The following is a 56,848-nucleotide window of genomic DNA, read 5'->3' as shown; positions in this document are numbered from 1 at the left end:
GACAGCGAAACACTGGCTACGGCACGGCGATTGCCGTGAAACGAGCTTCGATCGATCTCCAGTCCGGCGAGGAACATGAAGATCATCACGCCGACATTCGCGAAGGCGCTCAGATACGAACGGACATCCTGGGGAAACACAATTCCGGAGAAATGCGCGCCGAGAATTGTGGGTCCCGCGATGATTCCCGCCGCGATTTCACCGATTACCGGTGGCTGGCCGAGCCGCTGGGCCAGCCTGCCGAGCAATCGCGCAGCCACCGCGATGAGTACGAGATCCACTAGCAGGAACACCATTTGGTTACTGGACACGGTCCGCTCCATTCGAAATGGGCGGGCCGCGGCCCGCCCAGCTCCTCCATCGAAACCATGCCGCGAAGATCTCCCGGCCAGGCTCCCGACTCCCCAGAAATAACGATAACGCGCGCCGCGGACCGCCAGCGATTCTTGAAAGACCTTGAAAGAACTATCCGGTCGTCGGCCGATCGACCTCGAGGCCCGCCGCCTGCGCCGCCGTGCTCAGTACCGCCTCGACCATCGCGGGCGTGAGTCTGCCGGTGAAGGTGTTCTGCTGGCTCACGTGATAGCAGCCGAACAGGTGCAGCGGCGCGCGGCCCGCGTCGGCGGGCGAGAGCTGTACGTGCGCGCCGTGCCCGAACTTCGGGCGCGGGCGCGGAATGATCCAGCCCGCGTCCGCCAGCACCGGTAGCAGCGCCTGCCAGCCGAAGCCGCCGAGCACCATCACGGCGCGGACGGTCGGCGCCAGCAAGGCGAATTCGGTGGCGAGCCAGTGTCTGCAGCGGTCGCGCTCGTCGGGTGTCGGCTTGTTGTCCGGCGGTGCGCAGTGCACCGGCGAGGTGACGCGAACGCCGTTGAGCCGCAGGCCGTCATCGCGATGCGTCGCCGTGGGCTGGTTGGCCAGGCCGACCGCGTGCATGGCCGCGTAGAGCACGTCACCGCTGCGGTCGCCGGTGAACATCCGGCCAGTTCTGTTGCCGCCGTGCGCGGCCGGGGCGAGCCCTACTACCAGCAAGCGCGCGTCGTCCGGTCCGTATCCGGGAACCGGTCGGCCCCAATAGGTTTCGTCCCGAAAAGCCGCACGCTTCTCCCGTGCCACCTGTTCGCGCCAGGCGACCAGTCGTGGGCAGGCGAAGCAGTCGGCGACCGCGGCGTCCAGCTCGGCGATGGTGTGGCACACGGGTATCACTGTAGGTGCGGCACCAAGGCGCCGGTGAGGTGGTTGATGGCCACGTGCGCATGCAGCCGGACGCCGGTGACGAGGGTGTCGTCGTCGGCGTAGAAGTGCGGGTTGTGGTTCATCGCCAGCCCGCGGCCGCCGGGAGCGGGGACCGGCAGCCCGTTGTCGGCCAGCTCGGCATCCTGCACGCCCAGCGTCACATACAGCCCCCCGTACTTGTTGATGAATTCGGAGACGTCGTCGTAGCCGAGCGTCGCCGCGGTCTGCACCACCCGGTCGACGCCCGCGACGTGACAGAACGTCGGCAGCGCGGCATCGATCCACTCCTTCTTGTTGTGCACCGCGGGCACATCCTGCAGGAAGTCGACTGTCGCGGTGGCGTTGTAGGCCTGCGCACTGTGCTCGGCCAGTGTCGCGAGCCGCTTCTGCACCTCGCCCATATCGGATTCCACGGCGCAGCGGATGGTGCCCCACAGCGTGACGGTCCGGCCGATGATGTTGAACCGCCCGACGTCCTCGATGTGCCCGATCGACACGGTGATCGGCTCGAACGCGTTGACCTGCCGATAGAGCTGGCCGATGCCGGTGAGCACGGCGCCGACGGCGGGCATCGGGTCGATGCCCAGCCAGGGCGTCGAGCCGTGCACCTGTTGCCCGGTGACGGTGATCCGGACCAGACAGGAGGCGCCGAACTGGTTGCCGACGCGATAACCGATGTAGCCCTTGGGATATGGCGTGACATGGAAGCCGAACGCCATGGTCGGCACCGGGTCGGCGAGGGCGCCCTGGGCGAGCATCTCGCTGGCACCGCCCTTTTCGTCCACCGGCGGACCTTCCTCGGCGGGCTGGAAGACGAACAGCACGGTGCCGGGGAGCCGATCACGCACGCCGGCAAGCACACTCGCGGCACCCATCAGCATCGCGGTGTGGCAGTCGTGGCCGCAGGCGTGCGACACCGGAAACGGGCCGCCCGGGTAGTCGTCGTCGACCACGTGCGCGGCGAAGTCGACACCGCACTCGTCCGGCACCGGCAGCGCGTCGATATCGGCACGCAACGCGATGACCTTGTCGCCGGGCCGTCCACCGTGCAGCACCCCCACGACGCCGTGCCCCGCGATGCCGGTGCGCACCTCGTCGAGGTGCAGCGAGCGCAGGTGGTCGGCGATGAGCGCGGCGGTGTTCATCTCCCGGTTCGACAGCTCGGGATGCTGATGCAGGTGCCTGCGCCAGGCGATCACCTGATCGGTCATCGCCGCGGCGCGCTGGTCCAATTCGTCGTGGATCGGGCTGTCGTTCATCAAGGGCTCCGTTCCGTGTCGTCGGTGCGGGCAGGGTGATCAGCGAGCCGGCTGATGCCAACTATGCATGAGTGGGCATTTCGGGGCGCGCGCTTTCACTGCCGCAGGTCATTTGTCCAGTTCGGGACCATCGGGACCGTGCGGAACGAGGAGGACATGTGATCGTGACCACTCGGTCTGTGTTGATAGCATGGCCTTTCTGACCGACCGGATGCGGGCCTCGCCCCCGGATTCATCTCGAAAGAGTCTTTCCATGCAGTTTGAAATCGTCGAGCGGGACGAAACGTGGGTTGCCGGGTTGCCGGTGCGCAGCCCTAAACGTGCGCTCGGAGAGCTGCGTGATCACGACCTGGAGGCCGCCTGGGCGACCGTGCTGCACCAGGAGCTCGGCGGCCCGCTCGCCAGTGCCTATACCGACTACACCGGCGAGCTCGGCACCTACAACACGCAGATCGTCGGCTACGAGTGCGCGTCCTTCGGCGATGTCACCCGCGGCCATCTGGTGGCCCGGCTGCCGCGCGGCACCTATGCGAGGTTCTCCTCGGTCGGTAACTTCCCGCAGGTGATGACCGACCTCTGGACCCAGATCGCGTACGCCGAGGAACACAACCAGATCAAGCGGACCTACACCGGCGACTTCGAGTGTTATCCGCACGCCTACAAGATCGAGCTCTACCTGGCGGTAGACGCCCGATGAGCGAGCGAGCAATGGGCCCCATGCGTGTGACGGAGCCGAGCATCGGTGGGGCGCGGTCATGAGTTACGCGATCGCGGTGCGTGGTGAGGCGATTTACGGCGGCCTCGTGGTGCCACGGGTGCGCCCGAGTTTCAAGGTCAGCAACAGCGACCTGATCGAGTTCCTCAAAGATCGGCTGCGCGACCGCAAGGGCGCCGACCGTCCGATGTTCACGGTGTACGTGCCGGACCCGGCGGGCAACTACAACGCGGTGGTCTGCTTCGAGTACCGCGAGCCCGAGTCGGTGCCGATCGGTGATGTCCTGGTGCGCGTGCCGAAGGGCGTCTATGCCCGCTTCGCGCCGAACGGGGACTATCACGATCCGGTCGAGGACGTGTGGGCCCAAGTAGACGACGCGACGGCATCGGCCGAGATCACCCGGGCCTATCGGGAAGAGATCGAGATCTGGCAGGGGCCGGATTCGGTGGAGCTGTTCATCTCCATCCTCGTCTAGCTTGCTGTTGGTTAGCTGCACTAGAACCGACCGGTCTCTCTGGTATCTTGCTCAACCGCAAGACGGGTTCTGACCAGGGGGAATTTGCGAGGCCGCATCCAGTTTTCGGAAGATTAACCAGACATCTGGTCAATTCTTGTCGGATGACGGATACTGCCCTAGGCGAACTCGTCCGGAAAGCAGGATTCGGGTGAAGATGTCGGCCCCGGTTCGACGACCGCGTAAGGATGCGGAGCAACGGAGTAGGAACAGTATGGCTGTCGAGGCGAGCAGCGCCGCCGCGCCGATCCGGGTTGCTGGCGGCTTCGGTGGGACGGTAGCAGGTCATTTCCCGCCGGGCCCCGATTCGGAAGATCGCTACCGGGCCGATCCGATCTGGTGGGATAATCGGTCTCGTTGGGCAATTGCCGATGAATTGCGCGGCTCGCCGATTCGACTCGGACGGCACGGGCGCCGTGCTTCGGATACCGACCCCGGATTGGTGGGGTGACGATGGGTGGCGAGAGCGGTCGAAAAGCGCGACTCCCCAGCGCACCGGCCACGATTTTCCCGGATTCCGTGGATACACTGGCGTCGCTTCGTTTCTCGGACCTGCTCTCGGTAGGTGAGCATGAGACCATGGCGTTGGTGCTATGCCTGAGCGATTCGGTCGCAGCCCGGGGTTGTAGCCGACGGCTTCGAAGCCGACGGCGGCCGGTTCCTGGCATGGACATCCGTGGATAGCGTGATCGGAGACAAGGTGCCTCGGCGGACGCTCGACTCATTGGTGACTCAGGTCGCCTCCGAGCTGATGGGTGTCGACGCAACGACCATGGCCGAGGCGACCGAGCGGGTGCTGGCCCAGCTGGTCGAATACTTCGACGTCGACTTCAGCTACGTGCGCCACACCGATCGCGAACGCAGAGCGTCGCTGCTGATCGCGGAGTGGCCACACCGCCCACAGGTGCCCGATCCGGATCCGCTCGAGGTCGTCTACTTCGAGGGCGCCGATCCGGTGTTCCGCGCGTTCGAGCACGGGACCGAGCCGATGATCGCCCGCCCGACGCCGGAATTCGCCGACTATCAGGAGACGATGCGCCGGGCCTCCGGCATCCCTGTCGTCACCACGGCCGCGGTCCCGCTGCTCTCGCGCGGCGAGTCGACCGGCGTGCTCGGCTTCATCAAGACCGGCGATCGGCAGTGGAGCACCCGCGAGCTCAACGTGCTCAAGGCGATCGCCGCGCTGTTCGCCCAGCTGCAGGCGCGGGTCGTCGCCGAGGAACGGCTGCGCTACATCGCGCTGCACGACGACCTCACCGGCCTGGCCAACCGCCGCGCGCTGCTCGAGCACATGGACGAGCGGCTCAAGCCCGGCAGCCCCGGCCCGGTGGCGGCGTTCTTCCTCGACCTCGATCGCCTCAAGGCGCTCAACGACTTCCTCGGGCACACCGCAGGCGACAACTTCATCCGCACGTTGTCCTCGCGGCTGCGTGAGCACCTCGACCCGGACGACATGATCGCGCGCCTCGGCGGCGACGAGTTCGTCATCGTGCCCGCCAAACCGATGGACGCGGTCGCGGCCGAGGAGGAGGGCACCCGGATCCAGCAGCTCATCGGGCGCCGGGTCACCGTCGGCGGCGAATCGGTGAGCCGGGCGGCCAGCATCGGCGTCGCCGTCGGCATCCCCGGTGAGACCACCGTCGCCGATGTGCTGCGCAGGGCCGATCACGCGCTGCTCTCGGCCAAATCGGGTGGCGGCAATGGCGTTGCGGTGTTCACCGACGCCATGCGTGCCCAGTTCGAACTGCAAGACGATGTGGAGCTCAACCTGCGCGGCGCGGTGTCCGACGGCTCGCTGCTGCTGCACTATCAGCCCGAGGTGGATCTGCGGACCGGCCGGATCGTCGCGCTGGAGGCCCTGGTCCGGTGGCTGCATCCGACCAGGGGCCTGCTGCCGCCCGCGGCGTTCGTCACCGTGGCGGAGGCCACCAACCTGGCCGGTGAGCTCGGCCGCTGGGTGATCCGGTCGGCCTGCGCGCAGTTCGCCGAGTGGCGCAGGCGCGGCCTGGCCTCGAATGTGGTGATGCGGATCAATGTTTCGCCGGTGCAGCTGGTCAGCCTGGACTTCGTGGAGCGGATCGAGGACATTCTGCGGCTGTTCGGCATCGACGGCAGCTCGATCTGCCTGGAGATCACCGAGCACGTGGTGGTGCAGGATCTGGCGCGCACCCAGGTCACGTTGCGCGGGCTCAAGCGCATGGGCGTGCAGATCGCGATCGACGATTTCGGCACCGGCTACAGCTCGCTGTCGCACCTGAAGGCGCTGCCGGTGGACGCGGTGAAGATCGACCGCGGCTTCGTGCAGCGTCTCGGCGCCAGCACCGACGATCTCGCGATCGTGAAATCCATTATCGGGCTTGCCGGTTCGTTCGGCCTCGGCGTGGTCGGCGAGGGTGTCGAGACCGCGGTGGCCGCGCGCACCCTGGTCGGGCTCGGTTGCTATCGGGCACAAGGCTTTTTGATCGCGCGACCGATGCCCGCCGACGAAGTGGAAGCCCATCTCGCGGTCGGCCGCATCCCGCTGGACCTCGATCTGCCTCGGGCCAGTCGCGGTACCGCGGGAATTTGACCGTCGGCGCAGCGATCGCCGGTGACTGCCGAAAGCGGGCACCGGCTCATTTCAATGCGAACGAACAGGGCTGACAAGCCGATTCGCCGGGTCTTTCACGGCTGTTCATGCCGCGTTGGGCGCACCGGTCCCGAAGATAACCCGACTAGCTGCACCATCGGCGATGTGCGCATAGTTCAGCTTGCGAACTTCTACGGCCCGCGTTCGGGTGGGCTGCGCACTGCCCTGCATCATCTCGGTGAGGGATACGCGTCGGCCGGGCACGAGGTGGTGCTCATCGTCCCCGGTGCGCGCCGTTCCGAGGAAATACTGCCGACCGGTGTGGTGCGGATAACCTTGCCCGCCTTGGCCATTCCGTGGACCGGCGGCTACCGCGCGGCCGATCCGCGGCGGGTGGCCGACGTGCTCGCCGGGTTGCGCCCCGATGTACTCGAGGTTTCCGACCGGCTGACGCTGCGCGGCTTCGGCCGCTGGGCCAGACGGCGCGACGTGGCAGGCGTGATGATCTCGCACGAACGACTCGACCGGCTGCTCGGTCAGTTCATGCCACGCCAGGCCGCGAGGCGCTGCGCCGACGTGGCCAACGGGCGCACCGCCGCCGACTACGACATCGTGGTCTGCACTACCGAATTCGCGCGCGAAGAGTTCCTGCGGATCGGCGCGCCGAATGTCGAACTGGTGCCGCTCGGCGTGGATCTGGAGCTGTTCAGCCCGCGCAGGCAGGACGACCGGCTGCGCGCCGATCTCGGTGCGCCGGGCCACCCGCTGCTCGTGCATTGCGGCAGGCTGTCGGTGGAGAAGCGGGTGGAGCGCAGCATCGAGGCGGTCGCCGCACTGCGCAAGGCGGGCACCGAGGTTCGGCTGGTCGTCGCCGGTGACGGGCCGCGGCGCGAGGCGCTGGAACGGCGGGCGCGTTCGCTACCCGCGCTGGCCGGTGGCCTGGCCGCCGTGCACTTCACCGGCTTCATCTCCGAACGCGCGATGGTGGCGAAACTTCTTGCCACCGCGGATGTTTCGCTGGCGCCCGGCCCGCACGAGACCTTCGGCCTCGCCGCGCTGGAGGCACTCGCGGCAGGCACGCCGGTGGTGGCGAGCCGATCCTCGGCGCTCAAAGACATCGTGACCGCCGAGTGTGGCGCGGTCGCCGACGATCGCGGCTCCGCGTTCGCGCAGGCCGTCACCGAGGTGCTCGCGCTGCCGACGGTCGGGCGCAGGCAGGCCGCCCGCCACCGCGCCGAGCAATACACCTGGCCGCGGGCGGTGGCCGGAATGCTCGCCGTACTGGGCCGTTGACCGTCACCCCAAGTACCCTGCGGTGAGCCGATTCGAGCAATTCGAGATGGGGATGCGCAGTGCGAGGTAATGGGCGACCGGGCCGAAGGACAGTGCGAGACGCGAAGGTGCTGATCACGGGCGCGGCCAGCGGAATAGGCCGGGCCACCGCGCTGGCCGCCGCCGCGGCGGGCGCCGAGCTGGTACTCACCGATATCAACGCGACCGGGCTGGACGCGACGGTGGCCGATATCCGCGGGTCGGGCGGCGTGGTGCTCGTCGCGCAGGCCTTCGACATCACCGACTACGACGCCGTCACCGCCTTCGCCGAGAAGGTGCACGCCGCGCACGGCAGCCTCGACGTCGTGATGAACGTCGCGGGCACCTCGGCCTGGGGCACCGTGGAGAACCTGGAGCACAAGCACTGGCGGCGGATGGTCGACGTCAACCTGATGGGCCCGATCCACGTGATCGAGAACTTCGTGCCGCCGATGGTGCGGGCGGGCAAGGGCGGGTCGCTGGTCAACGTCTCCTCGGCGGCCGGCCTGCTCGCGCTGCCCTGGCACGCGGCCTACAGCGCGAGCAAGTACGGCATCCGCGGCGTCTCCGAGGTGCTGCGGTTCGACCTGGACCAGCACGGCATCTCGGTGCACCTGGTGGTGCCCGGCGCGGTGGACACGCCGCTGGTGCACAGCGTCGAGCTGGTCGGTGTCGACCGGGAGTCGCCGAAGATCCAACGACTCACCCAGTCGTTCACCAAGCACGCCGTGTCGCCGGAACACGTGGCCGCCTCGATCCTGCGCGGCGTCACCCGCAACCGCTTCCTGATCTACACGTCCTTCGACATCAGGTTCGGCTACTGGTGGGCGCGAAAGTTCGCGCTGCCCTACGAGATCGTGATGCGCCGCGCGAGCGCCCGCTTCAGCCGGTTGCTGGCCGTGCGGAGCAGTTGAGCTGTACGTCGAGCACGCGGGCGCCGGGGCCCTCGGTGCCGAGCCGGTCGTGTTCGTTGACGAGTTTGCAGCTGCCGAGTGAGAGGCAGCCGCAGCCGATGCAGCCGGTGAGGTTGTCGCGCAACCGAATCAGTTGGGTGATGCGGTCGTCGAGGTCCGCGCGCCAGGTGGTGGACAGCGTCTCCCAATCGCGCCGCGTTGGGTTGCGACCCTCCGGCAGTTGATCGAGCGCGTCGCGAATTTCACTGAGCGGTATGCCGACCCGCTGTGAGATACGGATGAAGGCGACCCGCCGTAATGTCTCTCGCGCATATCTGCGTTGATTCCCGCTGGTCCGGCGGCTGCTGATGAGTCCCTCGCGTTCGTAGAAGTGCAACGCGGAAACTGCTACTCCGCTACGCTCGGAAAGCTGCCCGGGGGTCAGCTCCTTTGCTCGCCAATCGGCTGTCGACATGCACGCTCCTCCATTCCCCTCAACAATACTTGAGGTTAGGGTGAGCTCGGGGAAGAATCGGCCAACGGCAAGTCGGCCCGATAATCCGGTAGCGAGCGACTTCACACGCGGCAAGACGACAACGAAGGCCCGAATTACGTGCTCTTGTGGCCGCGGCGAACTACGGTCTGAGCATGGGAGCAGACGCTGTGCCCGCGCGGCACGGAGAGGACTCGGACGCGGACGGGCTGGACCCCGACAGTCCGGGCACGCGGTTGACGGTGACCTCCGAGGTCGGCACGCTGCGTACGGTGCTGCTGCATCGGCCAGGCGACGAACTGCGCAGGCTCACCCCGCGCAATAACGATCAGCTGCTGTTCGACGGCATTCCGTGGGTGGAGCGGGCGCAACAGGAACACGACGCGTTCACCGGTGTGCTGCGTGCGCGCGGCGTCGAGGTGCTGCTGCTCGCCGACCTGCTCGCCGAGACCCTCGCGGTCAGCGGTGCCGCCCGCATCCAGGGCATTTCCGCCGCCGTGGACGCGCGCAGGCTCGGGCACGCACTGGCCGACCAGCTCGCCGCCTTCCTGCGCGGCGTGCGGGCCAGGGATCTGGCCAACATCCTGATGGCCGGGATGACCTTCGACGAGCTGCCGTTCGGGCCCGACGCCACCTCGCTGGTGCGGCGGATGCATCACGGCGCCGACTTCGTCATCGATCCGCTGCCCAATCTGCTGTTCACCAGGGACTCCTCGTTCTGGATCGGGCCGAGGGTCGCGATCACCTCGCTGGCGCTGCCCGCGCGGATCAGGGAAACCTCGCTCACCGATCTGATCTATGCCTTCCATCCCCGCTTCCTCGGCGTGCGCCGCGCCTACGAATCGCACACCGCGCCCATCGAGGGCGGCGATGTGCTGCTGCTCGCGCCGGGCGTCGTCGCGGTGGGCGTCGGCGAACGCACCTCGCCCGCGGGCGCGGAAGCGTTGGCGCGCAGCCTGTTCGACGACGATCTCGCGCACACCGTGCTGGTCGTCCCGATCGCGCAGAACCGGGCGACGATGCATCTGGACACCGTCTGCACGATGGTGGACAGCGACGCGCTGGTGATGTACCCGGCGGTGCGTGACTCGTTGTGCGCGTTCACCATTCAACGCGAAGACGATTACAGCGCGCGCAACGGCGACGGCAAGGTGGCGATGAGCGGACCCGATCCGTTCCTGGTCGCCGCGGCCAAGGCGATGGGCATCGACAAGCTCCGGGTGATCGACACCGGGTTGGACGGCGTCACCGCCGAACGCGAACAGTGGGACGACGGCAACAACACCCTCGCGCTGGCGCCGGGCGTGGTCGCCGCCTACGAGCGCAACGAGATGACCAACGCACGCCTGGAAGACGCGGGCATCGAGGTGCTGCGCATCCCCGGCTCCGAATTGGGTTCCGGTAGAGGCGGACCCCGCTGTCTGTCCTGTCCACTCTCCCGGGATGAGTTGTGATCCAATCATGTTCAACATCACCGTGTCGCATGAGTCGGCTGTCCCGCCCTACGAGCAGTTACGCATGGGCATCATCGCCAAGGTGCGCTCCGGCGAACTGACCGCTGGCACGAAGATCCCCACCGTGCGGGCGCTGGCCGCGCAACTGGGCCTCGCCCCCAACACGGTGGCCCGCGCCTATCGCGAGCTGGAGGCCGACGGCGTCGTCGAAACCCGGGGCAGGCAAGGCTCTTTCATCGCCTCTTCGGGCGACCCGACCCGCGACGTAGCGGGCCGCGCCGCCACCGCCTACGTCGCCACCGTCCGCCGCCTAGGCCTAGACGACACCGCCGCCCTTCGCTACGTCCAAGCGGCCCTAGAAGGCTGACCCACCATCGACTGAAGGGCACCTTCGGCCCGACCGGTGGAATGAAGGGCGCTTCGGTCGGATTGGCGGGGGTGCTAACGCCAGCTCGGCAGCCAGAGGTGGTCGTGCCAATTGCCCGGCGTGATGGGTAGTGCGGTGAGGATCGGCCAGAGCCAGATGAAATTGGCGATCACCAAGCCGAGGTAGAGGCACACCGCGAGCAGCCCGAGGGCGTGGCGTTCGTCGGGGGAGACCGGCAGGTAGGTCCCGGCGGGACTGCGCGGCACCGGTATTCGACGGGACGGGCCGAGGATATCGCCGAGCACCAGGGCCACTCCCATCACCAGGAACGGCGCGAGGGCGACGGCGTAGAAGTAGTACATCTGCCGGTCGAGGGTCAGGAACCAGGGCAGCAGCGCCGCGCCGTAGCCGACGAGCACCGCGGCGTAACGCCAATCGCGGCGAACCACGCTGCGCCACACCATCCACGCGATCACCGGGAAGGCGAGCCACCAGATGGCGGGGGTGCCGATCAGCATGACGGCCTTGACGCACTGGGTCTGCCCACAGCCGCTGACGCCGTTGTCGGCGTAGTAGTAGAGCATCGGCCGCAGACCCATCGGCCAGGTCCATGGCTTGGATTCCCACGGGTGATGATTGCCCGCGGAATTGGTCAGGCCCTCATGGAATTCCAGGGCTCTCGCGCTGAAATACCAGAGTGAGCGCAACGCGTCGGGGACCCAGCTGAAGTATCCACCGGTGCCGATCGGCTTGGTCGGGGCGGACGGGTTGCCGACCATGTACCGATCGATACCGGTCTCGCTGGTGAACCAGGCCCAGTAGGTGCCGAGATACACCCCGAGCGGCACCAGCACCAGCGCGTACAGCGCGGGCCCGACATCGCGGATGCCGGTGCCGAACCACGGGTTGCGCACGCCGTACGTGCGCCGCGCCGCCACATCGAAAAAGACGCTGAGCAGGCCGAAGGCGACGATGAAGTAGACGCCGGACCATTTTGTCCCGCAGGCGAATCCGAGCAGCACCCCGGCGCCGAAACGCCACCAGCGCACGCCGAGCCGAGGACCCCACGGGGTCTCGTCGATCCGGCCCTCGGCATCGGCCCGCGCCAGCCGAGCACGCACCTCGTCGCGGTCGACGATCAAACAACCGAAGGCCGCGGTGGCGAAGAACGCCAGGAAGATGTCGAGCATGCCGATGCGCGAGGACACGAAGGTGGTGCCGTCGGCGATCAACAGGATGCCCGCGATCGCGCCGATCAGGGTGGACCGCGCCATCCGCCGCACGATGCGGATCACCAGCAGGATCAGCACGGTCCCGACCATCGCGGAGGCGAAGCGCCAGCCCCAGCCGTTGTAGCCGAACATCGCCTCGCCGATCGCGATGAGCTGCTTGCCGACCGGCGGATGCACCACCAGCCCGTAGCCGGGATTGTCTTCTACCCCGCCACCATTGAGCATCTGCCAGGCCTGCGGCGCGTAATGCTTCTCGTCGAACACCGGAGTGCCCGCGTCGGTCGGATAGTTGAGCATGGTGAACCGCGTCACCGCGGCGATCGCCGTGAGAAACGCGGTGACCAGCCAGCCGCGCAGCGTATCGGTCGGCCCGAAATCGGGTGATGGCCGCCGCGGCGCGGGGCCCGACCGGGAGGGCACGGCCCCGAACGGAGCGGTCGCGCGCTGGTCGGTCACCTGTGTCACGCTCCGATCGTATGCTGTGCACGCGCTCAGGTCCCGCAGCGGTGACCCCGACACCGGGTGAATCTCCTAGCACGCGCCCCACCACCCAGTGGTCACGATCACATACCGAACAACGCCTCGCGCGCGTGGTCGAGTCGGGCTGCGAGGGCCGGCGGGGCGAGTCGATAGGCTGCGGAGGTTCGGTGCGTGCCGGGCGTGGTCGAGACGGGAGTGCGGTGGCGGACGAGGCGACAGGGCCCGGCAGGCTGGTGCTCGCGGCGACGCCGATGGGCGACATCGGTGACGCGTCGCAGCGGCTGCGCGACGCGCTCGGGTCGGCCGACATCGTCGCGGCGGAAGACACCCGGCGCACCAAGTCGCTCGCGAAGTCGCTGGGGGTGGCGATCACCGGACGGGTGGTCAGCTTCTACGACCACGTGGAGATCGCGCGAATTCCGGCGCTGCTCGACGACATCGAGGCCGGGCGCACGGTGCTGCTGGTGACCGACGCGGGCATGCCGTCGGTCAGCGACCCCGGCTATCGGCTGGTCGCGGCCTGCGCGGCGCGGGAACTGCCGGTGACCTGTCTGCCCGGTCCGTCGGCCGTCACCACGGCGCTCGCGCTGTCCGCCCTTCCGGTGGAACGGTTCTGCTTCGACGGCTTCGCGCCGCGCAAGGGTGGTCAGCGCCGAGAGTGGTTGCGCACCTTGGCCACCGAGTCGCGCGCCTGCGTCTTCTTCGAGGCGCCGCACCGCCTCGCCGACTGCCTGGCCGATGCCGTCGCGGTGCTCGGGCCGGACCGCCGCGCCGCCGTCTGCCGCGAACTCACCAAGACCTACGAGGAGGTCATCCGCGGCACCCTCGCCGAGGTGGCCGCCTGGGCGGTGGACGGCGCCCGCGGTGAGATCACCGTCGTCCTCGAAGGCGCGCAACCCACCTCCGCCGATCCCACCGATCTGGTCGACGAGGTGGAGGCGCTCACCGCCGACGGCATCCGGCTCAAGGACGCCTGCGCGCAGATCGCGGGCGCGAACGGCGTCTCCCGCAACGAGCTCTACGACGCGGTGCTGGTTGCCCGCCGTGCGAGCGAGGACTGACCAACTGCCGGTAAGGGCTTGGCGCACGCGCCATGGTGCGCGCTGCGGCGACGCGGCATGATCGTCCTATGACTTCTCTCGAAAGCAAGGCCAAGGCATTCCTCGCACTGCACCGCCCCGGCGATCCCGCCGTGCTGCCCACCGTGTGGGACGCGTGGTCGGCGAAGGTCGCGGTGGCGGCCGGGTTCGCGGCGCTCACCGTGGGCAGTCATCCCGTCGCCGATTCGATCGGCCGTACCGATGGCGAGGGCATGACCTTCGCCGAGTCGCTCACCAGGGTCCGGCAGATCACCGAGGCCGTCGAGGTGCCGGTGTCGGTGGATATCGAATCGGGCTACGGCCTGGAACCGGCCCAGCTGATCGAGGGGCTGCTCGAGGCGGGCGCGGTCGGCCTCAACATCGAGGACACCGTGCACAGCGAGGGCAAGCGGCTGCGTGCGGCGCAGGAGCACGCCGACCTCGTGCACGGTCTGCGGCAGTTCGCCGACGCGGCCGGGGTGCACGTGGTGGTCAACGCCAGGACCGACATGTTCATGCGGCAGGACGGCGACGAGGCGGACCGGGTCGACCGCGCCATCGCGCGGCTGCGTCTCGCCACGGAGGCGGGCGCCGACGTGCTGTTCCCGGCCGGCGTGCAGGCCGATGCCGATGTGCGCCGCCTGACCAGCGAGCTGACCCTGCCGATCAGCATGGTCGGCCAGCCCGACAAGTCCGACAAGGCGGTGCTCGCTGACCAGGGCGTTGCCCGGATCAGCTTCGGCCCGTTCCTGCAGCGCGCGCTGACCACCGAGATCGAGCGTCTGCTCGCCCGCTGGAAGTAGCTCGAAGCGGTTTCAGGCGGGCAGTCCGAGTGTCGCGCTGACGAACTGGACGAACAGGGGAATCAGCGCGGGGACGCGAGCGGGACCGTCGGACACGATGACGCGTCGGGTCCGCTCGCCGATCGCGTCCGGGATCAGCGCGATCAGGTCGTCGGACACCTCGGGTAGCGTCGGATCCGCTTGGCGCGCTTCGTCATAGAACAGGCGGTACAGCGCGGCGAAGCGGTCGACGGCCAGGTCGCGGTAGTCGACGGCGGCCTGATTCACCTTGAACGATTCGACGAGCACCAGGCGGGCGAAATCCGGTTCGGTGGCGACGGTTTCGCAGAACGTGCCGACGATCGACTCGATCCTGGCGTGCGCGTCGGCCGCCGGCGTGAGCTGTGCCAGCTCGTCGGCGATTCGGGTGGCCACGATGTCGACGCCGGTATGCACCGCCTCGACGAAGCACTCTTCCTTGTTCGCGAAGTGTTCATAGAAGGTACTGCGCGAGACCCGTGCTCGGGCAACGATATCGGTGAGCGTGGTGCCGGAATATCCCTTGCTGTCGACACATTCGACCATCGCCTCGATGAGCCGTCCGCGCTGTGAGACCAGGACGGCATCCCGGGCCGCCCGGTGCCGGTCGGCAAAGGTGTTCTGCGGCATAGGTGTCGAGTCGGTCGCCTGTTGTCGGCCCATGGGTGCCCTCCCTGTTCGGCGAACATGAACATCGGTAACCCCGCATTATGCGACTGTGCGCCAGCGGGATACGCGCCGGTGCGGCACAACCGACTCGGACCGACGGTGCCGCGCTATTCCACGATCCGGCAGTGGGTGCTCGCGCGCAACAGCACGGTGCGCCCGATCAACGCGAACGCGGCACGGGCGCAACCTGATTCGGCGCCGCCCGGCCGCGTACGTGGAGTGCTCGATCCGCGGATCAGTCCTTGGGCTCGATGAACTTGGGGTACACCGGTTCCGGCGCGGGCAGCACCACACCCGGCACGATCGGCGTCGCGATGTCGGCGAACGTGCGATCCTGCTGACCGAGCTGATCGAGGATTTTGCTCGCCGAAGCGGGCACCACGGGCTGCACCAGGATCGCGACGATCCGCAGCACCTCGAGCGTCACGTACAGCACCGTCGCCTCGCGGGCCAGATCGTCCGGCGTACCGGACTTGGCCAGCGCCCACGGCGCCTGCGCGGAGAAGTACCTGTTCGTCTCGCCGAGGGTCAGCCAGATCGCCTCCAGCGCGAGATGCATTTGCTGCGCGTCGTATTCGGCGCGGCAGCGGTCGAGCAGCCCGTTCGTCAGATCCAGCAGCGTGCGGTCGGCGTCGGTGAACTCACCCGGCGTCGGCACCACGCCGCCGCAGTCGCGCGCGACCAGCTTGGTGCTGCGCTGCACCAGGTTGCCGAACTCGTTGGCCAGATCGGAGTTGATCCGGCCGACGATCGCGTCGTGGCTGTAGCTGCCGTCCTGACCGTAGGAGATCTCGCGCAGCAGGAAGAAGCGCACCGCGTCCACGCCGTAGGTCTCGACCAGTGCCAGCGGGTCGACCACGTTGCCGACCGACTTGGACATCTTCTCGCCCTTGTTGTACAGGAACCCGTGCACGAACACGCGTTTCGGCAGCTCGACCCCGACGGACAGCAGGAACGCCGGCCAGTACACGGTGTGGAACCGGGTGATGTCCTTGCCGATGATGTGCACGTCGGCGGGCCAGAACTTCTGGAACGCAGCGGATTCCGTGTCCGGGTAGCCGACGCCGGTGATGTAGTTGGTGAGCGCGTCCACCCACACGTACATCACGTGATCGGGGTGGCCGGGCACCCGCACGCCCCAGTCGAAGGTGGTGCGGGAGATGGACAGATCCTTCAGCCCCGCCTTGACGTAGCTGACGATCTCGTTGCGACGCGTTGCGGGCGCGATGAATTCGGGATGCTCCTCGTAGAGCGCGAGCAGCTTGTCCTGGTAGGCGGAGAGCTTGAAGAAGAAGTTCGACTCCTCGGTCCAGGTGACCGGCGTCTTCGACTCGGTGGAGATCCGGCTGCCGTCCTCGAGCAGCGTGGTCTCCTCCTCGGTGTAGAAGGCCTCGTCGCGCACCGAGTACCAGCCCGAGTAGTTGCCGAGATAGATGTCGCCGTTGGCGAGCATCCGCTCCCACAGCGCGATGCTGGCCGCCTGGTGGTCCTCGTCGGTGGTCCGGATGAACCGGTCGAGGGAGATGTCCAGGGTCTTGTCCAGCGCCTCGAACACGTCGGAGTTGCGGCTCGCGAGCTCCTCCACCGGGACGCCCGCGGCCGCGGCCGCCTGCTGCATCTTCTGACCGTGCTCGTCGGTGCCCGTCATGAAGAAGACGTCGTATCCATCGAGCCGCTTGAAGCGGGCGATGGCGTCGGCCGAGATGTACTCGTACGCATGGCCGATGTGCGGCGCACCGTTCGGGTAGGCGATGGCCGTGGTGATATAGAAGGCGGGGCGGTCAGCTTCGCTCATGGTGTGTCTACTGTAATGGCCGTGGTTTCCTCCCTTCACGCGAATATCCGCCTAGTCGATTCGCTGGTCACCGCGGCTCTGCCGACCGGTGCCGATGCCACTGTGTGCGGCGGTTTTCGATGAGTAGCAAGCGCCGAGCGCCGGACCTGCCGGAGCCGCTCGCGCCCCTCATCGACGCGCACACCCACCTCGATGCCTGTGGCGCCACCGACGCGGCCGCCACCGCCGTGATCGTGGACCGCGCCGCCTCGGTCGGCGTCGGCCAGGTGGTCACCGTCGCCGACGACCTCGCCGCCGCGCAGTGGGCCGTACAGGCCGCGCACTGGGACTCCCGCGTTTACGCCGCGGTCGCGCTGCACCCCACCCGCGCCAACGCGCTCGACGACGCCGCGAAGGCGGAACTGGAACGCCTCGCCGCCGACCCCCGCGTGGTCGCGATCGGCGAGACCGGTCTCGACTACTACTGGCCGGGCAAGCTGGACGGCTGTGCCGACATCGAAGAGCAGGTCGAGGGCTTCCGCTGGCACATCGACCTGGCGAAGCGGCTTGGCAAACCGCTGATGATCCACAATCGCGAGGCCGACCACGATGTGCTGACGGTGCTGCTGGACGAGGGTGCGCCGGCCACCGTGATCTTCCATTGCTTCTCCTCGGACACCAACATGGCATTGGCCTGCGTGGCCGAGGGTTATCTGCTGAGTTTCTCCGGCACGGTGAGTTTCAAGAATGCGCACGAGCTGCGCGAGGCCGCCAAAGCCGTGCCGGACGAGCTGATTCTGGTCGAAACGGACGCACCGTATTTAACGCCGCATCCATTCCGTGGTGCGCCCAACGAATCGTATTGCCTGCCTTATACCGTGCGCGCTCTGGCGGAACTACGCGAAACGGACGCGGCCGAATTGGCAAAGATCACCACGGCAAACGCGCGACGCGTCTACGGAATCTGAGCAATCCGCTATTTTTTGGCAATTTGGGTACCCGTAAGGGGTCTGGATATGCGGTGTGTGTCCTAGGTCACAGTGGTCGGTATATTTCGTGATCAACCTGCGGTAGCGATATCTGTTCGTGATATTGAAAGACCCAGCTGAAGCAAGTGAAGGTTGTCTACCCCTAAACCCCTCGTTATCGTACTGTGACCATGGCCCACCCGTCACCCGACCGCCGCCCCTCCCGGGATCGCTCCGCGATGCTGTGGCCAGTCACGCGAATCAACCAGTCTCGCTCGCCGCTGCTGTACGCGGCGGTCGGCGCGCTGTTGATGACACTGATCGTCGGCGCAGGGCTGGCGATCGTGAACCGCAAGACGGTGACGGTCGTCGTCGACGGTGAGAAGCGCGTCGAGACGACGATGTCGCTCAACGTCCGCGGCGTGCTGCGGGCCGCCGGGTTCGCCGTGACCGAGCGCGACCGGGTGGCCCCCGCGCTCGCCGCGAAGATCGGCGACGGCGCCACCATCACGCTCAACCGGGCACGCGAGGTCAAGCTCATGGTCGACGGCCAGGCGCGCACCGTGTGGACCACCGGCCTGACCGCGGGCGAGGCGCTCGAGCAGCTGAGCCTGCCCAAAGAGGTGTATGTATCGCCCGCGCGCGACGAGAAGTTGCCGTTGGAAGGCGCCGCGCTGAATGTCGCGACGCCGCGATCGGTCTCGCTGCTCGACGGCATCGGCGCACCGGTCGACGTCCGGCTCGCCGCCCCGACGGTCGGCGAACTCCTTACGGTGGCGGGCATTCCGCTGATCGAGCAGGACACCGTCGAGCCCGCCGCGTCCACCCCGCTCACCGACGGCGCGCGAATCACGGTGACCCGCAAGCGAATCGAGAAGCGGACCGAGACGCTGCCGCTCGACCCGCCGGAGAACGTGATCGAAGACCCGACCATGAACATGAGCCGCTCGGTGGTGGAAACCCAGGGTGCGCCCGGCGTCCAGGACGTCACCTTCGCGGTCACCATGGTCAACGGCACGGAGGTGGACCGCAAGCCGATCGCGTCCACCGTGACGGTGACCGCGCAGCCGAAGACCGTCCGCAAGGGCGCCAAGCCGGGCACCGAGGTGCCGCCCGTGCGCGACGGCTCGACCTGGGACGCGCTGGCCCGCTGCGAATCCACCGGCAACTGGAACATCAACAACGGCAACGGTTACTACGGTGGCATCCAGTTCGACCAGGGCACCTGGGAGCGCCAGGGTGGCACGAAGTACGCGCCGCGCGCCGACCTGGCGACCCGCGAGGAGCAGATCGCCATCGCCGAGATCACCCGGGCCCGGCAGGGCTGGGGCGCCTGGCCCGCCTGCACCAGCCGCCTCGGCATCAGCTGAGCTGTGCGCGCGGTTACCGCGCGGAACTTCTCGGTGTTGCCTTCGATTCGCTAGCTGGTCACGCTGAGCTGGCAGTATCTCGCTGATCTGTACACTCGTCCAGGTTTGTGGCGGTGTGGGTCGGGTCAGTGAGGTGTGGTCGATGAGGGTTGTTCAGGTGTGCAGGCGTGCGGTGGCCGTGGCCACGATGTCGGCCAGTGCCGCGTTGTTCGTGAATGTCGCGCCGGCACAGGCGGATACCGCGGGGACGCTGATCTCGGTCGAAGCGCAGCCGGACGGATGGCACGGGGTATCTGGCGGCGCGGTGCTCGAATACTGGATGCGCGGCTCGGACGGCACCCCACGGCAGGCCAGCGGCGCGCTGTTCGTCCCGCCGGGCACGCCGCCCGCGACCGGCTGGCCGGTCATCGCCTACGACCACGGCACCAGCGGCCTCGGCGCGGGCTGCGGTGGGCAGTCCGATCCGGCAGGCCATCCGTACCAGCAGATTCGGTCCAAGGAAGATCAGCTGATCCAGGGCCTGCTCGCACAGGGCTTCGCCGTGGTCGCGCCCGACTACCTCGGGCTCGGCCGCTTCGACACCGGCCCGCACCCGTACCTGGAGATCGCCACCGAGGCGAGCGCCACCATCGACCTGCTGCGCGCCGCCCGTGCCGGCCACCCCGACCTGTCGCGTACCTGGGCCGTGCTCGGTGTGTCGCAGGGTGGTCAGGCCGCGCTCGGTACCGGCCACCGGCAGGCCATCGACGCACCCGATCTCGACTTTCGCGGCACCATCGCGATCGATCCGGAATCCGACGTGGAGAAAATTCTGCCGCTGGCCGGGCCGATCATCCCCACGATTCCCGGCAACGACGGCGCGCTGAGCTTCTTCGTCAGCATCCTGGCCGGCCTGCGCGCGGCCCGCCCCGACGTGCACGTCGACCAGTACCTCACCCCGCAGGGTCGCGCGGTCCTCGACAGCGTCGGTACCCAGTGCCTGGACGGCATCATCGACCGCGTGCACGGCCTAGGCGTCGGCGACCTGCTGGCCAGGCCGCTCGCCGAAGAGCCCATCCGCTCCGCCCTCGACGCCTACCTCACCGTGCCGACGTCGGGCTACAACGCCCCGATCCTGTTGCTGCTCAACCTCACCGACACCACCGTCCCCTCCCCGCTACACGCCGCCCTCGCCGCCCAGCTCGCCGCCAACGGCGTCGACTTCCACACGGTCACCGGCACCGGCAAGCACACCCAGCTCAACCCCGCCATGCAAGCGGCCATCGACACCTTCCTCGACCGCATCAAAGCCACCCCGTCTCAGTAGTAGGGACGACCCCGCGGGTTGATAGGTTCTTCAGGTGTCCGAACCTGAAGTTGCTGCTCGTGGGAGTGCCGCGTTGCTCGGGCCCGCCGAAGTGCGGGTGCTTGCCGAGCGGCTCGGCGTGCGGCCGACCAAGCAGCTCGGACAGAACTTCGTGCACGACGGCAACACCGTGCGGCGGATCGTCGCGGCGGCGGGGGTCGGTCGCGAGGATGTGGTGCTCGAGGTCGGGCCCGGCTTGGGTTCGCTGACGTTGGCGTTGCTCGACGTGGTCGATTCGGTGGTCGCGGTCGAGATCGATCCGGTGCTCGCCCGGCACCTTCCGGTGACCGTCGCGGACCGCGCGCCGGAGCTGGCCGACCGCCTGACGGTGGTCGAGGCCGACGCGCTGCGCGTCGCCGCCGCGGACCTCCCGGTCGCGCCGACCGCGCTGGTCGCGAACCTGCCGTACAACGTGGCGGTACCGGTGTTGCTCCACCTGCTCGCCGAATTGCCAAGCATCGCAGTCTCTTTGGTGATGGTGCAGGCGGAGGTCGCCGACCGCCTCGCCGCCGCCCCCGGCAGCCGCACCTACGGCATCCCCAGCGTGAAGGCCGGTTTCTTCGGCACCGTCCGCCGCGCGGGCGCCGTCGGCACCCAGGTCTTCTGGCCGGTCCCGCGCGTCGACTCCGGCCTGGTCCGCGTCGACCGTTACCCCGAGCCACCCTGGCCGATCGACGACGCCCATCGTCGCCGCGTCTGGGAAGTAGTCGACGCCGCCTTCGCCCAACGCCGCAAAACCCTCCGCGCCGCCCTCGCCGGCTGGGCCGGTTCCCCCGCCGAGGCCGAACGCCGCCTCCTCGCCGCCGACATCGCGCCCACCGCCCGCGGCGAAACCCTCGACACCGCAGCCTTCGTCCGCCTCGCCGCCCAGGGTTAGCCCGAGCCGCCGGCATCTAGGCGCGGTGGGCATGCTGCTGGTCGCCCGCCGCTGTGGCGGCCGTGGTCTGGGCTACCGCTTGATGGAGGAAGCGCTGGGCGCTGCGGATTGCGCAACGGTGTTCTTGTATGCGACTGCGGCGGGTCTGCCGCTATATCAGAAGCTGGGATTTCGGATCGTGGATGAAATCGCCAAGCACACCGGAGTTTTCACACCAGCATCCGCACCGGCGCCGGGCATCCGGATAGGCGATACCGGAGACTTGCCGGAGCTGGTCCGGCTGGACCGGCAGGCCTTCGGTGCCGACCGGACCATGCTGCTGCGGCGCTTGCTCCCCATGGCGGACCGGGTGGTGATCGCGGATGAGGGCTATGCGCTCGCCTGGCGCAACCTCGGCACCGTGCAGGTCGGACCGTTGGTCGCGAACTCGACGAGTACCGCTACGGCATTGCTCGATGCCGCACTCCCGGAAGAGAATTCGACGACCCGGGTTGACGTGTGCGCTCGTGCGGGCGCCGACCTCAGCGGTTGGTTAACCGAGCGGGGGCTGACAGCGCAGCCGCCATCCCCGCTCATGGTGTACGGCGAATGTCTGCCCGGAAATCGCGCGATGCTACTGGCACCTTTCACGCAGGCGCTCGGCTGAGTGGCCATGACTGGCCACCCCTAGCACCACCGGCGTGGTGAGCGCGAGCGAAACCTATTGCCAGTTATCGAATTGCAGTATCGGCGCCATCGCCAATACGATCACTGGCAGCGCGAGCGCCAGGCTGATCAGCAGTCGGCGGCGCGGCACACCGAGGTTGGCGTACCGGTCGGTTTGTGTTGCGGCGGAACTGAATACGTGCGCCGCGTACCCCGTATCGACAACGTGTTCTACCAGCGAATCCGGCGATACGGATTGTGGATAACGTACATTTGCCTTTTCCGTGGCGAAGTTGACGGTCGCCGTGACACCGTCGATTCGGTTGAGCCGCTTCTCGATCCGCGCAGCACAGGAAGCGCAGGTCATCCCGCCGATCTCCAGCTCGATCGAGCGAAGGTCGGCGGGTGCGGACATCAGTGCCCGCCACCCTGATGCGGTGCGCCGCCGGATGTGGATGGGCCTGTGGATGATTCGACCATAGTTGTTTCCATGGTGAACTCGGCGGTGTGTACCGCGCCGCCGTGTGAGAAGTCTAGATACAGCCGATATCCGCCCGCACTCGGGGCCTGGGCATGGAACGCGACATCGGGCCCCGCCGGGGTGCGGCCGACTTCGCCCTCCGGATGCACGTGCAGATAGGCGAGGTCGTTCGCGCGCAACGCGACGAGATGCGCGTAGGCGCCGAGATACGGTTCCAGATCGGTGACCGGCGTGCCGTTTCGGGTGATCGTGAACCGCAGTTCGCCGCCGGCCGTGCTGAGATCGCCGGTCGCGGTGACCTGGTAGCCGTCCACCGTCGCGGTCCGCGAAGGTGGCGGAAGTGGTTGCGGCTCAGCAGTTCCCGTCACGGTGAGGGTCCGGCTGAGCACTAGCCCGGTGCCGCTGGCCGCCGGCACGAAGTCGGTGAACACGCGATACGTGCCCGGCTGCGCCCACGTCCAATCGATCGACCAGGCACCGGCCGCGTCCATGGTCGGATGCACGTGCCGATACTGCGTGGCGTCGGCCCGGACGACGATCAGATGCAACTTCTTGTCGTGCTGGGTGCGGAACTGGACGACCGGCGCACCGTCCGGTCCGGTGATTCGAAACCGCAGGGTACCGGCTTGATTCGGCTCCGTCGGCGCGGTGAGGTCGGCGAGGGTGTAGCCGGAGCGAGTCTCCGACAGTCCCGTATCCGACCCGGCCGAGTGCGCCATGCCGTCCGGCGCGGGCCCGGCCGGATCGCCCACCAGGGCGCCGATGCCGAGCGCGACACCGAACAACACGACGAGCGCACCGCCGAAGGCGGCGAACTTCAGCCGGTCCTGCATCAGACCGCGACCTCGTAGCCTGCCTCGTCCACTGCGGCGACGATATCGGCATCGGCGACCGGGGCCGCGCTGTCGACCGTGACCGCGCCGCTGGCGAGATCGACGTCGACACTGGTGACGCCGTCGATCTTGCCGATCTCCGTCTTGACGGAACTCGCGCAATGCCCGCAGGTCATCCCCGTGACGGTGTAGGTGGAACTGGGCATTTCCGACTCCTTAGCTCATTCTCCATCATACGGGCCGGGGGTACCCCGACTTGTCCGAACATACCCCCAGCGGGTACCACGCGCAAGTGGTCGGATCGCCACTCATCGCGTGCGCAACGACCGTACTGCCAGCGTCGCCGCCGCGACGAAAACCGCTCCGAGCGCGGCGATCACGATCTGCGGCCGGTCGTACGTCGCGTCGCCGGCCGTCAGGTAGATCCCGACGTTGATCAACCAGTGCCCGACCGCCGCGACCAGCACCCGCTGCCAGAAACCGCCGGTGCCGAGCGTGCCGAGCAATGCGGCGAACGCCATGGTCGAGACGAAGAACGACACCGCGACCACCGGGCCCGCGCCGAACGCCTGCACATGCCACAGCGCCCACACCGCGCCGGTCACCGCGATCGCCACGAACCGGCGCATCCGCGTTTCCAGCAGCGGTTGCAGGAAGCCGCGCCACCCGATCTCCTCGCCGGTCGCGCCGATGAGCTGGACCACGAAGAACACCACGAACGGCACCCCGCCGACCGCGACCGGCCCGACGAGATCGTGCCCCGCCACTGCCGTCGCGCAGGCGATCAACGCGCTCAGCAGCAGGCAGGCCGCCAGCAGGTAGCCGAGATTATCCCGAACCTGCCGGTTGGAAACCGGTGCGGGAAACAGCGGGCCGAGAACTTTGCGGCCGATGAGCCAGGTGGCCAGCGCGCCTAGCGCGGGGGCGAATTGGACCAGCGACAACGCCGCCCGATCGATGCCCGAAACCGGTTGCAGCGCAAGCATTGCGGCCGAGCCGAGCAGGGTGGTCAGGACGTAGATCCCGATGAAGGTCCAGAAGATTCGGCCGGGCGGCGCCGAAGCCGACTGCTCGATCCGCGCCGCGGCGGCTGGACTGGTGGGAATTTCAGGCTGAGCTATCACGGAAAAATCGTCACACCGCGGTAGCGCTGGGCGGTTCAGTCTTCAGAGCCATTTATCGCGCGGGGCCGTCATCCTTCTGGTGCCGTCCGTCCCCAGCCATACATGGCCAGTTCGGCTACCTTCGCCAGTTCCGCTCGGCTCGCGCCGTCTCTGGCGGCGTGCGACATTCCCTGCAGCACGGTGCCGATGTAGCGAGCCAGCGTCGGCGCGTCGTCGTCGGTGACCAGGACGCCCGCGTCCATGTCGGCCTGAATCCGTTCCGCGAACAGCCCGAGATTCCGGCTGCGCAGCGCGCCGAGCATGTCGGCCACCTCACCGCTGTTCGTGTTGAGTCCCGCGCTGATCACCAGGCAGCCGCGCGGGCAGTCGGCCCGGGTGTACTCCGCGGCCGCTTCGTGCAAGGTGCGCCGCATCGCCGCCTCGGCGGTCGGCTCCTCGGTGAGCGCGCGCTCGATGAAATTGCCGTACTGCGCACCGAAGCTCTCGACCGCTGCCTTGAACAGCGTCGCCTTGTCGCCGAACGCCGCGTAGAGGCTCGGCGCGCCGATACCCATCGCGGTGGTCAGGTCGCCGATCGAGGTGGCCTCGTAGCCACGTGCCCAGAACAGCCGCATCGCCTTGTTCAACGCGGCGCCCCGGTCGAACGAACGCGGCCTGCCTCGGGTCGTGGTGCTCATCAATTCATTCTATAGCGATCGCTAGATAATGTGTTAGTGTCCCACTTCTGTAGTGATCGCTAGAGAAAGGGGCCCCGCGAATGGGTGCACTGACAGGCAAGACGGCATTGGTGACCGGCGGCAGCCGCGGCATCGGCCGAGGCATCGCTGAACGGCTCGGCCGGGACGGGGCACGGGTGGCGGTCCACTACAACGGGAACGAGCAGGCGGCCAAGGAAGTCGTCGCGGCGATCGAGGCCGAGGGCGGTTCGGCCTTCGCGATCCGCGCCGAACTCGGCGTACCCGACGACGCCGCGGCGCTGTGGTCGACCTTCGACGCGCACGCCGACGGGGTCGACATCCTCGTCAACAACGCGGGCATCGACGGCATCCGCGAACCGATCGAAGGCACCGACGAGGCGGCCTACGACCGGGTCTTCGCGGTCAATGCCAAGGCGCCGTTCTTCGTCACCAAGCTCGGCCTCGACCGGATGCGCGACGGCGGCCGGATCGTCAATCTCTCCACCGGCCTCACCCACGGCGCGTACATGCCGCAGCTGATCGCGTACACGATGACCAAGGGCGCGATCGACGCCTTCACCAGCGTGCTGGCCAAGCAGGTCGGCGCGCGCGGCATCACCGTGAACGCGGTGGCCCCCGGCATCATCGACACCGACATGAACGCCGGCTTCTTGAACAATGCCGAGACGGTGGCTGCGGTGGCGGCCATGTCGCCGCTGAAGAAGCTCGGCCAATCCGCCGACGTGGCCGATATCGTCGGATTTCTCGCCTCCGACGACGCCCGCTGGGTGACCGGACAGTGGATCGACGCCACCGGCGGGGGCCTGCTGTAACCGAATGATTCACATCGAGTGAAAGGCCGATGTAGCGCCGCGCGACCGTCAGGGCCACCCATTAGGCTTGGGCACCGTGCTGTCAGTTGTGCCAAGCCCGATCACCGTGCGCGCGCCGTCGAAGGTGAACCTCCACCTCGGAGTCGGTGACCTGCGTGCCGATGGCTTTCACGACCTGACAACGGTGTTCCAGGCGCTGTCGCTCAGCGACGACGTGGAGATCACCCCGGCGAGCTCGCTGGCCGTGCGGGTCTCCGGCGAGGGTGCCGCCGACGTGCCGACCGATCGCACCAATCTGGTGTGGAAGGCGGCCGTCCGGCTCGCGCATCTGGCCGGCCGGGCGCCGCTGGTGGAATTCGCTATCGCCAAGGGCATTCCGGTGGCGGGCGGGATGGCGGGCGGTAGCGCCGACGGCGCGGCGGCGCTGGTGGGTCTCAATGAACTGTGGGATCTCGGACTCACCCGCGACGAACTCAGCGCCGTGGCCGCCGAACTCGGCAGTGACGTTCCGTTCGCGCTGCACGGCGGCACCGCGCTCGGCACCGGACGCGGTGAACGGCTGCTTCCGGTGTTGTCTCGCAACAGCTTTCACTGGGTGCTTGCGCTTGCCAAGGGTGGGCTGTCCACCCCGGCGGTCTTCGCGGAACTCGATCGATTGCGCGAGCACGGTTCACCGCCGCGGCTCGGCGAACCGCAACAGCTGATGCAGGCTTTGGCCTTCGGCGATCCGAAACAGCTTGCGCCGCTGCTCGGTAACGACTTGCAGGCGGCCGCGCTGTCGCTGAAACCGGAGCTGCGTCGTACCTTGCGTGCCGGCGTCAACGCCGGGGCGCTGGCGGGCTTGGTCTCCGGCTCCGGTCCTACCTGCGCATTCCTGTGCGAGAGTGCGGAATCCGCGGTGTCGGTGGCGGCCGAACTGGCCGGCGCGGGCGTCTGCCGCAGCATCCGTACCGCGAGCGGCCCGGTCCCCGGCGCCCGCGTCCTCACCGGCGAGCCCCCCGTCAAACGCTGACCCCTGGCCCCGACCGAGGGCCCCACCCGCCTTCGGTCGGTTGGTTCGGCTCAGGCGATGACGTCGGCCAGGCGGTCGACCTGGTCGGGATCGGCGCCGTAGCAGTAGAGCATGACTTCGTCGGCACCGAGGTCGTCGAATTGCTTGATGGCGGAACGGATTGCGTCGGGGGTGGTGAGCATGCCCTCGAGCATGTAGTCGGCGCGGCCGCTGAATTCGTAGTAGCCACCCATCGAGGCGCGGGCCTCGTCGATCAGGTGCTGGTCGCCGAGGACGACGTTGACCTGGGCGACGATGCGCGGCGCGCCGGCGCGGCCGTTGTCGGTCCAGGATTTGCGCACGGCATCGAACAACCGGCCTGCCCAGGCGGCCGGGGCGGCGGCGAGAAAGCCACCGCCCCAACGGCCTACGCGTTCGAGCGCGGCGGGTTGGAAGCCGCCGAACAGGACCTCGGGGCCTGCGGGCAGCAGCGGCGCGGGGCCGATTGGACCGCAGTCGGTGCCGTACGGCGCGCCGGACCAGATGCGGCGCATGATCTCCATCTGCTCGTCCAGGCGGCGGCCGCGGGTTTTCAGGTCGGTGCCGGAGGCGATGTGATCGTCCTCGCGCCCGCCGACGCCGAGGCCGAGCACGAAACGCCCGCCGGACATCCGGTCCAGCGTCGCGGCCTGCTTGGCGAGCAGCGACGGCTCGCGCAGCGGCGCGATGAGCACCTCGGTCTGCAGCTTGATCCGGGAGGTGGCGCCCGCCGCGATGGCGAGGGCGACGAGCGGTTCGGGATTGTCGTAGACGAGCCGGTCGAGCAGGCCGAGGGTGGAGAACGGGCCCGCGTCGGCGCGGCGGGCCCAGTCGAGCAGGACGGTGGGGTCGGAGATGGGCAGACCGAGACCGACGTGCATGGGAAGAACCTCCATGAGAGAAGCGAAGTGGATCGTGCCGCCCTCTCACCTCCTCGGAGGTGGGGCTCCCATACTGCGGCTTTATTCCGGAGAGCACCTGTTTTACTAACTTTGTTCGTAACGAACGATGTTCGTTGACATCAATCTAGACGAACGCCGTTCGTTCCGCAAGAGGCACTTGTCGAGCTCCGCACGCGGGGAGGTGGACGAGCGGGTCGGGGGAGCTCAGTACGCTGGCTCAGGGCGCGCGACTCGCCCGCCGCCGCAAGAACCGGAAGGATTCATGTCCAACCTGATCAACCTCGAGCAGGTCTCCAAGAGCTTTGGGATCACTCCGCTGCTGGACAACGTATCGATGGGCGTCCACGCGGGCGAACGTATCGGCGTCGTCGGTCTCAACGGTGGCGGTAAAACCACGCTGCTCGAGGTGCTCACCGGTCTCGAGCCGCCAGACAGCGGCCGGGTCAGCCGGGTCGGCGGGCTGCGGATCGCCACGGTGACGCAGCGCGGTGTGCTGCCCCCCGGCTCTACTGTCGGCGATGTCGTGCTGGCCGGTCTGGCCGACGATTTACATTGGGGATCGCGCAGCGATTCGATGAGGGGTGATGGCCGGGCGGCGGGTGGGCCAGATGACGTCGCCGAGCACGAGTGGGCCGCCAATCCGCGTATTCGTTCGGTGATGGAGGGTATCGGGATCGCCGGGCTCGGCCTGGAAACCTCGATCGACAACCTGTCCGGTGGCGAGCGCCGCCGAGTCGCCTTGGCCGCCGCCCTGGTCCGCGAGCTCGATCTGCTGGTGCTCGACGAGCCGACCAACCACCTCGACGTCGAAGGCGTGCAGTGGCTGGCCGAGCATTTGCTCAACCGCCGCAGCTCGCTCGTGGTGGTGACCCACGATCGCTGGTTCCTCGACACCGTCGCCACCAATACCTGGGAGGTCGTCGGCGGCAAGGTCGAAACCTACGAGGGCGGTTACGGCGACTGGATCTTCGCCCGCGCCGAGCGCGCCAGGCAGACCGACGCCTCCGAGGCGCGCCGGGCCAACCTGGCCCGCAAGGAACTGGCCTGGCTGCGTCGCGGCGCGAAGGCCCGCACCTCCAAGCCGCGCTATCGAGTGGAGGCCGCCGAGGCGCTCATCGCCGACGTGCCCGCGCCGCGTGACAGCGTCTCGCTGGCCGCGTTCGCGCGAAAGCGCCTTGGCCGCGTCGTCATCGAGCTCGAGGACACCACCCTCACCACCCCGGACGGCCGGGAGTTGGTGCGCGACCTGACCTGGCGGCTCGCGCCGGGGGAGCGGGTCGGCCTCGTCGGTGTGAACGGCTCCGGTAAGACCACACTGCTGCGCACGCTGGCCGGCGAGACGGAACCGGCGGTGGGCAAGCGCATTCAGGGCCAGACTGTGCAGATCGGTTGGCTGCGTCAGGAACTCGACGACCTGCCGACCAATATGCGCGTGCTGGAAGCGGTGCAGCAGGTCGCGCAGCGAATCATGCTCGGCGACAAGGAGATCTCGGCGGGCCAGCTCGCCGAGCGGCTCGGCTTCACTCCGGCTCGCCAGCGCACGCCGGTCGGCGACCTGTCCGGCGGCGAGCGGCGCAGGCTGCAGCTGACCCGCATCCTGATGGCGGAGCCGAACGTGCTGCTGCTCGACGAGCCGACCAACGACCTGGACATCGACACCCTGCAACAGCTGGAGGACATGCTCGACAACTGGGCGGGCACCCTGGTCGTCATCAGCCACGACCGGTACCTGATCGAGCGCATCTGCGATTCGACCTGGGCGCTGTTCGGCGACGGCAAGCTCACCAACCTGCCCGGCGGCATCGACGAATACCTGAAAAAGCGCGCCGCGCAAGGAGATGCCACGGTCCGTTCGGGTGCTGACACCAAGGCCGCGCCGGCCACCGACGCCGCGACGCAGCGGGCCGCCCGTAAGGAATTGTCCAAGCTGGAACGGTCCATCGAGAAGTTCGACGAACGCGAGCGCAAGCTGCACGCCGCGCTGGCCGAGGCCGCGACCGACCCGGACAAGCTGGTCAAGCTCAACGCCGAACTCAAGCAGGTGGTCGCGGAAAAGGAAGCCGCGGAAGAACGTTGGATGGAGCTGGCGGACGGGTAACCGATCCGTCAGTGCCCGGCGGCGCGGTGGTCCTGGATGGTTACCGGCAGGCAGGTCCGCACGAAGTCGGCACCGAAGCCGGTGAGGGCCACGCTGCGGTAGATCACCTTGGTGCCGAAGCCGGAGCGTTTCAGCAACTCGCGCACCGGGCCCTGCGCCTCCAGCAGCTGGTACCGATGCGGATTGCCGACCGGCTCGCGCTCGTGCTCGACCAGGCCGAGCCTGCGCAGGTTGGTCAGGTACTGCTGGATCCGGTTCGGAAAGCGCAGCCCGGCCTGCTCGCCGACCAGCGTCAGCATCGACCCGACGCGTTCCGCGCCGAACGCGCGCGGGCGTCCGGTGCGGATGTCGATCGACGGCTGCGGGCCGTCCAGGTGCAGGAAACGCAGGATGCGCGCCTCGTCCGGGGTCAGTTCGGCCAGCATGCCCGCGAACGCCGGATGGTTCTCGTCGTCACCGTGCGTGCTCGCCGACAACCGCAGCAGCGCGGCACCTTGCTCACGCAGGGTGGGAACGGCTTGCGCGGCAGGCTCATTCGGTGCCTCGGTGAAGCCGAGCGCTTGGCGCAGCCGGTCGCGCACCTCGGATTCGGCCTCGGCCAGCACTTCTCGCGGCGGGACGCCCTGGATGCTGCGCCGCACGACCGTCGAGGTGACGCCGAGCGCGGTGCCAAGACTCCACGCGGTCATGCCGGTCGCCGCGGTCCAGGCCACCTTGGCGACGCCGGTGGCCGCGCGCACGCCCGCGACGGGATAGGGCACCCGCGAAGGTGATTCGTCATGGCGGACGACCTGGCTGTCGGACCGTCGAGCGAGCTCCGTCGACGGCACCCCCTCCTCGGCGGTGTGCTCGACGTCCCCGGCATCGTCGCCGGATTTCGCTACAGCCATGTGGTCGCCACTCCTGTTCCGAATATCAGAATATGAGCGTATCCGGCGAACAGGCCCAACACGCCGCCATGGAGAAAAAGCAGCCACTCATCTTGCTTGATGGCCGATCGCAGCATGTCGACGAAGTCCGGCGGCTTCAGTGCCGCCATCTGTTTGGCGATGTAGGTGTTGATCTGGCGGCCCTGACGGATGTTGAACTCCGGGTCGGCGAAGGCGATCGGGGCGATGGCCATGGCCTCGGCGGTGAAGGTGTCCTGCAGCGTGTCGTAGTCGCGGCTGCCGAGCATGAACTTGACGGCGGGCCTGGCCGGGCCGAGGGCGCGGTCGGCGGCGGGCCGGAGGGTGTCCTCGAGCATCTGGATGGTGCGGTCCGAGCGCGGGCCGTTGAGCAGCTCGTCGCCGATATTGGCGATCGTCAGCACCTGGCTGGACACCAATTCGGCGTAGCCGTCGGTGATTTCGGACTGGCGTTTGATCAGCAAACCCTGCCGCCACGGGCACCACCACTTCGGGTAGGCGGGCGCGAAGATCATGTTGATGCCGACCCAGTTGACCACCCACCCGATCACTACGCCGCCGACCGGCAGCACGACCAGCGTCGACCAACCGGTGAAGTGCAGGATGGCAACCAGCACGACGCCCATCGGCGCGCCGAAGTAGAAACCGAAGTTGATCATGAACCGCAACTCTTTCGCGCCGAGCACCTGGAACAGCGTGTTGAGCAGTTGCGGCCTGCCCTGGAAGTAGCGAATCACCATTTGCTTCACATCGAGCAGTTGATCAATATTCGCGCCTAATTCTTCCGTCAGCTCGCGCAGAATATCCGGCAGTTGCTGACGAACCCTGGCCTGCACCATGTCCCGCACTTGGCTCGGCAGGTTGTACCAGAGCTGAGGATGCTCGCGCTTGAGAATATCTTCGACGATGGTCTGGATCTGATCGTCGGCGATGTTCGCGAGATGCTCGGCGAGCTTGTCCGGTTCCAGCTCGCGATAGAAATCGGCGATGCTGCCCAGTTTCGCCAGGCCCTTGTCGACCGCGATGCTCGCCATCTTATCCGCGCGCGAGGGGACGATGCCCTGCCAGCCGAATCTGCCGTCGTAACTCAGTAGCGGAAGCACCTGAATTCTTTTGGGCAGGAAGGGATACAGCGCGCGAAGTCCGGGTAGTCGGAAGCCATGGAACGCGATCGGCTGGAACAGCATGAGCACGCCGGTCCAGTTGGTGATGTATCCGATGATTCCCGTGAAAAGTGGGATAGTCAGAAGCTCTAGCAGGATTGTTGGGTGGACACCGAACACACTCTCTAACACGACACCCTCCTGCCGACACACCGGTGACCGCCGCCTCACCGGATCATCAAAGTAGCACCATGTCGGCACCGGGACCTTATTGTGAGGGGAACAGCTGGGTCCACCTCGAGTGTGTGGTGCCACAGTGGCGCGTGCCGAGATATCGGTCACAGTGATCGAGTGGAATGCGGCATCTGCTGAGACCGACGGCGAGAATGACCACCGACACAGGGGGCAGTAATCTGTGGGGCGGGATTCGTTCACCTGGCGATATCGGAGTATGACGTGGCAGACGACAGGGCCGGACAGGACTCGAGGGGTCGGCAGCCGTCGGAGCTTGCGGAGACGGCGGGGTGGGTAAGCCCAGCTCGAGCCGGTTCCCGCGCCGTTGAGCGCAGCTCGGATGTCGAACAGCGGCAGATCAGCAACGAGGCACGGTTGATTCGCGGTGTATTCCGCGCGGCGGGCGTCGCGGCGGGCAGTGTGGTGCGCGGCGGCCAGTGGGCGGTCGGCACCACCTTCGAGGTCACCAAGGAGATCACCCAGGCCGCGCTGGACGGCGAATCGTCCGCCGATATCGCGGAGCGAACCGGAAATGCGTTGCGTTCTATAGCCCGTAGCGCCCTCGGCGTCACCGAAGGTTCGGTGCGCGAGATCGTCAGCTATGTGCCGACGCCGAACGGGCCTGGCAATAACAGCGGCGCGCAGCAGCAGGCGCTCGCCGTCGGTTCCTATCTTCGTTCGGCGAGTATCGATGAGCTACGTCGCCGCGGCGACGCATTGCTCGCGCGTTCCGCCGACGTCTATTTCACCGAAGACGTGCACCCGGCCTACGACCGCATCCTCGACGAACTGGCTCCCGACGAGGCGCGCATTCTGCGCTTCATGGCGCAGAACGGCCCGCAACCCTCGGTCGATGTGCGGACCAACCGGCCGCTCGGCATCGGCTCCGAACTGGTCCAAGGCGATCTGACCTCGGTGCCCGAGCAAGCGGGCGTCCGCTACCCGGACCGGTCGCGCCCCTACCTGATCAACCTCGGCAGGCTCGGGCTGACGCTGGTCTCCGACGACCCGGTGGTGCTGAGCCGATACATGGTGCTCGAGGTGCAGCCGGTGGTCGAGGCCGCGCTGAAGAAGGCCGGTCGCGCCCCGAAAATCGTGCGCAAGAGCCTGCGTCTCACCGAGTTCGGCGAGGACTTCTGCCGCACCTGCTTCACCATCGCCAACGGAACCTAAAGTTGATCTTGGACGGAATGTCCCCCGATCAGTGATAGCGATCTGATACAAATCTCCCAATTCGTGAAGCCATAGGCCTTCGGATGGGATTGTTAAGTATGGATCAGGGAACCGGCGGGCAAGGCCGCGGCGACCCGAGCGCGGGTGGCGGGCAGGAGCGGGGTAATCCCCGGATCGACATCGGTCGGCTGGAACGCGGCGACCCGGGGGCGAACGCGGGCGAGCAGGAACGCCGCGAGGGGAAACCGCGCGTCGACGACCGCGGGCTCGACGACATCACGGCCATCAGCAGACTGAAGTTCCGTTACCTACGCAGCCTCGACACGAAGTCCTGGGATGAGTTCGCGGACACCATGATTCCGGACGCGACCGCCACCTACAGCGAATACCTCCAGTTCGAATCGCGCGACGCCTTCCTCGCGTTCATGCGCAACACCCTCGGCCCGCACGTCATCACCGAGCATCGCTGCGACCATCCCGAGATCGACGTCGACGGCGACTCCGCGACCGGCACCTGGTACCTCGCCGACACCGTGCTCATCCCCGGCCACAACATGCTGCTGCGCGGCGCGGCCTTCTATTCCGACGAATATGTGCGCTGCGACGACGGCAGCTGGCGCATTTCGCACACCGGTTACGAACGCACTTACGAAGTAGTGCTCTCGCTGAGCGATCTGCCGAGCCTGCGTTTGACCTCGAGTCGCTGGGGTCTGATTTCCAGAGAAGACGGCGTCTTTTCCTCGGTCGAACGCGATCCGGGCGCACCGCCCGTGCGGCGCGAGCCGGAGGCGGGCTGAACTCAGTCCGCCGTCGCGACCAGTGGCTCCAGGGTCAGCTTCGGGAATTCCTTCTCGATGTACTGCAGCCGCCACTTGTCGCTGAACAGCGCGAGGAGCGCGCCGTCGCTGCGCGTGAACACCTCGACGCCGCGCTGCTTGCCGAGGTCGTCCGCCGACGCGGCATCGGTGCGCCTGGCCAGGGTGTAGGGCAGGTTGTCCATCTTGGTTTCGACGTTGAACTCGGTCAGCATGCGGGCGGTGACCACCTCGAACTGCATCGGGCCGACGGCCGCGAGCACGGGGGACGCGTCGCCGCGAATGTCGTTGCGCAGCACCTGCACAACGCCTTCGGAGTCCAGCTGATCGATGGCCTTGCGGAACTGCTTGTACTTGCCCGCGCTCTCGGCGCGCAGCACCGCGAAGTGCTCCGGCGCGAACGACGGGATCGGCGGGAACTCCACCTTCTTGTCCACGAACAGCGTGTGGCCGGGGGCCAGCGCCGTCGCGTTCACCAGGCCGACCACGTCGCCGGGGTAGGCGGTGTCGACGGTGTTGCGTTCCCGGCCGAACACGGTCAGCGCGTATTTTGTCGCGAACGGCCGGCCGGTCTGTGCGTGCGTGACCACCATGCCGCGCTCGAACTCACCGGACACGATCCGCATGAACGCCAGCCGGTCCCGGTGCGCGGCATCCATCCCCGCCTGCACCTTGAACACCACGGCACTGAACGGTTCGGTGATCTCGCGCGCGCCACCGTGCACGTCGGGACGCGGGCCGGGCGCCGGTGCCAACGAGACCAGCGCCTCCAGCAGCTGCCGCACACCGAAATTCAGCATCGCCGAGGCGTAGATGACCGGCGAGGTCTGCCCGGCGAGGAACATTTCCTGATCGTGGTCCTGTCCGGTGGCCGAGAGCAGCTCGCTCTCCTCGACCGCGGTGGTCCACGGCTCGCCCTCGCGCGCCTCGGCCTGCGCCGGGGTCAGCGACTCCTCCGGCGCGATGGTCGCACCACCCGCGGTGCGGGTGAAGTGGATGTATTCGAGCGGGGCACCCTCTTCGCCGCGGCGAAGCAGCCCGCGGAAGTCACCCGCGATACCGACCGGCAGAAACAGCGGTGTCGGGGTGAGCCCGATCCGCTCGTTGATTTCGTCGAGCAGTTCCAGCGGCGCCTGGCCGGGCCGGTCCCACTTGTTGATCACGGTGATGACCGGGATGCCGCGGTGGCGGCACACCTGGAACAGCTTGAGCGTCTGCGGCTCCAGGCCCTTCGCGGCGTCGATCAGCATCACCGCGGCGTCGACGGCGGTGAGCACCCGATAGGTGTCTTCGGAGAAATCGGAGTGGCCGGGCGTATCGACGAGGTTGATCACGCTGTCCACGTCGGAGCCCTCGGCGCGGTAATTGAACTGCAGCGCGGTCGAACTGACCGAGATACCGCGCGCCTTCTCCATTTCCATCCAGTCCGAGACGGTGGAGCGGCGGCCTGCCTTACCGTGGATCGCGCCCGCTTCGGAGATCATCCTGGCGTGCAGCGCGAGCGCCTCGGTGAGCGTCGACTTGCCGGCGTCGGGATGCGAGATCACCGCGAACGTACGCCGTCGGGAAACCTCGGCGGGCAGTCCCTCAGGGGAGGCGGTCAACGGAACAACCTTTCACAGACGACCGATCGGCAACCTGTCTAATCTACGCGATGCACATGACCCCGACACCACGCCTGCCTGAACTCACCCACCCCGTCGGCTTCGCCTCCGCACCATCCCCCAGCACCCGATTCAAACTGTGCATAACCACTGGGGTATGGTGTTCGGGTTGTCTCGGCGAGGGTGACCGCAGACCTGATTTTGCGTTCACCGTGATCGACGCGGCTCGGCTTCCGGCCGTCCCCGTTGTTTCTTCGTCGGACGAGTAGACCAAGCTTGCCAGGGCGGAAACAGACCCTGGCGCACTGTTGACAGCCCGGAACAGCCGTAGGGAGTAGATCCAGTCATGTCCGACGCCAACCTTCTCGAAGCCGCCGTACGCACCGAGTTCGGTAAGGGTGCCGCCCGCCGTACCCGTCGCGCGGGCAACGTCCCCGCCGTGCTGTACGGCCACCAGGCCGACCCGCAGCACCTCTCGATCGACGCCCGCGCCTTCTCCGCCATCCTGCGCGAGCACGGCACCAACGCGGTGCTCAGCCTCGTCATCGACGGCAAGAAGCAGCTCGCGCTCACCAAATCGGTTGTCGTGCACCCGATTCGCCGCTACATCGAGCACGCCGACCTGCTCATCATCAAGAAGGGTGAGAAGGTCACCGCCGACGTGAACGTCATCATCACCGGCGACGCCGCCCCCGGCACCCTGGTCACCCAGGACGCCAACACCATCTCCATCGAGTCCGACGCGATGAGCATTCCCGATTCCATCGAGGTCTCGGTCGAGGGCATCGAGGCGGGCACGCAGATCAACGCGGGCGAGCTCACGCTGCCCAAGGGCGTCACCCTGAACGTCGACGCCGAGACCCTGATCGTCAACGTCATCACCGCCCCGCAGTCCGAGGCCGAGGTCGAGGAAGCCGCCGAGGCTGCCGCTGCCGCCGAGGCCGCGAGCGCCGAGTAAGTAGCACCGGGAATCGGTTGTCGATGACCGAATCCACCACCGGGCCCGCGCTCGTTGTCGGACTGGGCAACCCAGGCACCGAATACGAGCGGACCCGGCACAACGTGGGGTTTTTGGTCGCCGACGTGCTCGCGGAGCGCGTCGGCGGCCGTTTTACCGTGCACAAGAAGTCCGGCGCCGACCTGCTGCAGGCCCGTCTCGACGGCCGCCAGGTGCTGATCGCCAAGCCGCGCTCGTTCATGAATCTGTCCGGGCGCCCGGTCGCCGCGCTGGCGAAGTTCTTCTCCGTGCCGCCGACCGAGGTGATCGTCGTGCACGACGAGCTCGACCTGCAGTTCGGCGAGATCCGGCTCAAGCGCGGCGGTGGCGAGGGTGGGCACAACGGCCTCCGCTCGGTGTCGAGCGCGCTGACCACCAAGGACTACCTGCGCACCCGGATCGGCATCGGCCGTCCGCCCGGTCGGCAGGATCCGGCCGACTACGTGCTCAAGCCGTTCTCGGCGCCGGAGCGCAAGGAAGTGCCGGTCATTGTCGAGCAGGCCGCGGACGCCGTCGAGCTGTTGCTCCGGGTCGGGCTGGAAGCCGCGCAGAACCGGGTGCACTGAGCGCCGCGAATTCGCCGCGCTGTCAATGCCTTTCGATAATCTTCAGCGGTCACGTCCCGCAGCCCCCAGCTCGGGGCTTTCAACGCAGGTGGACGGCGGTGGCGGCGCGCCGGAGCTTGCCGGAGGAGGTCTTCGGCAGCGCGCCGGGGCCGAGTACGGCCACGGTACGCGGACGGGAACCCACCTCCGAGAACACCGCGTGCACGATCTCGCGCTCGATTCGCTTGACCGCCTCGGCATTCTGATATTCGTTGCTCTCCACCACCACCGCGAAACTCTCGCGCTTCTGGCCGGCGTCGAGGCGCACGGCGACCGCGTTGCCGGGTCGCACGCCGGTCACCCGGGTGGCGGCGCGCTCGATGTCGGTGGGGTAGATGTTGCGGCCGCCCATGATGATGACGTCCTTGATCCGGCCGCACACCACGATCAGGCCCTCGTCGGTGAAGTAGCCGATGTCGCCGGTGTCGAGCCAGCCCGCGTCGTCCTGCGCCGGGCGGAACCCGTTAACCGTGACGTAGCCGGAAGTGACTGCCGGGCCGCGTAATTCGATGACGCCGACGGATCGGCTCGGCAGTTCCTGGCGTTCCGCGTCGACGACCCGGCCCTCCAGATGATCGACCAGGTAGCCCAGCGTCGGCAGCCTGCGGACGTTGCCGGGATGCCCGTGCGGGTCGGGCACCGGCACGGCCTTGCCGAGCGCCTCGAGCAGGTCGGCGTCGATGACATCGATCACCTGTCCCAGGCCCGGATCCGGAATCGACACGGCCAGTGTGGTTTCCGCCATGCCGTACACCGGGGTGAGCGCCATCGGGCTGAGCCCGAAGCGTTTTCCGGCCGCGGCCAACGTCTCCATGGTGTCCGGGTCGACCGGCTCCGCACCGTTCCACATGTAGCGGACGCTGCTCAGATCGAACGCGCCGTCGTCGGCCTGCTTCAACCGCCGGGCCAGCAGCGAGTACGCGAAATTCGGTGCGGCGGTGACGGTTCCGCGATACTTTGCGATCAGCTCGGCCCATAACAAGGGGCGCATCAGGAAGTCGATCGGCGTCACGCACACCACCTCGGCGCCGATTTGCATGGGGACACTGAGGAATCCGACCATGCCCATGTCGTGGAACAGCGGCAGCCAGCTGACCATCACGTCGTCGTCGAGCTGGAACTTCACCCGGTCGAACATGGCGTAGGCGTTGACGAAGAAGTTGCCGTGCGTGATCCGCACCGCCTTGGGCGATCCGGTGGAGCCGGAGGTCAACTGCTGCAGGGCGATATCGTCCTCGGCCGTCGGTACCGGATCGGTGTCCGCGCCGTCGTGCAGCTGGTCGATCCGCACCACGGTGATGCCGCGCTCGCGCAGCAGCGGCTCGGCCGCCTCGAACGGGGCGCCGAGTACCACCGCGCGCGCCTCGATCATGGTCAGCACGGTTTCGGTGTCGCGGGCCCAGACGACGAGATCGGTGCGCGGGGTCGGCTGGTGCAGCATGGTTATCGACGCCCCGCGCATCCAAATGGCCTGGCAGGCGGGCGCGATATCGACCGGCATGCCGGCCAGCACGCCGACGGCGTCACCGTGTCCGATACCCGCCGCCGCGAGGCCGCCCGCCATCCGCCGGGCGATCCGATGGATCTCGCCCCAACTCTGGCGCCGGGGTGCGTCCGGCTCGCCGGTCACCAGCCCCCGGGTCGACGCCTGCGCCGTCGCATACATCTCGTCGGTGAACCTGCTCAACGTCAACTCCCTCATCACCAGCTTCGGGCCGCCTGTCGACCTGAATCAACTATCCCGCCATTCCGGCGTGGCGTTAACCCTTTTCCCGCGTGTCGATGTTTGCTGGAGTGTCGCAAGTAGCGGGTTCGATGGGGTGATTCGCGTCAGTAGCGGCGGCGGATGGGTCGGTCGACGAAACGGCGTATCGGTGCGGCAGTGACCTACATCGCTGAGGTGGCGTAGCGGATTACTTGGCTGCGGGACTCCGGAACGTGGTGGCGTACTGGTCGACGTAGTGGCGGCCGGAGCGGGCCGCGAGCTCGCGCATCAGCTCGTCGGTGTTCATGCGCGCGACGTGACGCTGCTCGGCGGGCAGGTAGTAGCGCGGAGTACCGAAGCTGATCCGGACCTTGCCGAAACGGGGCAGCCGGGTGCCGCGGGGGTTGACGCGGTCGGTGCCTGAGAGCACGACCGGGATCACCGGGGCGCCGGTGGCCATCGCCACCCGCAGGGTGCCGGTGCGGCCGCGATAGATCCGGCCGTCCGGCGAGCGGGTGCCCTCGGGGTGGATGGCCCACACGCCGCCCGCCTCGAGAATGCGGGTGGCCGCGGCGAGTGCGTCGGCCGCGGCGCTGCCGCCGGTTCGGTCGACCGGCACCTGGCCCGCCGCCGAGAAGAACCAGCGCTTGAAGCGGCCGCGCAGGCCGGTCCCGGTGAAGTACTCCTGCTTGGCCAGGAACGTGACCTGACGGGGCAGCACGAGCGCGAGGTACAGCGAGTCGATCATCGCGAGGTGGTTGGCCGCCACGATCACCGGCCCGGTGCGCGGAACTTGTTCGAGCCCTTCGACTTCCGGTCTACCCAGCACCCGCAGTATGGGGCCGAGAAACACGTACTTGAAGAGCCAGTACCACACGTAGACCTCCCGGGAAAAAGAATGTGTAGACATTGTCTACAGCATTCCTGTAGACAGTGTCTACACCCGAAGTAGGGGTTCCGATGGTCGGCGTAGACAATGTCTGCATGGTCGAGAGCGAGTCGCTGCGGGAACGCCTGGTCGGCGCGGGCGTGGACCTGCTGGAGGAGGTCGGCGCGGCGCAATTGGGACTTCGCGCCATCACCCGGGCCGCGGGTGTCTCACATGGGGCACCGCGCAGACATTTCCCGACGCATCGTGCGCTGCTGGCCGCCATCGCGTCGCGCGGATTCGTCGATCTGATCGACCGATTCGCCGCGGTCGATCCCGGTACGAGTCCGCGAGATCGCTTGGCGCGCATGAGCGTCGCCTACGTCGAATTCGCCGGTGAACGCCCCGAGATGTTCACCCTGATGTTCCGCCACGACCTACTCGAAGGCTCCGGCGAGAACCTGCGAGCGACCACCCTGCCGCTGTTCGCGCGGTTCGCCGCCCTGGTCGGTGAGGCCGCCCAGCACGGGTCCGTAGACCCTGGTGACCGCGCAATCGCCCTCTGGACAAACCTGCACGGCATAGCCGCCCTCCAAGCAAACCGCAGCCTGCGCCTAGTAGCCCCCGCCGCCGACATCCGCGCCCTGGTCAACCGCACCCTCGAACTACACCTCGCCTGACAGCGCCCAACCTGTTTACAGCGCGGCTACGGCGGTGACGAAGTGGTCTAGCTCGTCGAAGGTTACGAAGCAGTGGGGGGAGGCGCGGACTACGGAACGTAGGCCGCGGCTGGTCATGTCCAGAAGGGTGGAGCTGGCGTGGCTCACGGTTACCGTGATGTGCTGGGCGGCCAGCCGGTCGCGGACGGTGATGGCGTCGACGGCGTCTACGGTGAACGAGACGATGCCGCTGTGGCGGATGCCGCTGTCGCGCACCGTTACTCCGGGAATCTCGGGGAGCGCCTTGCGTAGGTGTGCGGCGCGGTCGGCGATGGCGTCGTACACGTTTTCTGGGCCGAGGTCGAGCAGGTACCGCACGGCCGCGCCGAGGCCGAGGCGCCCGGCCACGTCGCATTCCCAGAACTCGAAGCGTCGGGCGTCGGGCGCGAGGCGGTAGTCGTCCGGGCCGATCCATTCCGCGCTGTGCAGGTCGAGTCGTCCCGGTTCGAGAGATTCCGCCAATGTCGGTCGGACGTAAAGGAATCCGGTGCCGCGCGGTCCGCGCAGCCACTTGCGGCCGGTGGCCGACAGCGCGTCGACGTCGAGCTCGGCCACATCGATCGCGAGCTGCCCGGTCGACTGGCAGGCGTCCAGCAACACCAGCGCGCCCACCGAATGCGCGATCCGGGTGGCCTCGGCGACCGGGTTGACCAGGCCGCCGTTGGTTGGCGCGTGCAGCAGCGAGACCAGCTTGACCCGTTCGTCGACCATCGCCGTCAGCGCGTCGAGATCGAGCTGCCCGGTGCCGTCGTTCGGGATCCGTTCGACTGTCGCCCCGATGGCGCGGGCCCGCTGCAACGCCGCGATGGCGTTGCTCGCGTAGTCGGACTCGGAGATCAGTACCCGGTCGCCCGCGGCGAGGGGAATCGAGTAGAAGAAGTCGGCCCATGCACGAGTCGCGCTGTCGCTCAACGCGATGCTGCTCGGCGCCGCGTTGATCAGCGTGCCGATCGCGGTCTTCACCGCGGCGAGATCGCCGAGGCGTTCGTTCGCGGCGCGATAGCCACCGATCTCGGCTTCGCGCCGCAGATGGTCGATGGCGGTATCGAGGACCACCCGCGGCGGCAGTGACGATCCGGCACTGTCGAGAAAAACCGAACCCGGCTCGGCACTGGACGCACAACCCGGAGTGTCGGCTCGGACACGCTCTTCATCCAGCATGATTCCGACTTTAGCGGGCTGGGCCGGGCGGAGTCCGTCCGTCCCCGGCTGGTCCCCAGTTCGGATTCTTGTCGATTTCTTGTCGGTCCCGCTCGCTACTCTGGATGGATCGCCGCGAGCGGATCACAGCACGACCACGCGGTGATGACAGATCGACGGCGGACACGAAACCACAGCAACTCGGACGCACAGTGGAGGTTGGCATGGCGGTCACGCTGGAATCAGAGCTGGTCAGTCGGGTTATTCACGACGGAGATCTCAATTCGCGGGCTGCCGCGGAAGCGTATATCGGGGGTGTCTGCTTCAAGCAGGGGCCACCCACGCTGATCGGCGCCGAGCTCGAATGGCTCACCGTGCAGGGTGAGTGTCAGGCGTCAGGCCCCTCGGCCGCCCCGCGTCCGCAATTGACTGCTCTTGCGGATGCCCTCGGACCTTACGCACCACGGTCCATCGCCCCCGATTCGCCGGAAAAGGCACTACCAGGGGGCAGCCGGGTCACCATCGAACCCGGCGGTCAGATCGAACTATCCAGCGCACCATTCGCTGATGCCGTGCAGCTGAGTACCTCGCTCCGCGACGATGCCCGCCTCTTGCGGGAACTTCTCGAATCCCGGTCCATCCGAACCGTTTCCGCTGCCGCCGACGCGGACCGGCGCCCCAAGCGGCTGCTCCAGCTGCCGCGCTATCGCGCCATGGAACAGACCTTCGCCGGTATCGGCCCATACGGCAAGCTCATGATGTGCAATACCGCCGCGACCCAGGTCAGCGTCGATGCGGGCGCCGATCGCGCCGACATCGCCGCCCGCTGGACCGCGCTCTATGCCATCGGCCCGGCCATGCTTGCCGCCTTCGCCTGCTCGCCCGCCCTGCGCGGTGCACCGGCGGGCGAGTGGGCCTCCCAGCGGATGCGGGCTTGGCTGCGCCTGGACAACGCCAGGACTCGGCCGCCGCTGATGGATTGGGCGGATCCGATCCTCGGCTACAGCAGATGGGCGCTCGATGTGCCGCTGCTGTGCGTCCGAAGACCGGACGGCGACGGGCCCGGCCCGAATCAGCCCCGCGCGAATGGGCACGGTGCCGACACCGGCTGGTCCCCGCCGCCGGGCGCCACCTTCGCCGACTGGCTCTCCGGTGCCTTGGACGACGAGGTCGGCCGCCGACCCGACCGCAACGACCTCGACTATCACCTGACCACGCTGTTCCCGCCGGTACGCGCGTCCGGATATCTGGAGGTCCGCTACATCGACGCCCAGCCCGGCGACAGCTGGACCGTCCCCATCCACGTCCTGGACGCGCTCATGTCCAGCCGCACCGTCGTGGCCGAGGCGATCGCCGTCGCCGCACCACTCGCCGGGCGCTGGCTCGATGCCGCTCGCTACGGATTGGCCGATCTGGAGATCCGGGCCGTCGCGGTCGAACTCCTCGGCCTGGCCGCGGCCAACGCGGCATCGGCCGAGGCTACCCGGGAGATCGAATCCGCCGCCGAGCGATGTCGCAGCGGCCAGGGACCCGTGGCGGAATCCGCCATGGACGGTGCCAGGGCGGGCGGTTCCGGAGTCGTCTCGTGAATGACCCGCGGCGAGACGGGGTCGCGCGCGAGCGCCCGCGCGGCGCGGTCGTGCGACGAGCTTGTCTGCATTGCCGATCCGGCCCGGCGTACGGAGCTGCGCCGACGCCGACAAGAACTAGCACCGGAGAACCAACGTGACCATTCAGCATCCGCCTGCCACGGACAATTCCGGCACCGAGCACCTACGCGAGCAGATCGCCGAAGTACTCACTCGCGCCAGACAGCGCACCCTCACCCTCACCGACTGCATCGACGAGGCCGAGCTGGTCGCGCAGCATTCGCGGCTGATGAGCCCGCTGGTGTGGGATCTCGCACACATCGGCAATCAAGAAGAACTATGGCTGGTCCGCGATGTCGGCGGCCGCGAGGCGGTGCGCGCCGACATCGATGAGCTGTACGACGCGTTCAAGCACGCCCGCTCGAACCGCCCCGCCCTGCCGCTGCTCGACCCGGCCCAGGCCAGGGGGTACGTCGGCACCGTCCGCGACAAGGTGTGGGATGTGCTGGACCGCAGCGACTTACGCGGCTCGCCGCTGGTCGACGGCGGCTTTGCCTTCGGCATGATCGCCCAGCACGAACAGCAGCACGACGAGACCATGCTGGCCACCCACCAGCTGCGCACCGGCGCCGCGGTATTGACGGCGCTCGCCGTTCCGACCACGACCGCACCCGTCACCGGCGAGGTCGTCGTTCCGGCGGGCGAGTTCACCATGGGCACGTCCACCGAACCGTGGGCGCTGGACAACGAGCGCCCCGCGCACCGAGTTCGGTTGCCCGGCTTCGCGATCGACGCCGCACCGGTGACCAACGAGCAGTACCTCGCCTTCCTCGACGATCGAGGTTACGACCGCCCAGAGCTGTGGTCCGAACGCGGTTGGGCGCACCGGCAGGAGGCGGGCCTGGTCGCGCCGCAATTCTGGGAGCGCGACTCCGCCGGACAGTGGTGGCGTCGCGTCTTCGGCGTGCTCACCCCGCTGCGCCCGCATCAGCCGGTGGTGCACGTGTGCTGGTTCGAGGCGGAGGCGTTCGCGAACTGGGCGGGCAAGCGACTGCCCACCGAGGCCGAGTGGGAAAAGGCCGCGCGGCACGACCCGGCCACCGGTGCCGCCCGCCGATTCCCTTGGGGCGACACCGAACCCGACGCATCGACCGCGAATCTCGGCCAGCGCCACCTGGAACCGGCCGACGTCGGCGCCTATCCGGCGGGTGCGACCCCGGCCGGAGTGCACCAGCTGATCGGCGACGTCTGGGAGTGGACCGCATCGGGTTTCGACCCTTACCCGGGCTTCCACGCCTTCCCCTACCAGGAGTACTCCGAGGTTTTCTTCGGCGGCGACTACCGCGTCCTGCGCGGCGGCTCGTTCGGCACCGACCCGGTGGCTTGCCGCAGCACCTTCCGCAACTGGGATCACCCGATCCGCCGTCAGATCTTTTCCGGATTCCGGCTCGCCCGCGACCTGCGACCGGGGGAGGGCGAATGAGCCGGCCAACGAGAGGTGCGCGCTGATGTGCAGACATCTCGGTTACGTCGGTCCGGCGGTCAGCGTCGGCGAGATGCTCACGGCCGGTACGCATTCCCTGCGCACCCAGGCGTGGGCACCGCGAGATATGCGGGGCGGCGGCACGATCAACGCCGACGGGTTCGGCGTCGCCTGGTGGCGGGCCGCCGAATCGGACGCTCGGAACCCGCTGGCTACCAGCGCATTGCCCGGCGAAGCCGGGGCAGGCGGCACACTGGTCGCCAGCCGATACCGCAACCCCGCACCCATCTGGACCGACCCAGCGGTGGAAGAGGTACTGCCGCAACTGCGTTCGACCGCGGTGCTGGCATCGATCCGGTCCGCCACCGTCGGCATGCCCGTCGAGCGGGCCGCGTGCGCGCCGTTCACCAGCGCGCGCTGGGCGTTCAGCCACAACGGCTCGGTGCCGGACTGGCGGAAGGTCGTCACCGCGGCATCGTCGGACTTGGATATGGCCGCCACCCAATTCGGCGCGACCCGGCTCTTCGAGACGATTCAGCTGCTCGACGCCGAATCGCCCACCGACGCCGCGACACTCTGGGTGTTGCTGCGGCAGTTGCTCACCGCGGTGACACCGGACGGCTTCGTCGATTCCCCGGGCACCGCCCTCGGCCTGCTCGCCACCGGCGTGCTGAAACACGCGCCGACCGCACGGCTCAACTTCCTGCTCGGCGACGGCGAAACCCTCTGGGCCAGCACGGTGCACCACGCCTTGTCGGCGCTGGTCACCGACACCTTCGCCGTGCTCGCCTCCGAACCCTATGACGACAACCCGAACTGGCAGTCGATCCCCGACCGCTGTCTGGTTGTCGCCCGCCCAGGCAAGCTCACCATCGATCCGCTGCCCGACAGCACGAAAGGCGCCTCACGATGACCGCACCGACGCTGGAGATCCACCTATCCGACGACGACCTCACCTCGGCATTGCGCGCGGACGCCAGGCTCGGCCTCACCGCGGACCCGAAGTGGCTGCCGCCCAAGTGGTTCTACGACGCTCGCGGCAGTGAACTGTTCGAGCAGATCACCGAGCTCCCCGAGTACTACCCGACGCGCACCGAACGCGCGCTGCTGGAGCGGGTGGTCGGCGAGATCGCCCGGGTCGCGCAGGCCGAGGTGCTCGTCGAGCTCGGCGCGGGCTCGGCCGCCAAGACCAGGCTGCTGCTTTCCGCGCTGACCGCCGAGGGTCCGTTGAAGACCTATGTCCCGCAGGACGTCTCGTCCTCGGCGCTGCGTGCCGCGGCGGACGAGATCGCGGCCGAGTTCCCCGGGCTGGCCGTGCACGGTGTGGTCAGCGATTTCACCGACACCCTGCACAACCTGCCCGGCGGCGGGCGCCGGATGATCGCCTTCCTCGGCGGCACCATCGGCAACCTGGTCCCGGCCGAACGCGCCGAATTCCTTGCCAGCATCTACGAGGTGCTCGAACCGGGCGAGCAGCTGCTGCTCGGTGCCGGTCTGGTGATCGATCCGGCCGTGCTGGTCCCCGCCTATGATGACGCCGCCGGTGTCACCGCCGAGTTCAATCGGAATGTGCTGCACGTCTTGAACTCTCGCCTCGACGCCGACTTCGCGCCGGAGAAGTTCGAGCACATCGCGCGGTGGGACGCCGAGCACGAGTGGATCGAAATGCGCTTGGCGGCAACCGAAGACATGACCGTCAACGTTCGCGACCTCGATCTCACCGTGCGGTTCGCCGCCGGCGAGCAGATGCGCACCGAGATCTCCGCCAAGTTCCGCGTCGAGGGCCTGAACGCCGAGCTGTCCGCCGCCGGGTTCAGTACCGAGGAGGTGTGGACCGATCCCGACAACCGCTTCGCGCTCGTGCTCGCGGCACGCGACTAAGCGAGCAGCGGTGATCGGGTAGTCGCTCCGGTCACCACCGCGGCGAGCCAGTCGACCAGGGGCCGCATCGTCTCCCAGGCGGTGCGGATCTCCTTGGCGGCCCGAGGCTTGTCCAGCCACGGCGGCGCCCCGATCTCCTTGTTGCAGACCAGGGCCTTGTGCCGGAGCAGGTCGATGCGCGGATGGTCGGCGTCGTAACCCTTCGGCTTGGTCTTGAGCTGCTCGCCGCCGATCGTATAACCCGCCTTGCGCAACTTCGCCAGAATCGCGACCAGTTCCGGGCCGCGCACATCGTGGTCGATGGTGGCACGCAGCTGCGCGATCTGCTCCGACGAACCGCCGTAGAAACCACCAGCGACGTACAACCCCGCCGCACCGACCTGCACGTACCAGCCGGTGCTCGGCGCAACGGACACATACGCGCCCTGATGATTCTTGTACGGCGTCTTGTCCTTGGAAAAACGCACGTCCCGATACGGCCGGAAGATCTTGGCGGCACCGAAATCCGGCTCCAGCTCGGCGGTCAGTGCGAGCATCGGCGCCTTTACCGCCGATTCGTACACATCCTTGTGCGCGGTCCAGAACATCTTCGAGTTGTCGGCCTCGAGATCCTCGTAGAAATCCAGCCCCGCCAGCGGGAAGCCGTCGAACTTGGTCATGACTGTGCCTCGCTCATACAGAGCAATCTACGTTCTCAGGTCTCCGTTGAAGATAAGGAACCCCACCAGGAAGCCGATGATCATGGTGACGCCCGACGCGATCGCGGCCCACCTGCCGAGCGACTCGCCCTTGCTGTGGCCGACGATGCCGAGCACGATGCCCGCGGGGCCGAACAGGATGGGGCAGAACAACACCGCGATCACCGCGCAGACGAAACCGATGATCGAGAACACCTGGGTGCCGGAAGACCGCTGCGGCGTGGTGTAGGGCTCGTACGACTGTGGTGGGTAATTGCCGTAGCCGCCGGGCGGTGGATTCTGCTGTTGGCTGTAGCCACCGCCCTGCGGGTAGTTGTACACCCCGCCCTGCGGATACTGCGGTGCGCCACCAGAATCCAGCGGTTGGCCGCTGCCCGGATAGTACGGTTGATCGCTCGCGTACTGAGGTTGTCCGCTGCCCGGGTATTGAGGGCCGCCGCCGGGATATTGCGGCTGATTCGGTGGGTACTGCTGCGCACTCCATTGCTGTTGATCGGTGGGCGCACCCCGTCCGTGCGGATCCGCACCCCAAGACGGCTGGCTACCGGCTGCTCCAGTAGGCCCGCTACCCGGCGCAGGGTGATTGCTAGGCGGCCCAGCAGATGTGCCGCCCGATGACGGCTGGCCACCCGTTGGCTGCGCTTGCCCGCCCAACGGCCCAGCGGGCGCGTCTGTCGGCTGCCACCACTCACCCGCCGAGGGTGGCGGCGTCGCGTACGGCTCACTCGAAGGTTCCGCCGCACCAACATCTTTCGACAACGAAGGGGCGGCACCCACGTCCGCAGCGTCGCCCGAGGTAGGCGCGGCTCCGGCGTCCTCCACGGGATCTGCCGACCCGAACTCGCTCGGCGACGCGCCCGCTGGCTCCGGTGTACCGCCGGTGGGGTTCGGATTCTGCGGCGTGCTCATCGCGCCTCCTCGTGTCGTCCGGTCGGCACCGCTGCGTACCTCCGACGCGACCATCCGCGCGCGGCGGATGGTCTGCGTCCGGCTTGTCCGTTATGCGTACCACGACGGTAGAGCTGTCATAGCCGATTGCGCTAGGTGGCGCGGCCGGGCTTCGACCAGGCTCAGAGATCGGTGTCGTCCACGATGTCCATGGCCAGCACCTCGGCGGGCCGCTCGTCGTCCTGCGCCTTCTCGGCGCGCTGTTCGCGCGGAGTGGACTCCTGCGCCAGCTCATCCGCGATGCCGAGCCTGCCGTCATCCTCGTTCTCGTGATAGCGAATGCGCAGGTCATCCGGCGGATCCTCGACATTGCGCTCATACGCGCGGATCTCGTCGGCCTGGTCGTCGTCCCCCATGTCTGTGTCCAGCGATTCACGGTCCATACCCCCAGTATCCCCGCGTATTGCCACAACTAACGGAGCCGACGCAAAGAAATGGCGGCCCGGACCGAAGTCCGAACCGCCGTGTCCGTGGTGAAAATCTATGCGTTGCCGTTAAAGAGGCCGGTTACCGAGCCGTTTTCGAAGACCTCGCGGATGGTGCGGGCCAGCAGTGGCGCGATGGAAAGCACCGTCAACTGCGCGAACTTCTTCTCTTCGGTGATCGGCAGCGTGTTGGTGACCACAACTTCCTTGGCGCCGCAGGCGGCGAGCCGCTCGGCGGCCGGGTCGCTCAGCACGCCGTGCGTGGCGGCGATGACCACGTCACCGGCGCCGGCATCCTTGAGCACCTTGACCGCGCCGGCGATGGTGCCACCGGTGTCGATCATGTCGTCGATCAGGATGCAGGTGCGGCCCTCGACATCGCCGACCACGCGGTTCGCCTTGATCTGGTTGGGCACCAGCGGGTCGCGGGTCTTGTGGATGAACGCCAGCGGCGAGCCGCCGAGCGAGTCGGCCCACTTCTCGGCGACGCGCACGCGGCCCGAGTCGGGGGAGACCACGGTGATGTGGTCGAGGGTGTAGTTGGTGCGGATGTACTCGGCGAGCTGCAGCTGCGCGTGCATGTGATCGACCGGGCCGTCGAAGAAGCCCTGGATCTGATCGGTGTGCAGGTCGACGGTGATGATGCGGTCCGCGCCCGCGGTCTTCAGCAGGTCGGCGACCAGGCGAGCCGAGATCGGTTCGCGGCCGCGGTGCTTCTTGTCCTGACGGGCGTAGGGGTAGAACGGCAGCACGGCGGTGATCCGCTTGGCCGAACCGCGCTTGAGCGCGTCGATCATGATGAGCTGTTCCATCAGCCACTGGTTCAGCGGCGCGGGGAAGCTCTGCAGCACGAACGCGTCGGAGCCGCGGACCGACTCTTCGAACCGGACGAAGATCTCGCCATTGGCGAAGTCGCGTGCGGTCTGCGGCGTGACGTGGACGTCGAGTTCCTTGGCGACCTGTTCGGCCAGCTCAGGATGAGCGCGTCCCGAGAAGAGCATCAGGTTCTTCTGGTTATCGATCCATGACGCGGTCACTGCTGTTTGCCATCCTTTTGCTCGATTGCCCGACCGGAGTTCTCTTTGGCGGCGTTGGCTTCTGCCGCCGCGCGCGCCGCGGCCGTTCCAGGACGGTGACGTTGCACCCAGCCCTCGATGTTCTTCTGCGGCCCGCCGGAAACCGCGAGTGCACCGGGCGGAACGCTTCTGCGCAGTACAGTACCCGCCGCCGTATACGCGCCGTCACCCACCGTTACCGGTGCGACAAACATCGTGTCGCTTCCCGTTCGCACATGCGAGCCGACAGTGGTGTGATGCTTGGTCACTCCGTCGTAGTTCACGAAAACACTCGAAGCGCCGATGTTGCTGTGCTCGCCGATGGTGGCATCGCCCACGTAGGTCAGATGCGGCACCTTGGAGTGCGCGCCGATCGAGGCGTTCTTCGTTTCCACGAAGGCGCCGAGCTTGCCGGAATTGCCGACCACGGTGCCCGGTCGTAGATAGCTGAACGGGCCGATGGTCGCGCCGGGGCCGATCATCGCGCCTTCGCCGTGCGTCCGGACGACGCGGGCGCCGTCGCCGACGACCACATCGGTGAGCGTGCTGTCCGGCCCGATCTCGGCGTCCTCGCCGATCACGGTGTCGCCGAGCAACTGAACGCCGGGGCGAAGCACCGCGTCCCTGCTGATCCGCACGCTCGCGTCCACCCAGGTGGAGGCCGGATCGATGATGGTGACGCCGGCTCGCATGTGCCGTTCCAGGATGTAGCGGTTGAGCCTGCTCGTCGCGTTGGCCAGCTGGACCCGGTCGTTCACGCCGGTGACCTTGGCCGCGTCGACCAGGCGGGCGCCGTGCACCGGATGCCCGGCCTCGCGGGCCAGCCGCAGCACGTCGGTCAGGTACAGCTCGTGCTGGGCGTTGGCGGTGGACAACCGGCTGATCATGGTGCGCAGCACATTCACGTCGAACGCGTACACACCCGAGTTGACCTCGGTGATCGCGGACTGCGCCGGGGTGGCGTCGGCGTGCTCGACGATCTCGAATACCCGGCCGTCGGCGTCGCGGACGATGCGGCCGTAGCCGTTCGGGTCGTCGGGCACGAAGGTCAGCACCGTCACGGCGGACCGTTCGGCGTACGAGCGGTGCTCGTCGAGCAGCGCGGACAGCGTGTGCCCGTCGAGCAGCGGCACGTCGGCGGAGGTGACGAGCAGGTCGCCGGTGAAACCGACGGGCAGCGCGGCCAATGCGCACTGCACGGCGTGACCGGTGCCGAGCTGTTCTTCCTGGACCGCTGAGGTGATCTCACGGCCGAGGTCGGTGGCCACCGCGTCGACTGCGGCCCCGACCTGTTCGCGGTCGTGTCCGACCACGGTGATCAGATATGCGGGGTCGATCTCGTTCGCCGCATGCAGCGCGTGTGCGAGCATGCTTCGACCGGCCAGCGAATGCAGCACTTTGGGGGTCTTCGACCGCATTCGCGTCCCGGCACCGGCTGCGAGAACGACGACGGCGGTCTGCTGTGGCATGGATCTCCCTCGGCTGCCTGTCATCGTGCTGCTGGGCTCTGCTCATCCTGCTGGGGTCTGCTGTGCTGGGCGCAGATGTGCGGGCCAACGATAGGTCATCGTGCTGCCGAGCTCCGCCGCCAGGACTCGAACCTGAACTATCTGAACCAAAATCAGAGGTGCTGCCATTACACCACGGCGGATTGCCACATCGGAGGATCGGGAACACCCGCCGCTGTGCCACGGCACGGGAAAGATCCTCGCATACACCCACGCCTCTCCGCGATTCTTGCCGGTAGTTGGAGCGTCGAGAGCACCGGGGCCGGGGTTGATCCAAGGCGCGCCCGGGGTTGACGGGGCGATCTTGCGAGCTGTCTGGAACAGTTAAGGCACTGGACGGTCGTATGGCGAAGGGAGGCGGGAGCGATGTCGGCTAGTGAACCGCCCAAAGTGCCGCGTCCCCGGATGACCGGTACCCAGCGGCGACAGCAGCTCATCGAGATCGGTCGCGCGCTGTTCGCCGAGCGCGGCTACGACGCCACCTCGATCGAGGAGATCGCGCAACGGGCTCAGGTCTCCAAACCTGTGGTGTACGAACACTTCGGCGGCAAAGAGGGGTTGTACGCGGTCGTCGTCGATCGCGAGATGTCGATGCTGCTCGACATGATCGTGTCGTCGCTGACCCAGAACCGGTCGCGGATCCGGCTCGAACAGGTCGCGCTCGCGCTGCTGACCTACATCGAGGAACGCACCGACGGGTTCCGCATCCTGGTGCGCGATCAGCCGGCGGGCAATGCCGAGGGCCGCTACTCCAGCCTGCTCAACGAGGCCGTGAACCAGGTCGCACACATCCTCGCCGGGGATTTCGAGCGCCGCGGCTTCGACACCAGCCTGGCCACCCTCTATGCCCAGGCGTTGGTCGGGCAGGTCGCCACCGCCGCCACCTGGTGGCTGGACGAACGCAAACCGTCGAAAGAGGTTGTCGCCGTGCATTTGGTGAATCTGTGCTGGAACGGGCTGAGCCATCTGGAGGCCGACCCGCATCTCAGCTCGGAGTGGCGCGCCGGTATCGAGGAGTGACTCGGGTTGTTAACCAGCGAATTGCGAAGCGGGTCCAGTCGAATGCTCGAATTGACTGCCGAGGGCCCGCCTGGTGGTACGGTTCACCCATCCTTTGGGTGCTGTTCGGGCGGTAAGTCGGTCTACTTCGTGATGTCGGTCTACTTCAGGATGGCTGGTTTTTAGGATGACAGGCGGATCTGATGGCTAGGCAAGCGCGCGCGGAGATCACCCGCGACTCCGTTCTTGCGGGCGCTGCCGATGTCTTTCTGCGCTTGGGTTACGCGAACGCGAGTCTGAGCGAGATCATCGCGCAGTCCAATGTGACCAAGGGCGCCTTGTACTTTCACTTCGGCTCGAAGGAAGAGCTGGCGCGCGCGGTCGTCGACCAGGGCAACGAGCGGCTGGTCAGCTCGTGTCAGGGTTTCTTCGATCCCCGGGTGCCCGCGCTCGAGGCGTGCATCGGCATCACCTATGTCGTGGCCGACCTATCCATGAACGATCCGATGGTCGGCGCGATGCTCAAGCTGACCCATCAGATCGGTGATTACCGCGGCGCGCAGGGCGACAACATCGCCAAGACGTGGGGCGACACCTACCGCGTGCTCTCCGAAAGGGCTATCGCCCAGGGCGATTTGCAGCCCGAGCTGGACGCCGAGGTGATCGGCATGCTGCTGCAGGAGATGACCGCGGGCGTGCACATCGTCGCCGTCGGCACCGAGTCGATCGATCAGATGGCGGCCCGGATGGAACGCGTCTGGTACTTCCTGCTCCCGTCGATCGTCCCCGGTGAGAAGCTCGCCTACTTCCGCGAGTTCGCGGCAAGGCGCCTGCGTCGCTACGTGCCCTAGCAGCCCGAGCTCGATGTGTCGGCGGCCTTGACTAGACTTTGCTGGCCGCTCGAAATACCCGGCTTGAGCTCAGGAGTTGTGATGCCGACCCATCGTCCACCGCTTGCGGGACTCGCGGCGGTCGCCGGTGCCGATGCCGCGCTGCGGACCGTCGCCGAGCTGGTCGGTAAGTCCCCGGTCGAGCTGGTCGGGCCGTCCGGCGTGCGGGCCTTCGTGGCCGCGACGATCGTGGCGAGCCGGCCGCTGGTCGTGGTAACCGCGACTGGGCGCGAGGCGGACGATCTGACCCTCGAGCTCGAGGAGATGCTCGGCCCTGCGGTAGCGCAATTCCCGTCCTGGGAGACCCTGCCGCACGAACGGCTGTCACCGGGCGCCGACACCGTCGGGCGCAGGCTCGAGGTGCTGCGCAGGCTGGCCCATCCCGAAGATCCGGCCTTCCCCGAACCGCTGCGCGTGGTGGTCACCACCGTGCGGTCGCTCATGCAGCCGATGGCGGGCAGCCTCGGCGACATCGAGCCGATCGTGCTGCGCGTCGGCGCCGAGCTCGACTTCGACGAATTGCTCACGCGCCTGGTCGAATTCGCCTACAGCCGGGTCGACATGGTCGGCAAGCGCGGCGAGTTCGCGGTGCGTGGCGGCATTCTCGACCTGTTCCCGCCCACCGCCGATCATCCGGTGCGCGTGGAGTTCTGGGGTGACGAGGTCACCGAGCTGCGCCCGTTCGCCGTCGCCGACCAGCGCTCGCTCACCGAGGTGTCGGTGGATGTCGTTGTCGCGCCGCCCTGTCGCGAACTGCTGCTCACCCCGGCGGTGCGCGAGCGGGCCGCCGAGGTCGCCGTCGACTACGCGGCCGACGCCGCCCTGGTGGAGATGCTGGAAAAGCTGGCCAACGGCGTCCCGGTGGACGGCATGGAGGCGCTGCTTCCGGTGCTGAAGCCGGGCGAACTGCGGCTGCTCACCGAGGTGCTGCCCGCGGGCACTCATCTGCTGCTATGTGATCCGGAGAAGATCCGCACCCGCGCCGCCGATCTGGTGCGCACCGGCGAGGAGTTCCTCGAGGCGTCCTGGACCGCTGCCTCGTTCGGTGCCGACGCGCCGCTCGGCGCACACGGCCTGGATCTGGCCGCGTCCGGTTATCAGGCGCTGCCCGACGTGCACGCGAGCGCGGACGAGCGCGACCTGCCCTGGTGGACGCTGAGCCCGCTCACCGCGGGCGTCCCCGCCGAGGTGGTGCTTCCGGTGCTGGCCGGGCCCACCGCCCGCGGCTCCGACGAACTCGTGGCGACCATCTTCGCCTCGCTGCGCGCGCACGTGGCCACCGGCGGCCGCGCCGTGGTCGTCGTCGCCGGACACGGTACGGCGCAACGCATTCTGGAACGACTCGCCGATGCCGACGTGCCCGCCGCGACGCTCGAACCCGGCGCCGAACCGAGCAACGGGGTCGTCGGCGTGCTGTGCGGCTCGCTGCACGACGGTCTGATCTTCGACGACGCGGGCCTTGTCGTTGTCGCCGAATCCGACCTCACCGGCAACCGGATGACCGCGCCGGGCGACGGTAAGCGGCTGCCCGCCAAGCGCCGCAACCAGGTCGACCCGCTCGCGTTGAACGCGGGCGACATGGTGGTGCACGATCAGCACGGCATCGGGCGATTCGTCGAGATGATCGAGCGCACCATCGGCGGCGCGCGGCGCGAATACCTGGTCATCGAATACGCGCCGGGCAAGCGCGGCCAGCCGGGCGACCGGCTGTTCGTGCCGATGGAGTCGCTGGATCAGCTGTCCCGTTACGTCGGCGGCGAACTGCCGAGCCTGTCCAAGCTCGGCGGGTCCGACTGGGCGAACACGAAACGCAAGGCGCGCAAGGCTGTTCGGGAGATCGCTGGCGAGCTGGTGCAGCTGTACGCCGCCCGCCAGGCGGCGCCGGGACACGCGTTCGGCCCCGACACCCCGTGGCAGCAGGAGATGGAGGACGCGTTCGCGTTCACCGAGACCGTCGACCAGATGACCGCCATCGCCGAGGTCAAGTCCGACATGGAGAAGCCCGTCCCGATGGACCGGGTGGTGTGTGGCGACGTCGGCTACGGCAAGACCGAGATCGCCGTGCGCGCCGCGTTCAAGGCGGTGCAGGACGGTAAGCAGGTCGTCGTGCTGGTGCCGACAACCCTGCTCGCGCAACAACATCTGCAGACCTTCACCGAACGCGTCGCCGGCTTTCCGATCAACGTGAAGGGGCTGTCCCGGTTCACCGATCCGGCCGACGCCCGCGCCGTTATGGCGGGGATGGCCGACGGCAGCGTCGACATCGTCGTCGGCACCCACCGGCTGCTGCAGACCGGTGTGCGTTGGAAGGACCTCGGCCTTGTCGTGGTCGACGAGGAGCAGCGCTTCGGCGTCGAACACAAGGAGCACATCAAGGCGCTGCGCACCCACGTCGACGTGCTGACCATGTCCGCGACGCCGATTCCGCGCACCCTGGAGATGAGCCTGGCAGGCATCCGCGAGATGTCGACCATCCTCACCCCGCCGGAGGAACGGCACCCGGTGCTCACCTACGTCGGCGCCTACAACGACAAGCAGGTCACCGCCGCCATCCGGCGCGAGCTGCTGCGCGACGGCCAGGTCTTCTACGTGCACAACCGGGTGTCCTCGATCGACAAGGCCGCCAAGCGGATTCGTGATCTGGTGCCCGAGGCCAGGGTGGCCGTCGCGCACGGTCAGATGAACGAGGACGCCCTCGAGTCCACCGTCGAGGGTTTCTGGGAGCGCGAATTCGACGTGCTCGTCTGCACCACCATCATCGAAACCGGCTTGGACATCTCCAACGCGAACACCCTGCTCGTGGAACGCGCCGACGCACTCGGTCTTTCGCAGCTGCACCAGTTGCGTGGCCGGGTCGGCCGCAGCCGGGAACGCGGCTACGCCTACTTCCTGTACCCGCCGGAGAAGCCGCTCACCGAAACCGCCTACGACCGCCTCGCCACCATCGCGCAGAACTCCGACCTCGGCGCGGGCATGGCCGTCGCGATGAAGGACCTCGAAATCCGTGGCGCGGGCAACGTGCTCGGCGCCGAACAGTCCGGCCACGTCGCGGGCGTCGGCTTCGACCTCTACGTCCGGCTGGTCGGCGAGGCCGTCGAGGCCTACCGGGCCGCCGCCGACGGCAGGCCCATCACCACCGAAGAGCCCAAGGAAATGCGCATCGACCTCCCCGTCGACGCGCACATCCCGCCCGACTACATCGGCAGCGATCGGCTGCGCCTCGAGGGATACCGCAAACTCGCCTCCGCGCAGGACGATTCGGCCCTCGCCTCCGTCGTCGAGGAACTCGTCGACCGCTACGGTCCGCTGCCGGTCGAGGTCGGCCGGCTGGTCTCCGTCGCGAAACTGCGCCTGCTGGCCCGCGAATACGAGGTCACCGAAATCGCGGTCACCGGAACAACACTCAAGATCTCCCCGCTGCACCTGCCCGACTCGAAACAGATGCGCCTCAA

At 67.7% G+C, this 56,848-nt stretch carries 53 protein-coding genes and 1 tRNA gene (2 of these 54 running past the window's edge); 29 read left to right on the top strand and 25 right to left on the bottom strand.

Going from position 1 to position 56,848, the window contains the following annotated elements:
- The 3 genes from ACIBCN_RS26275 to ACIBCN_RS26265 form a co-directional block, all read right to left on the bottom strand.
- On the bottom strand, positions 1-311 hold the start of the coding sequence (locus ACIBCN_RS26275) for a cation:proton antiporter (RefSeq protein ID WP_396994302.1). The gene continues 949 nt to the left of window position 1, outside the view; 311 of the gene's 1,260 nt are visible here — the first part of the coding sequence; the start codon lies at positions 309-311; its stop codon lies beyond the left edge, outside the window.
- A gap of 154 nt (positions 312-465) precedes the next feature.
- A complete protein-coding gene (locus tag ACIBCN_RS26270; protein WP_396994301.1) occupies positions 466-1,197 on the bottom strand; it encodes a uracil-DNA glycosylase in 732 nt (243 codons plus the stop codon).
- A gap of 5 nt (positions 1,198-1,202) precedes the next feature.
- Positions 1,203-2,495, bottom strand: a complete 1,293-nt coding sequence (locus ACIBCN_RS26265; RefSeq protein WP_396994300.1) for an amidohydrolase — start codon at positions 2,493-2,495, stop codon at positions 1,203-1,205.
- A gap of 253 nt (positions 2,496-2,748) precedes the next feature.
- Between ACIBCN_RS26265 and ACIBCN_RS26260 the strand changes: the two genes are divergently transcribed.
- The 5 genes from ACIBCN_RS26260 (at position 2,749) to ACIBCN_RS26240 (ending at position 8,518) form a co-directional block, all read left to right on the top strand.
- On the top strand, positions 2,749-3,192 hold the full coding sequence (locus tag ACIBCN_RS26260; RefSeq protein WP_040738955.1) for a GyrI-like domain-containing protein: 444 nt from the start codon (positions 2,749-2,751) through the stop codon (positions 3,190-3,192).
- A gap of 58 nt (positions 3,193-3,250) precedes the next feature.
- Positions 3,251-3,685 (top strand): effector binding domain-containing protein, encoded by a 435-nt coding sequence (locus tag ACIBCN_RS26255; protein ID WP_357381642.1) that lies wholly within the window; start codon positions 3,251-3,253, stop codon positions 3,683-3,685.
- A 790-nt stretch (positions 3,686-4,475) separates the two neighbouring features.
- Entirely contained in the window at positions 4,476-6,293 is a 1,818-nt protein-coding gene (locus ACIBCN_RS26250) for a putative bifunctional diguanylate cyclase/phosphodiesterase (RefSeq protein ID WP_396994397.1), read from the top strand.
- Positions 6,294-6,458: 165 nt separating this feature from the next.
- The gene (locus ACIBCN_RS26245; RefSeq protein WP_396994299.1) at positions 6,459-7,586 is read left to right on the top strand and encodes a glycosyltransferase; all 1,128 of its coding nucleotides are present in this window, start codon (positions 6,459-6,461) and stop codon (positions 7,584-7,586) included.
- Between the two features lie 92 nt (positions 7,587-7,678).
- Positions 7,679-8,518 carry an SDR family oxidoreductase gene (locus ACIBCN_RS26240; protein ID WP_396994298.1) on the top strand — a complete coding sequence of 280 codons (840 nt, stop codon included), beginning with the start codon at positions 7,679-7,681 and terminating at the stop codon, positions 8,516-8,518.
- Here ACIBCN_RS26240 and soxR read toward each other — a convergent pair.
- A complete protein-coding gene (gene soxR / locus ACIBCN_RS26235) occupies positions 8,487-8,972 on the bottom strand; it encodes a redox-sensitive transcriptional activator SoxR (protein WP_150402090.1) in 486 nt (161 codons plus the stop codon). The genes ACIBCN_RS26240 and soxR overlap by 32 nt on opposite strands.
- Before the next feature lie 173 nt (positions 8,973-9,145).
- On the opposite strand from soxR, the gene arcA reads away from it, so the two are divergent.
- Positions 9,146-10,444 carry an arginine deiminase gene (gene arcA, locus ACIBCN_RS26230; protein WP_396994297.1) on the top strand — a complete coding sequence of 433 codons (1,299 nt, stop codon included), beginning with the start codon at positions 9,146-9,148 and terminating at the stop codon, positions 10,442-10,444.
- A 7-nt stretch (positions 10,445-10,451) separates the two neighbouring features.
- On the top strand, positions 10,452-10,811 hold the full coding sequence (locus ACIBCN_RS26225; RefSeq protein ID WP_396994396.1) for a GntR family transcriptional regulator: 360 nt from the start codon (positions 10,452-10,454) through the stop codon (positions 10,809-10,811).
- A gap of 74 nt (positions 10,812-10,885) precedes the next feature.
- Here ACIBCN_RS26225 and ACIBCN_RS26220 read toward each other — a convergent pair whose 3' ends face one another.
- Positions 10,886-12,508 carry a dolichyl-phosphate-mannose--protein mannosyltransferase gene (locus ACIBCN_RS26220; RefSeq protein ID WP_396994296.1) on the bottom strand — a complete coding sequence of 541 codons (1,623 nt, stop codon included), beginning with the start codon at positions 12,506-12,508 and terminating at the stop codon, positions 10,886-10,888.
- Positions 12,509-12,723: 215 nt separating this feature from the next.
- Here ACIBCN_RS26220 and rsmI point away from each other — a divergent pair, with 215 nt between their 5' ends.
- Both rsmI and ACIBCN_RS26210 read left to right on the top strand, forming a co-directional pair.
- The gene (gene rsmI, locus ACIBCN_RS26215; RefSeq protein WP_396994395.1) at positions 12,724-13,584 is read left to right on the top strand and encodes a 16S rRNA (cytidine(1402)-2'-O)-methyltransferase; all 861 of its coding nucleotides are present in this window, start codon (positions 12,724-12,726) and stop codon (positions 13,582-13,584) included.
- A gap of 68 nt (positions 13,585-13,652) precedes the next feature.
- A complete protein-coding gene (locus ACIBCN_RS26210) occupies positions 13,653-14,405 on the top strand; it encodes an isocitrate lyase/phosphoenolpyruvate mutase family protein (protein WP_396994295.1) in 753 nt (250 codons plus the stop codon).
- A 12-nt stretch (positions 14,406-14,417) separates the two neighbouring features.
- Here ACIBCN_RS26210 and ACIBCN_RS26205 read toward each other — a convergent pair whose 3' ends face one another.
- Positions 14,418-15,086, bottom strand: a complete 669-nt coding sequence (locus ACIBCN_RS26205) for a TetR/AcrR family transcriptional regulator (RefSeq protein ID WP_396994294.1) — start codon at positions 15,084-15,086, stop codon at positions 14,418-14,420.
- Positions 15,087-15,327: 241 nt separating this feature from the next.
- On the bottom strand, positions 15,328-16,926 hold the full coding sequence (metG, locus tag ACIBCN_RS26200; protein WP_396994293.1) for a methionine--tRNA ligase: 1,599 nt from the start codon (positions 16,924-16,926) through the stop codon (positions 15,328-15,330).
- A gap of 80 nt (positions 16,927-17,006) precedes the next feature.
- On the opposite strand from metG, the gene ACIBCN_RS26195 reads away from it, so the two are divergent.
- The 5 genes from ACIBCN_RS26195 to ACIBCN_RS26175 all read left to right on the top strand — a co-directional run bounded on the left by ACIBCN_RS26195 (position 17,007) and on the right by ACIBCN_RS26175 (position 22,072).
- Positions 17,007-17,834 (top strand): TatD family hydrolase, encoded by an 828-nt coding sequence (locus ACIBCN_RS26195; protein WP_396994292.1) that lies wholly within the window; start codon positions 17,007-17,009, stop codon positions 17,832-17,834.
- A gap of 242 nt (positions 17,835-18,076) precedes the next feature.
- A complete protein-coding gene (locus ACIBCN_RS26190; RefSeq protein ID WP_396994394.1) occupies positions 18,077-19,204 on the top strand; it encodes a transglycosylase family protein in 1,128 nt (375 codons plus the stop codon).
- 142 nt (positions 19,205-19,346) lie between these two features.
- The gene (locus ACIBCN_RS26185; protein WP_396994291.1) at positions 19,347-20,510 is read left to right on the top strand and encodes an alpha/beta fold hydrolase; all 1,164 of its coding nucleotides are present in this window, start codon (positions 19,347-19,349) and stop codon (positions 20,508-20,510) included.
- 34 nt (positions 20,511-20,544) lie between these two features.
- Positions 20,545-21,426, top strand: coding sequence for a 16S rRNA (adenine(1518)-N(6)/adenine(1519)-N(6))-dimethyltransferase RsmA (gene rsmA, locus ACIBCN_RS26180; RefSeq protein ID WP_396994290.1), 882 nt, complete (start codon positions 20,545-20,547; stop codon positions 21,424-21,426).
- Between the two features lie 31 nt (positions 21,427-21,457).
- The gene (locus tag ACIBCN_RS26175) at positions 21,458-22,072 is read left to right on the top strand and encodes a hypothetical protein (RefSeq protein ID WP_396994289.1); all 615 of its coding nucleotides are present in this window, start codon (positions 21,458-21,460) and stop codon (positions 22,070-22,072) included.
- Positions 22,073-22,126: 54 nt separating this feature from the next.
- Here the strand turns inward: ACIBCN_RS26175 and ACIBCN_RS26170 are convergent, their stop codons facing one another.
- From ACIBCN_RS26170 to ACIBCN_RS26150, 5 genes are all read right to left on the bottom strand, one after another.
- Positions 22,127-22,486, bottom strand: coding sequence for a cation transporter (locus ACIBCN_RS26170; protein ID WP_396994288.1), 360 nt, complete (start codon positions 22,484-22,486; stop codon positions 22,127-22,129).
- Positions 22,486-23,385 (bottom strand): hypothetical protein, encoded by a 900-nt coding sequence (locus tag ACIBCN_RS26165; protein ID WP_396994287.1) that lies wholly within the window; start codon positions 23,383-23,385, stop codon positions 22,486-22,488. The genes ACIBCN_RS26170 and ACIBCN_RS26165 overlap by 1 nt, the downstream gene beginning before the upstream one ends.
- Entirely contained in the window at positions 23,385-23,591 is a 207-nt protein-coding gene (locus ACIBCN_RS26160; protein WP_396994286.1) for a heavy-metal-associated domain-containing protein, read from the bottom strand. Before ACIBCN_RS26160 ends, ACIBCN_RS26165 begins: the two co-directional genes overlap by 1 nt.
- A 102-nt stretch (positions 23,592-23,693) precedes the next feature.
- Positions 23,694-24,509: a CPBP family intramembrane glutamic endopeptidase gene (locus tag ACIBCN_RS26155; protein WP_396994285.1), complete on the bottom strand. Its 816-nt coding sequence runs from the start codon at positions 24,507-24,509 to the stop codon at positions 23,694-23,696.
- 68 nt (positions 24,510-24,577) lie between these two features.
- Positions 24,578-25,186 (bottom strand): TetR/AcrR family transcriptional regulator, encoded by a 609-nt coding sequence (locus tag ACIBCN_RS26150; RefSeq protein ID WP_396994284.1) that lies wholly within the window; start codon positions 25,184-25,186, stop codon positions 24,578-24,580.
- Between the two features lie 80 nt (positions 25,187-25,266).
- On the opposite strand from ACIBCN_RS26150, the gene ACIBCN_RS26145 reads away from it, so the two are divergent.
- Both ACIBCN_RS26145 and ACIBCN_RS26140 read left to right on the top strand, forming a co-directional pair.
- The gene (locus tag ACIBCN_RS26145; RefSeq protein WP_396994282.1) at positions 25,267-26,019 is read left to right on the top strand and encodes an SDR family oxidoreductase; all 753 of its coding nucleotides are present in this window, start codon (positions 25,267-25,269) and stop codon (positions 26,017-26,019) included.
- Positions 26,020-26,095: 76 nt separating this feature from the next.
- Positions 26,096-27,031, top strand: coding sequence for a 4-(cytidine 5'-diphospho)-2-C-methyl-D-erythritol kinase (locus tag ACIBCN_RS26140; protein ID WP_396994281.1), 936 nt, complete (start codon positions 26,096-26,098; stop codon positions 27,029-27,031).
- Positions 27,032-27,081: 50 nt separating this feature from the next.
- On the opposite strand, the gene ACIBCN_RS26135 is transcribed toward ACIBCN_RS26140, so the two are convergent.
- Positions 27,082-27,930 (bottom strand): LLM class flavin-dependent oxidoreductase, encoded by an 849-nt coding sequence (locus ACIBCN_RS26135; protein ID WP_396994280.1) that lies wholly within the window; start codon positions 27,928-27,930, stop codon positions 27,082-27,084.
- Positions 27,931-28,213: 283 nt separating this feature from the next.
- Here ACIBCN_RS26135 and ACIBCN_RS26130 point away from each other — a divergent pair, with 283 nt between their 5' ends.
- Positions 28,214-30,049, top strand: coding sequence for an ABC-F family ATP-binding cassette domain-containing protein (locus tag ACIBCN_RS26130; protein ID WP_396994279.1), 1,836 nt, complete (start codon positions 28,214-28,216; stop codon positions 30,047-30,049).
- Between the two features lie 8 nt (positions 30,050-30,057).
- On the opposite strand, the gene ACIBCN_RS26125 is transcribed toward ACIBCN_RS26130, so the two are convergent.
- Entirely contained in the window at positions 30,058-30,939 is an 882-nt protein-coding gene (locus ACIBCN_RS26125) for an Abi-alpha family protein (RefSeq protein WP_396994278.1), read from the bottom strand.
- A complete protein-coding gene (locus ACIBCN_RS26120) occupies positions 30,930-32,402 on the bottom strand; it encodes a hypothetical protein (RefSeq protein WP_396994277.1) in 1,473 nt (490 codons plus the stop codon). Before ACIBCN_RS26120 ends, ACIBCN_RS26125 begins: the two co-directional genes overlap by 10 nt.
- A gap of 267 nt (positions 32,403-32,669) precedes the next feature.
- Here ACIBCN_RS26120 and ACIBCN_RS26115 point away from each other — a divergent pair, with 267 nt between their 5' ends.
- Both ACIBCN_RS26115 and ACIBCN_RS26110 read left to right on the top strand, forming a co-directional pair.
- Complete coding sequence (locus ACIBCN_RS26115) at positions 32,670-33,467, top strand: Abi-alpha family protein (protein WP_396994276.1); 798 nt, start codon at positions 32,670-32,672, stop codon at positions 33,465-33,467.
- A 275-nt stretch (positions 33,468-33,742) separates the two neighbouring features.
- Positions 33,743-34,264 carry a nuclear transport factor 2 family protein gene (locus tag ACIBCN_RS26110; protein WP_396994393.1) on the top strand — a complete coding sequence of 174 codons (522 nt, stop codon included), beginning with the start codon at positions 33,743-33,745 and terminating at the stop codon, positions 34,262-34,264.
- Between the two features lie 2 nt (positions 34,265-34,266).
- Here ACIBCN_RS26110 and ACIBCN_RS26105 read toward each other — a convergent pair whose 3' ends face one another.
- Positions 34,267-35,886 carry a peptide chain release factor 3 gene (locus tag ACIBCN_RS26105; RefSeq protein WP_396994275.1) on the bottom strand — a complete coding sequence of 540 codons (1,620 nt, stop codon included), beginning with the start codon at positions 35,884-35,886 and terminating at the stop codon, positions 34,267-34,269.
- Positions 35,887-36,232: 346 nt separating this feature from the next.
- Here ACIBCN_RS26105 and ACIBCN_RS26100 point away from each other — a divergent pair, with 346 nt between their 5' ends.
- The gene (locus tag ACIBCN_RS26100; protein ID WP_396994274.1) at positions 36,233-36,844 is read left to right on the top strand and encodes a 50S ribosomal protein L25/general stress protein Ctc; all 612 of its coding nucleotides are present in this window, start codon (positions 36,233-36,235) and stop codon (positions 36,842-36,844) included.
- Between the two features lie 23 nt (positions 36,845-36,867).
- Positions 36,868-37,449, top strand: coding sequence for an aminoacyl-tRNA hydrolase (gene pth / locus ACIBCN_RS26095; protein ID WP_396994273.1), 582 nt, complete (start codon positions 36,868-36,870; stop codon positions 37,447-37,449).
- Positions 37,450-37,528: 79 nt separating this feature from the next.
- Here pth and ACIBCN_RS26090 read toward each other — a convergent pair whose 3' ends face one another.
- Together ACIBCN_RS26090 and ACIBCN_RS26085 are read right to left on the bottom strand one after the other, a co-directional pair.
- Complete coding sequence (locus tag ACIBCN_RS26090) at positions 37,529-39,175, bottom strand: fatty acyl-AMP ligase (protein ID WP_396994272.1); 1,647 nt, start codon at positions 39,173-39,175, stop codon at positions 37,529-37,531.
- Positions 39,176-39,401: 226 nt separating this feature from the next.
- Entirely contained in the window at positions 39,402-40,070 is a 669-nt protein-coding gene (locus ACIBCN_RS26085; RefSeq protein WP_396994392.1) for a lysophospholipid acyltransferase family protein, read from the bottom strand.
- A 107-nt stretch (positions 40,071-40,177) separates the two neighbouring features.
- Between ACIBCN_RS26085 and ACIBCN_RS26080 the strand changes: the two genes are divergently transcribed.
- Positions 40,178-40,741, top strand: a complete 564-nt coding sequence (locus ACIBCN_RS26080; RefSeq protein ID WP_396994271.1) for a TetR/AcrR family transcriptional regulator — start codon at positions 40,178-40,180, stop codon at positions 40,739-40,741.
- A 15-nt stretch (positions 40,742-40,756) separates the two neighbouring features.
- On the opposite strand, the gene ACIBCN_RS26075 is transcribed toward ACIBCN_RS26080, so the two are convergent.
- Positions 40,757-41,941 carry an aminotransferase class V-fold PLP-dependent enzyme gene (locus ACIBCN_RS26075; RefSeq protein WP_396994270.1) on the bottom strand — a complete coding sequence of 395 codons (1,185 nt, stop codon included), beginning with the start codon at positions 41,939-41,941 and terminating at the stop codon, positions 40,757-40,759.
- 203 nt (positions 41,942-42,144) lie between these two features.
- On the opposite strand from ACIBCN_RS26075, the gene egtA reads away from it, so the two are divergent.
- The 4 genes from egtA to egtD all read left to right on the top strand — a co-directional run bounded on the left by egtA (position 42,145) and on the right by egtD (position 46,873).
- A complete protein-coding gene (gene egtA / locus ACIBCN_RS26070; RefSeq protein ID WP_396994269.1) occupies positions 42,145-43,509 on the top strand; it encodes an ergothioneine biosynthesis glutamate--cysteine ligase EgtA in 1,365 nt (454 codons plus the stop codon).
- Positions 43,510-43,645: 136 nt separating this feature from the next.
- Positions 43,646-44,992 (top strand): ergothioneine biosynthesis protein EgtB, encoded by a 1,347-nt coding sequence (gene egtB / locus ACIBCN_RS26065; RefSeq protein ID WP_396994268.1) that lies wholly within the window; start codon positions 43,646-43,648, stop codon positions 44,990-44,992.
- Between the two features lie 25 nt (positions 44,993-45,017).
- Positions 45,018-45,905 (top strand): class II glutamine amidotransferase, encoded by an 888-nt coding sequence (locus tag ACIBCN_RS26060; protein WP_396994267.1) that lies wholly within the window; start codon positions 45,018-45,020, stop codon positions 45,903-45,905.
- Positions 45,902-46,873 (top strand): L-histidine N(alpha)-methyltransferase, encoded by a 972-nt coding sequence (gene egtD, locus ACIBCN_RS26055; protein ID WP_396994266.1) that lies wholly within the window; start codon positions 45,902-45,904, stop codon positions 46,871-46,873. The genes ACIBCN_RS26060 and egtD overlap by 4 nt, the downstream gene beginning before the upstream one ends.
- On the opposite strand, the gene ACIBCN_RS26050 is transcribed toward egtD, so the two are convergent.
- The 6 genes from ACIBCN_RS26050 to ACIBCN_RS26025 form a co-directional block, all read right to left on the bottom strand.
- Positions 46,870-47,532: a DUF2461 domain-containing protein gene (locus tag ACIBCN_RS26050; RefSeq protein WP_396994265.1), complete on the bottom strand. Its 663-nt coding sequence runs from the start codon at positions 47,530-47,532 to the stop codon at positions 46,870-46,872. The two genes, egtD and ACIBCN_RS26050, sit on opposite strands and share 4 nt — an antisense overlap.
- A gap of 27 nt (positions 47,533-47,559) precedes the next feature.
- Positions 47,560-48,480: a hypothetical protein gene (locus ACIBCN_RS26045; RefSeq protein ID WP_396994264.1), complete on the bottom strand. Its 921-nt coding sequence runs from the start codon at positions 48,478-48,480 to the stop codon at positions 47,560-47,562.
- Positions 48,481-48,641: 161 nt separating this feature from the next.
- Positions 48,642-48,902 carry a hypothetical protein gene (locus ACIBCN_RS26040; protein ID WP_396994263.1) on the bottom strand — a complete coding sequence of 87 codons (261 nt, stop codon included), beginning with the start codon at positions 48,900-48,902 and terminating at the stop codon, positions 48,642-48,644.
- A gap of 98 nt (positions 48,903-49,000) precedes the next feature.
- Positions 49,001-49,981, bottom strand: coding sequence for a ribose-phosphate diphosphokinase (locus tag ACIBCN_RS26035; protein ID WP_357381568.1), 981 nt, complete (start codon positions 49,979-49,981; stop codon positions 49,001-49,003).
- The gene (gene glmU, locus ACIBCN_RS26030) at positions 49,978-51,468 is read right to left on the bottom strand and encodes a bifunctional UDP-N-acetylglucosamine diphosphorylase/glucosamine-1-phosphate N-acetyltransferase GlmU (protein WP_396994262.1); all 1,491 of its coding nucleotides are present in this window, start codon (positions 51,466-51,468) and stop codon (positions 49,978-49,980) included. The genes ACIBCN_RS26035 and glmU overlap by 4 nt, the downstream gene beginning before the upstream one ends.
- 111 nt (positions 51,469-51,579) lie before the next feature.
- Positions 51,580-51,650, bottom strand: a tRNA-Gln gene (locus ACIBCN_RS26025).
- A gap of 262 nt (positions 51,651-51,912) precedes the next feature.
- Here ACIBCN_RS26025 and ACIBCN_RS26020 point away from each other — a divergent pair.
- From ACIBCN_RS26020 to mfd, 3 genes are all read left to right on the top strand, one after another.
- Positions 51,913-52,527, top strand: a complete 615-nt coding sequence (locus ACIBCN_RS26020; RefSeq protein ID WP_396994391.1) for a TetR/AcrR family transcriptional regulator — start codon at positions 51,913-51,915, stop codon at positions 52,525-52,527.
- A 182-nt stretch (positions 52,528-52,709) separates the two neighbouring features.
- Positions 52,710-53,357 carry a TetR family transcriptional regulator gene (locus ACIBCN_RS26015; RefSeq protein ID WP_396994261.1) on the top strand — a complete coding sequence of 216 codons (648 nt, stop codon included), beginning with the start codon at positions 52,710-52,712 and terminating at the stop codon, positions 53,355-53,357.
- Positions 53,358-53,438: 81 nt separating this feature from the next.
- Positions 53,439-56,848 carry the 5' portion of a transcription-repair coupling factor gene (gene mfd / locus ACIBCN_RS26010; RefSeq protein WP_396994260.1) on the top strand. It continues 205 nt past the right edge of the window, so the window shows 3,410 of its 3,615 coding nt (coding positions 1-3,410); the start codon lies at positions 53,439-53,441; its stop codon lies off the right edge, out of view.

Source organism: Nocardia sp. NPDC051052, assembly GCF_044456045.1.
Classification (GTDB): Bacteria; Actinomycetota; Actinomycetes; order Mycobacteriales; family Mycobacteriaceae; genus Nocardia.
This window is presented reverse-complemented; position numbering and strand designations above follow the sequence as displayed.

Excerpts from the sequence above, each read along its gene's own strand:
- ACIBCN_RS26045 (WP_396994264.1), bottom strand. The coding sequence starts at position 48,480 with ATGAGCACGCCGCAGAATCCGAACCCCACCGGCGGTACACCGGAGCCA.
- ACIBCN_RS26185 (WP_396994291.1), top strand. The coding sequence starts at position 19,347 with ATGAGGGTTGTTCAGGTGTGCAGGCGTGCGGTGGCCGTGGCCACGATG.
- soxR (WP_150402090.1), bottom strand. The coding sequence starts at position 8,972 with ATGTCGACAGCCGATTGGCGAGCAAAGGAGCTGACCCCCGGGCAGCTT.
- ACIBCN_RS26170 (WP_396994288.1), bottom strand. The coding sequence starts at position 22,486 with ATGTCCGCACCCGCCGACCTTCGCTCGATCGAGCTGGAGATCGGCGGG.
- ACIBCN_RS26255 (WP_357381642.1), top strand. The coding sequence starts at position 3,251 with ATGAGTTACGCGATCGCGGTGCGTGGTGAGGCGATTTACGGCGGCCTC.
- ACIBCN_RS26225 (WP_396994396.1), top strand. The coding sequence starts at position 10,452 with ATGTTCAACATCACCGTGTCGCATGAGTCGGCTGTCCCGCCCTACGAG.
- ACIBCN_RS26100 (WP_396994274.1), top strand. The coding sequence starts at position 36,233 with ATGTCCGACGCCAACCTTCTCGAAGCCGCCGTACGCACCGAGTTCGGT.
- ACIBCN_RS26160 (WP_396994286.1), bottom strand. The coding sequence starts at position 23,591 with ATGCCCAGTTCCACCTACACCGTCACGGGGATGACCTGCGGGCATTGC.
- glmU (WP_396994262.1), bottom strand. The coding sequence starts at position 51,468 with ATGCCACAGCAGACCGCCGTCGTCGTTCTCGCAGCCGGTGCCGGGACG.
- ACIBCN_RS26145 (WP_396994282.1), top strand. The coding sequence starts at position 25,267 with ATGGGTGCACTGACAGGCAAGACGGCATTGGTGACCGGCGGCAGCCGC.
- ACIBCN_RS26075 (WP_396994270.1), bottom strand. The coding sequence starts at position 41,941 with ATGCTGGATGAAGAGCGTGTCCGAGCCGACACTCCGGGTTGTGCGTCC.
- ACIBCN_RS26015 (WP_396994261.1), top strand. The coding sequence starts at position 52,710 with ATGGCTAGGCAAGCGCGCGCGGAGATCACCCGCGACTCCGTTCTTGCG.
- ACIBCN_RS26020 (WP_396994391.1), top strand. The coding sequence starts at position 51,913 with ATGACCGGTACCCAGCGGCGACAGCAGCTCATCGAGATCGGTCGCGCG.
- arcA (WP_396994297.1), top strand. The coding sequence starts at position 9,146 with ATGGGAGCAGACGCTGTGCCCGCGCGGCACGGAGAGGACTCGGACGCG.
- ACIBCN_RS26210 (WP_396994295.1), top strand. The coding sequence starts at position 13,653 with ATGACTTCTCTCGAAAGCAAGGCCAAGGCATTCCTCGCACTGCACCGC.
- egtA (WP_396994269.1), top strand. The coding sequence starts at position 42,145 with ATGGCGGTCACGCTGGAATCAGAGCTGGTCAGTCGGGTTATTCACGAC.
- ACIBCN_RS26130 (WP_396994279.1), top strand. The coding sequence starts at position 28,214 with ATGTCCAACCTGATCAACCTCGAGCAGGTCTCCAAGAGCTTTGGGATC.
- egtD (WP_396994266.1), top strand. The coding sequence starts at position 45,902 with ATGACCGCACCGACGCTGGAGATCCACCTATCCGACGACGACCTCACC.
- pth (WP_396994273.1), top strand. The coding sequence starts at position 36,868 with ATGACCGAATCCACCACCGGGCCCGCGCTCGTTGTCGGACTGGGCAAC.
- ACIBCN_RS26135 (WP_396994280.1), bottom strand. The coding sequence starts at position 27,930 with ATGCACGTCGGTCTCGGTCTGCCCATCTCCGACCCCACCGTCCTGCTC.
- ACIBCN_RS26175 (WP_396994289.1), top strand. The coding sequence starts at position 21,458 with ATGCTGCTGGTCGCCCGCCGCTGTGGCGGCCGTGGTCTGGGCTACCGC.
- ACIBCN_RS26260 (WP_040738955.1), top strand. The coding sequence starts at position 2,749 with ATGCAGTTTGAAATCGTCGAGCGGGACGAAACGTGGGTTGCCGGGTTG.
- ACIBCN_RS26165 (WP_396994287.1), bottom strand. The coding sequence starts at position 23,385 with ATGCAGGACCGGCTGAAGTTCGCCGCCTTCGGCGGTGCGCTCGTCGTG.
- ACIBCN_RS26150 (WP_396994284.1), bottom strand. The coding sequence starts at position 25,186 with ATGAGCACCACGACCCGAGGCAGGCCGCGTTCGTTCGACCGGGGCGCC.
- ACIBCN_RS26195 (WP_396994292.1), top strand. The coding sequence starts at position 17,007 with ATGAGTAGCAAGCGCCGAGCGCCGGACCTGCCGGAGCCGCTCGCGCCC.
- ACIBCN_RS26265 (WP_396994300.1), bottom strand. The coding sequence starts at position 2,495 with ATGAACGACAGCCCGATCCACGACGAATTGGACCAGCGCGCCGCGGCG.
- ACIBCN_RS26250 (WP_396994397.1), top strand. The coding sequence starts at position 4,476 with ATGGGTGTCGACGCAACGACCATGGCCGAGGCGACCGAGCGGGTGCTG.
- ACIBCN_RS26080 (WP_396994271.1), top strand. The coding sequence starts at position 40,178 with ATGGTCGAGAGCGAGTCGCTGCGGGAACGCCTGGTCGGCGCGGGCGTG.
- ACIBCN_RS26040 (WP_396994263.1), bottom strand. The coding sequence starts at position 48,902 with ATGGACCGTGAATCGCTGGACACAGACATGGGGGACGACGACCAGGCC.
- ACIBCN_RS26060 (WP_396994267.1), top strand. The coding sequence starts at position 45,018 with ATGTGCAGACATCTCGGTTACGTCGGTCCGGCGGTCAGCGTCGGCGAG.
- ACIBCN_RS26205 (WP_396994294.1), bottom strand. The coding sequence starts at position 15,086 with ATGGGCCGACAACAGGCGACCGACTCGACACCTATGCCGCAGAACACC.
- ACIBCN_RS26125 (WP_396994278.1), bottom strand. The coding sequence starts at position 30,939 with ATGGCTGTAGCGAAATCCGGCGACGATGCCGGGGACGTCGAGCACACC.
- ACIBCN_RS26050 (WP_396994265.1), bottom strand. The coding sequence starts at position 47,532 with ATGACCAAGTTCGACGGCTTCCCGCTGGCGGGGCTGGATTTCTACGAG.